The following is a 43,795-nucleotide window of genomic DNA, read 5'->3' as shown; positions in this document are numbered from 1 at the left end:
GGGGCGAAACCGGGACGACTCGGGGACGCCACGCGCTGTCGGGCGGAAACCCCGTGGAATCCTTGGACCCGTGGATCTGATGGCCCTCTCCCCCGCCGACGAGCTCCGACGCACCCGCCTGCGCCGGATGAAGGGCGTCGCTCTGGGGCTGCTCGGCGTGGCCGCCCTCGTCTACGTCCTCACCCTGCCGCTCGACCACGCGGGCGTGTGGGGTTACGTGAACACGATGGCCGAGGCGGGCATGGTGGGCGGCCTGGCGGACTGGTTCGCCGTCACCGCCCTCTTCCGGCATCCGCTGGGCGTGCCGATCCCGCACACCGCGCTCATCCCCCGCAAGAAGGACGAACTCGCCGGCAGCCTCCAGTCCTTCTTCGCCGACAACTTCCTCACCGAGGAGATCGTGCGCGAACGCATCATGGACGCCCACCTCGCGGCCAAGGCCGGGGCGTGGGCCGAACAGGAACCCAACGCGCGCCGTTTGGTGACCGAGGGCGTCCGCATCTCCCGGGCGTTGCTCGACCGTGTGGACGACGACACCGTCCGCAGCCTCGCGACCGACGTCATCCTCCCCCGGCTCGCTCGTGAGCCGATCGCGCCGATCGCCGGGGCGCTGCTCGACGGGGTCCTCGACGACAAGTCTCACAAAGGGCTCGTCGATCTCGTCGCCCGCGAGATCCACGCCTGGCTCGTGGCGCACCCGACCGAGTTCACCGCCATCCTCCACGACCGCGCGCCGGCGTGGGCGCCCAAGTTCGTCAACCAGCGCGTCGTGAGCGTCCTCTACTGGCAGGCGGTCGACTGGGCGGCGTCCGTACGGGACAACCCGGTGCACCCGACCCGCAAGGGCCTCGACAACCTCCTGCGGCAGGTGGCAGGCGACCTGCAGCACGAGCCGCGCGTGCAGGCCAAAGCCGAGTCACTCAAGGAACGACTCCTCACCCACCCGCAAGTGGCGGAGACGGTGGTCGCCTTGTGGCAGAGCCTCAAGAACACCCTCGTCACCGCGCTCGAGGACGAACAGTCGGGCCTGTACGCCCGCGGCGTCCGCCTCGTCCAGCGGTTCGCCGACGCCCTCCAGAACGATGAGTCGCTTTCGGCCCGCGTCGACGGCGCCCTCGCGGACGCCGCCGGCTTCGGTGTCCGCACGTACGGCCGCGAGCTCAGTTCTGTCATCAGCCACACGATCCAGCGCTGGGACGGCGAGCAGGCCTCCCGCCGCATCGAGCTCTACGTGGGCCGCGACCTGCAGTTCATCCGCATCAACGGGACGGTGGTGGGCGCGCTGGCGGGGCTCGTGATCCACGCGGCCAGCCAGCTCATCACCTGAGGATCACCGCGTTGAGGGAAGGGCTTGACGCAGCCTCACCGTCCGTGCCAAGCTACGGTTATACGCATAACGCGGAAGGACCTTTCGATGGCGAAGCGCCCCACGATGGACGATGTGGCCCGGGAAGCAGAAGTCTCCCAGGCGACGGTCTCCATGGTGCTGAACGACGCGCAGGCCGGCCGGGTCTCCGACGAGACCGCCCAGCGCGTCAGGGACGCCGCCGCGCGCCTCGGCTACCGCACCAACATGCACGCGAAGGTCCTCCGCGAGGGCAAGGCCCAGATAATCGGCCTGATCGGTGACGAGGTCGCCACCTCCCCCTTCGCCGGCGCCATGATCCTCGGCGCCCAACAGCAGGCCTGGAAGCGCGGGTACGTCCTCCTCACGGTCGACACGGCCGGCTCGGCCAACCTTGAGGGCGCCGCCATCGAGATGCTCCAGTCCTACCGCGTCGCCGGCGTGCTCTACGCGGCCATGTACCACCGCATCCTCGAGGTGCCCCGGTCGCTGCGCACGGTACGCACCGTCTGCCTCAACGCCCAGGACGCCGACGGTCGCGTCCCCAGCGTGTTCCCCGACGAGGAGCGGGGCGGCCGCGAGGCCACCGAACACCTCCTCGCCGCGGGCCACCGCCGGATCGGCATCATCAACATCCAGGCCGGCGACGAGTCGCTCCCGGCAGCCACCGGCCGCCTCGTCGGCTACCGCGCGGCCCTCGAGGCCGCCGGCCTGCCGGTCGACCCCGACCTGATCCGGCACGGCCACGGCACCTACGAGGACGGCCTCAACCAGCTCCCCGGGCTCATGGAGCTCGACGACCCGCCGACCGCCATCTTCTGCGCCAACGACCGCACCGCGCTCGGCGCCTACCACGCCCTGGCTGCCCGGGGCCTCTCCGTCCCGGGTGACGTCAGCATCGTCGGCTTCGACGACCAGACGATTCTCGAGCAGATGTTCTCCCCGCGTCTGACCACCTTCCAACTGCCGCTCGCGCAGTTGGGCCGCCTCGCCGTGGACACGCTCCTCGACGGCACCAAGGGCAGTGACCGCCTCCCGGTCACCTGCTCCCTCGTCCCCCGCCAATCCGTCAGCCCAGCAAAGGTGCTCCTGTGACCGACACATCACGAGTCCCCTCGCCGCCCAACCCGGTCGCGCCACCTTCTGACGCCCCGGCCGCGGCGATCCCCACCCGCCGGAGGGTCAGCCACGCAACCCGCGTCCTTCAGTCGTGGCAGTTATACGTATTACTCGCTCCTGGCCTCATCTACCTGCTCGTCTTCAAGTACTGGCCGATGTACGGCGCGCAGATCGCGTTCCGGAACTACAACCCGTCGGCCGGGTTCCTCGGCAGCCCGTGGGTGGGCCTGGCCCACTTCGAGCGCTTCATCCAGTCGTTCCAGTTCGAGCGCCTGCTGGTGAACACCCTCACCATCAACACGATCGGCCTCCTGGCCGCCTTCCCCGTCCCGATCATCCTCGCGCTGATCGTGAACCAGCTGGCCTCGGAGAAGTTCAAGAAGTTCGTGCAGACCGTGCTGTACGCGCCCTCGTTCATCTCGGTCGTGGTCGTCGTCGGCATGATCTTCCTGCTCTTCAGCCCGGGCACCGGCCTGGTAAACAACGCGATCACCCTCATGGGCGGCCAGTCGATCTTCTTCCTCGGCGAGCCCGGCTGGTTCCGGCCGCTGTTCATCGGCTCCGACATCTGGCAGAACGCCGGCTTCTCGATGATCATCTACCTCGCTGCGCTCACCGCCATCGACCCGGCGCTCCACGAGGCGGCGAAGGTGGATGGCGCCAACAAGTTCCAGCGCATGTGGCACATCGACATCCCGAGCATCATGCCGGTCGTCTCGATCCTCTTCGTGCTCGCCATCGGCAACATCTTCAACCTGGGCTTCGAGAAGGTCTACCTGATGCAGACGCCGCTCAACCTCGAGACATCGGAAATCATCAACACCTACGTCTACAAGGCCGGCCTCCAACAGGCGCAGTTCAGCTACTCGGCTGCCATCGGCCTGTTCAACTCGGTCCTCAACCTCATCCTCCTGGTCACCTTCAACTGGGTCGCCCGGAAGTCCAACCAATCGAGCCTGTGGTGACGAACATGAACAAGACCAGCACGGCACCGGCCACCCGCGGCGCCAACGGCACCTACGACGTCCGCCGCAAGGAGTCCTTCCTCGACCGCATCGCCGACCCGGCGTTCAACGTGATCACCATCGGCATTCTGCTGCTGGCCGTCGTCGCGATCATCTACCCGCTCTACTTCATCGTCATCGCGTCGTTCTCCGACCCGAACCTCATCCAGCAGGGCCGCGTCTGGCTCCTGCCCCAAGGGTTCACGATGGAGGGCTACCAGGCCCTGCTGTCCGACCCGTCGCTGCTGCGCGGCTTCGGCAACTCGGTGCTGTACACGGGCGTCGGCACGCTGGTCAGCGTGGCCATCATCCTGATGACCGGTTATGCACTCTCTAGGCAGGACATGCCCGGCCGCAAGTTCTTCATGATCCTCTTCATCATCACGATGTTCTTCGACGGCGGCATGATCGCCCGCTACCTCGTGGTGCGCGATCTGGGCCTGCTGAACACGATGTGGGCGGTCATCCTGCCCGGCGCGGTGGGCGTCTGGAATCTCATCATCGCCCGCACCTTCTTCGAGCAGAACGTGCCCGGGGAACTGCGTGAGGCCGCCCAGCTCGACGGCGCGAACGACTTCCAGTTCTTCTTCCGCATGGCCCTGCCGCTCACCAAACCGCTGATCGCGCTCATGGCCATGACGCACATCGTCGCGTACTGGAACTCCTACTTCGACGCGATGATCTACCTGAACGACGAGACCCTCTACCCGCTGCAGCTCGTGCTCCGCAACGTGCTCATCCAGTCGCAGGCGGCCGCCGGCATGGACACCGGGTCCATCGACTCCTACGCCGCCGCCCAGCGCCTGGGCGAACTCATCAAGTACGGCATGATCGTGATCACCACGGTGCCGCTCCTCATCATCTTCCCCTTCCTCCAGAAGTACTTCGTGAAGGGCGCCACGCTCGGCGCCCTCAAGTGAAACCAACCCAGAAAGGCACCACTCACCATGATCAATCGACGAGGATTCCTCTATGGCCTGGCCGGCATCGCCCTGGGCGCCACCGTGGCCGGCTGCTCGACCGGCTCGGGCGGATCCGTCCCGACCGCTGAAGACAGCTCGGACGCCTTCGGCTTCAAGCGCGACGGCCTCCCGATCACGACCCAGCCACTGCCCCTGACCTTCTCGGGCACCAAGTCGGCGCTCGCCCCCGACTACGCCTCCATGCAGCTCGTGCAGCAATGGAAGACCGACACGAACATCGACATCACGTGGGAGAACCTTCCCGAGACGGTGTACGCCGAGCGCAAGAACCTCATGCTCGCCTCCGGTGACCTGCCTGACGCGCTGTTCAACACGGGTCTCTCCGACGCCGAGGTCGTCACCAACGGTGCCAACGGCACGCTGATCCCGCTCGAGGGTCTCATCGACGAGTACGCGCCGATCCTCAAGGGCATCCTCGACAAGCGCCCCGACATCCGGTCCGCCATCACCACGTCCGAGGGCCACATCTACACGCTGCCCGCGGTCGAGGAGCTCGGCATCCTGCCCTACCCGAACTTCCTCTACATCAACAAGACGTGGCTGGACGAGGCGGGCCTCGCGGTGCCGACGACCATCGACGAGTACAAGGCAGCCCTGGTGGCCTTCAAGGGCCGCGGCGACAACGTCATCCCGCTGTCGTTCCGCGTCGACTCCTTCTGCGCGAACGTCGCCGACCTCATCGCCGCCATCGGCGGCCTGCCCGACAACAACGACCACCGCATCGTGCAGGACGGCGAGGTCATCTTCACCGCGACGCGCGACGAGTGGAAGGCTGCCGTCAAGGAGCTCGGCGAGTGGTACGCCGAGGGCCTCATCGACGCGGAGAGCTTCTCCCAGGACGATGCCGCCTACCTCGCGAAGGGCAAGGCCGACCCGGTGCGTCTCGGCTCCTTCCTGTGGTGGGAGCTCAAGGAGGCCGTCGGCGCGGACCGTGAGGCCGACTACGCCCACGTCGGCATCCTGGAGGGCCGCAACGGCCAGAAGCTCGCGTCGGTCTCGAACTACGCCGAGATCAACCGCGGCGCCTTCGCGATCACCCGGTCGAACAAGTACCCGAACGCCACCATGCGCTGGGTGGACCGGCTCTACGACCCGGTCATGTCGGCTCAGACCGCGTGGGGCCCGATCGGCGTCACGTTGGAGGAGGATGCCAACGGCGTCCTCGTCCAGATCCCCGCGGCCGCGGGCGAGTCCGAGGGCGAGCGTCGTCAGAAGGTCGCCCCCGGTGGCCCGCGCATCACGACCGCCGAGGACTTCGAGAAGGTGGTGGCCCCCGAGCCGCGCGCCAAGGAGCGCCAGGACATCGTGAAGGAGTTCTACGCCCCTTACAAGGCCAACGACGCCTTCCCGCCGGTCATGCTCAGCAACGAGGAACTGGACCAGACCGCGCAGCCGCTGGCCGACATCAAGACCCTGGTGCAGGAGAAGTTCGCGACGTGGATCGTGCGCGGCACGATCGATGCCGAGTGGGACGCGTACCTGGCCCAGCTGAACACCCTCGGGCTCGAGCAGGTGAACAAGGTCTACCAGGACGCCTACGACCGCTACGCCGCGAACGCCTGACGCCCGCGGCGTCCGAGCAAGCCGAAGGAGGAGGCATGGCCCACCCGACCCCGCAGTACCGTCCCGAGGTGCATTTCACCCCGCGGGACACCTGGATGAACGACCCCAACGGTCTCATCCGGCACGACGGGATCTACCACCTGTACTTCCAGAACAACCCGGAGGGGGACGACTGGGGGAACATCGGGTGGGGCCACGCCACCTCCATCGACCTCATCGACTGGTGCGAACTGCCGGTCGCCATCCCCGCCACCGACCAGGAGATGGCGTTCTCCGGGTCGGCGGTGTGGGACCGCGCCAACACCTCGGGTCTCGGGGAGGGCCCCGAAGGGCCGCTCGTCGCCCTCTACACCAGTCATTCCACACCAGACCACCCCGAACACCCCCACCGCCAGGCCCAGGCGCTCGCCTGGAGCAACGACGACGGCCTCACCTGGACGCGCTACCCCGGCAACCCGGTGCTCGACCGCGGCTCGAAGGAGTTCCGCGACCCCAAGGTTTTCTGGCACGAGGAGACGGGCCGCTGGGTCATGGTGGCCGTGGAGGCCGACCGCGGCGAACTTCTCGTCCACAGCTCAGCCGACCTCATCGCGTGGCGGTTCGAGTCGTCGTTCCGGCCGAACGACGTGCCCGGCTGCCTGTGGGAGTGCCCCGACCTCGTCCGGGTGCCCGTCGAGGGCACGGACGCCGCCCGCTGGGTCCTCCTGCTGAGCACCAACCCTGCGGGGTTCGCGGGCGGCTCGGGCATGCGCTACTGGGTGGGCGACTTCGACGGCCACACCTTCACGCCCGACGAGCACCACGATCGCTGGTTCGACTTCGGCCCCGACATGTACGCCGCCGTCAGCTTCCAGGGCACGGACGAACCCACCGTCATCGGCTGGATGAGCAACTGGGCGTACGCCCGGCACGCCCCCACCCGCCCGTGGCGCTCGGCGATGACCCTCGCCCGCACCCTGTCGCTCGTCGAGACCTCCGCCGGTCCGAGGCTCCGGCAGCGCCCGGTCCTGCCCGAACCGCGCCCCGGGGTGGTCCAGTTCGGCTTCACGTTCGACGGCCCGGGCGAAGTCCGCCTCGAGTGGAGCGGACCGGAGGGCCCTACGTCCGCCGCCCTGCGCCGCCTGTCGTGCGGCTCCATGGTCTTCGACCGCTCGGACGCCGACCCTCACGGCGTCCACGCCGGTTCCGGCGACACGCCACCGATCCCCGTTCCCGAGGGCGCCGTCAGCGGCTTCCTCGTCGAGGACCACGGTCTCGTCGAGGTGTTCCTCGACGACGGCCTCGTCAGCGTGACCGCGGCAACCTTCCCCGGCACCGGCCCCGCCCGCGTGACCCTCGCCGGCGCCGTCCGCCCCGCCTGACCCGGTCCTCCCGCCCGTTCCGGTTGTGTGAGGATGGGCCTATGTCGGGCCCCGAGCGCACGCGCACCCTGGTGTCGCTGACCATCACCGGCCTGCTCGCGGTCGCGGTAGCGGCGGCGCTCGTGGGCACGGCCAACCCTGGGCAAAGGTGGGCGATTCTCGCCGGCGGCCTCCTGTTCGTAGCCGTCCTCGTGGGATGGCATGCCCGCCGCGGCAGGCACACGCCGTGGGCCCAGGCCCAGCAGCGGATCGCCCCCGGCCACGCCGTGGTGCTGTGGAAACCGGGCTGCACGTTCTGCGAGGTGCTGCTGCAGGCGCTGCGGCGCGACCCGCGGGTCACCTGGGTCAACGTGTGGGCCGACCCCGAGGCGAACACGGTTGTGCGCGCCCACAACGACGGAAACGAGGTCACGCCCACGGTCTTCGTCGGCGACCAGGTGCTCACCAACCCATCGGCCGCGCAGCTCAGGGACCTGCTGGACGCCCCCCGCTGAGTTCGGCTGCGAGCGCGTAGGTCACCAGCCAGTGGGTGGCCATGAAGTCCCCGCCGCTCACGTGGCCCGCAACCGCCGTCACCTGGGCATCGGCCGCGGCGCGCATCCGGGCGGACCGAGCGGCGTCCACCGACCCCGCCAGTTCCCGCAGGCGCCACGCCCGCGACAAAGCCAGTCCGAGCAGGTGCACGGCCTTGCCGTCGCTCGGGTCACGCACCTGAGGGACGCCGAGCAGCGGGTCGGCGTCCGTGCCGAGGGTGGGATGGAAGGCGTCCAGCCAGGCGCCGAACTCCCCCGCCGGCAGGAGGCGCCGCATCAGGGTCGCCTCGCTCAGGGCGGCCGAGAGGAAGTCGTGGCCGCCGGGCTCCCAGGCCACCGGGTAGGCGGCATCGCCCAGATAGGCGGCGCGGGCGAAGGCGTCCACGGCGGCAACCACGTCGGGGCGGCCGAGCGCACCGGCGGCGTCCCGAAGGAGCCCCAGCGAGAAGGCCGTGTTGTCGTGGGTGCCCGTGCGGATCGGGGCGTCGAGCCGAGCGAGCCAGCCGGGCAGGTGGCCGAGGACGGCCTCCGCGACGGGGGCGACGGCGCCGCCCCACCGCGTGCCGCCCGTGACCGCGGCGAGCCGCAGCGCCCACGCCCAGCCATAGGGCCGTTCGAACCCCGGACGCCGCCGGATCAGGGCCGCCTCCACGGCCGTGTTCCCGGGGAGCAGCCGCGCGTCGAGGAGCGCCTCCAGGTCGGTGCGGGTGGCCGGGGCGAGGGCGTCGGGTGCGAGTGTGAGCAGGGAGACCCCCGAGGCGAGCATGTGGACGCAGCTGTGCCAGTCGAAGCTGCCGTGGAACGCCGGGTGCAGGCGGGCCGGCGTCACGTCGACGTCGTCCGGCCCCGTCACGACGTGCTGGTCGGCCCACGGGTACACCGTGGTGACAGCTGCCACGACCGTGCTGGCCCACGCGTCCGCGGACGCCGGAGCGACGGCGTCCGGTTCACTCCTCGGTCGTGCCGGATGACTCCACCGGGGCCTCGGCCTTGTCGGCGGACGGCCGCCGGCTGCGGCTGGTGCGCCGGGTGCCGCCGCCGCTGGCGTTGCTGGCACTGCGCGACTCGCGGTCGCCGCCGTCGGCCGGCGCCTGGGTCGCGACCGGGGCGTCGTGGACGTGATAGCCGCGGCCGCCGCAGGTCTCGCACGGCACGGTGAACGCTTCGTGCAGGCCGGTGCCGATCTTCTTGCGGGTCATCTGGACAAGCCCGAGCGAGGTGACCTCGGCGACTTGGTGGCGGGTCCGGTCGCGCCCCAGGCACTCGACGAGGCGGCGCAGCAACAACTCCCGGTTGGCGGGAAGCACCATGTCGATGAAGTCGATCACGATGATGCCGCCGATGTCGCGCAGCCGCAGCTGGCGCACGATCTCCTCGGCCGCCTCGAGGTTGTTGGAGGTGACCGTGGCCTCGAGGTTGCCCTGGGTGCCGGTGAACTTGCCCGTGTTGACGTCGATGACCGTCATCGCCTCGGTGCGGTCGATGATGAGCGAGCCGCCCGAAGGCAGGTGCACCTTGCGCTCCAGCGCCTTGCTGACCTGCTCGTCGAGGCGGAACACCTCGAACAGATCGCCCTCGGTCTCGCGGTTCCAGTGCCGGAGCCGGTCCGCCAGATGCGGAGCCACGTGCGTGACGTAGGCCTCGATCATCTCCCACGCGTCCTCGCCCTGACCGTTGCCGTCGACGACGAGCGACGTGAAGTCCTCGGTGAACAGGTCTCGCACGATGCGGACCGTGAGGTCGGGCTCGGCGTAGAGCAGTTGTGGCGCACTGCCCGACTTCTTCTTCTCGATGACCTCCCACTGTGCCTTGAGCCGGTTCACGTCGCGGACGAGTTCCTCCTCCGACGCGCCCTCAGCAGCCGTGCGGACGATGACGCTCGCCTCGCTGCCGACCGCCTCGTCGAGGATGGCCTTCAGGCGCTGCCGCTCCGGATCGGGTAGCTTGCGCGAGATGCCGGACAGCTGGCCGCCCGGGCAATAGACCACATAGCGGCCGGGGATCGAGATGTGCGCGGTGAGGCGGGCACCCTTCGCGCCGACCGGATCCTTCGTCACCTGGACGAGCACCGACTGACCGCTCTTGAGCACCTTCTCGACCTTGCGGTCGTCGCCCGTGACACCGAAGCTGTCCCAATCGACCTCGCCGGCATACAGCACGGCGTTGCGGCCGCGGCCGATGTCGATGAATGCGGCCTCCATCGAGGGCAGCACGTTCTGGACGCGGCCCACGTAGATGTTGCCGATGAGCGACGCCGAACTGTCGCGATCCACGTAGTGCTCGGCGAGAACGCCGTCCTCCAACACGCCGATCTGCGTGTAGTCGTCGGCCTGCCGGATCAACATCTGGCGCTCCACCGACTCCCGCCGGGCCAAGAACTCGGCCTCGGAGAGGATCGGCGCCCGCCGGCGACCTGCGGCGCGCCCCTCGCGACGCCGCTGACGCTTGGCCTCCATGCGGGTGGATCCCTCGATGCCCGTGATCTCGTCGGACGCCGACGGCTTCGTCCGCCGCGGTTCGCGCACCTTCACCACGACGTCCACGCCGTCCTCGTCGTCGGCGGAGGTGTCCTCCCCGCGACGGCGACGCCGGCGGCGGCGGCGTCCGGACGAGCTCGAACCGCCAGTATCGTCGGCTTCTCCCTCGGACGCCTCGGCCTCGGCGTTCTCGTCGCTGTCGTCGGTCTCGTCGCCCTCGGACTCGTCATCGCCGTCGTCCTCGGGTTCGTCGCCGGTCTCCCCGTCGGCACTGCGGCGCCGGCGGCGTCCCCCGCGCCGACGGCGGCGGCGGCGCGGCGCGGAGTCACCCTCGTCGGTGGCCTCCTGATCGGCCTCGGCGTCCTCGGGCTGGTCGTCGCTGTCGGCGTCGGCGTCATCGGCTGGGGTCCCGAGGGACGCGGCCAGGTTGTCGAGCGCTGCCGCGACGTCGTCGGCGGACGCCTCGGCCTTCGGAGCCGCCTTGCGCGCCGAACGCCGGCGGCGAGTCCGCGGGGCGGCCTCCTCCGGCTGCAGCTCGGCGTCGATCTCGGCGTCGGTCTCCCGGTCCAGATCGGCCTCCAAGGCCTCCAGCGCTTCACCGACCTCGTCCGCAGCCTGCTCCTCGTCGGCCTGCGGCTCGGCGGCGTCACCCAGTCGGCCGGCCTCCTCGTCCGCCCGGACGTCTTCGGTCTCGGTCTCCTCGGACTCCTCGGACTCCTCAGTCTCCTCGGACTCGGGGGTCACAGCCTCGACGACCGGTGGGGCTGCTTCGACGGTGACCGTTTCGGCGGCCACTTCGGTCCACTCGATCTCCACGGTCTCTGGTTCAGCCTCGGGCGGCGCGATCGCGGCGGGCGCGGTCACGGGCTCGATGGCCCTGGGAGGCCCCGCCGGCCGGCTGGCGGCGCGGCGGCGCCGCCGTGGGGTCGGTTGCGTCTGGTTCTCGTCGTTGGCACCCTCGGTCGTACCGGTAGGGGCATCCGAATCGAGCATGTGCTCTCCTCACACGGCGGCAGCCCGCCGTCGAACGGTCGCCGGATCTGGGATCGCGGGCGACAAAGCCTGTTCCTGGGGTGCTGCCGCGGTCGAGTGTCCTCGTCGCGGCCTGCGCCCGGGCGGGCCGCGGGATCGCGTCCTGCCGTGGGCTCCATAGTGCCACACGGTGGGGCGATATCCCCACTCAGGTGTCGTGGTGTGCCTCGAACGGTCCCACGATGCGGTCTCCGTCCCACCTGCCCTGCGCGGTCCGGGTGAGCAGCGGGGGCTGGCCGGGGGCGAAGTCCGGTGCCACTTTCCGGAGCGCGGCGACGACGTCGTCCGGCCGCACCAGCGGAGTTCCTTGGGCCGAGACGAGGTCGAGTCCGCCCGCGGACTGCCTCAGCCGGAGTACGGCCGCCCGAGCGTCGAACGTGCGCAGCCCGTTCTTGGTCATGCGCTCGACCTCGATCGCGTCGGCGGCGAGGAACGCCGTGACAGCACGGCCGAGAACAGCGGGCGGCACGTCGGGCAAGGCGATGTGCCAGGAGGAGGTCTGGAGGGCGTCGGCCAGCCCTCCGGGGACGGCGTCCACGACATCGAGGATGAGTAGCCCGTCGGGCATGGCGGCGGCGAGGTCGGCGCGGACGGCGTCTGGGTCTCGTCGCTCGCGCAGGCCGATCTCAAGGTACTCGGCCTCCGTGGCGGCTCCGGTGGGCGCCGCGTTGGCGAAGCTGATGCGCGGGTGAGGGTTGAACCCCGAGCTGTACGCCATCGGGATGCCCGCGCGGCGGAGGGCGCGCTCGAAGGCGCGGCTGAAGTCGCGGTGGCTCGTGAACCGCGCGCGGCCGCGCTTGGCGTAGCGGACGTTCAGCTTCTGCACCGGCGGGGCCTGTTGTTCAGGTTGTTGACGCGGCGTCACGGTGGGCACCCTACCGGCTGAGTCTCGGCCTTCAGGTGCGGCCAGCTTCACACTCAGGCAGGTGCGGTCACGACGCACGAGGCAGCATGGCGTCGCAAGGCTGCGTTGAGTGTGAACGTGGCCTCACGTCGACGGTCCTCCTGCCGTTACCCCCTAGGCTGGGCGCCCGTGAACGACATCACGTATCGCCGTTTCGAGGTGCCGAACGGCCCGACCGAGGACCTTCGCGGCTGGTTCGACGCGGCCGGCATCGGCTTCCTGCAGGACCAGGCCTCCGACGAATCGCTGACCCGCTGGCGCGACGAGGTGTCCCGTGACGGCTGGCTGCTCGCCGGCGCCTACGCGCCGGCGTCGGAGTTCAGCCTGGGAGCCCACACGCCGGTGGGTACCTTCGCCACCACCACGCAGACGATCAACACCGGCGGTGGGCGCCTCACGCCTGCGTGCTTCATCACCGACGTCACCGTGCGCCCCACGCACCGGCGGCGCGGCATCCTCACGGCCATGATGAGCACCGCGCTCGAGCGGGCCAAGGCCGACGGGATCGCCCTCGCCGCGCTGACGGTGTCCGAGGGCGGCATCTACGGCCGGTTCGGCTTCGGCGTGGCGACCTCGTACACGAAGGCTGAACTTGACTCGGGGCCGCGGTTCGCCCTCACCCGGCCCGTGACCGGCCGCGTCGAACTCATCGCCCCGGAGACGTCCGTGGCGGTGCGGCGGCAGGTTTTCGACGCCTTCCACGCCACCCACCGTGGGTCGCACCAGCGGCTCGCGTTCTACGACGCCTACTTGAGCGGCCGGTGGGACTACGACAAAGGCGGCCCGGACAAGGGCATGCGCGCTGCGGTGCACCTGGATGCCGCCGGTGCGCCCGACGGCGTGGTCGCCTATTCCGTGGACGGCGAGAACGGCGTGGTGCGCGTCCGGGATCTGCTGGCGCTCACCGGGGCGGCCGAGTTGGGGTTGTGGCGGTTCCTGGCGTCGATCGACCTCACCGAGAAGGTGGAGATCCGCCGGTTGGCACCCGATTCGGCGCTGCCGTGGGCGCTGCCCAACCCGCGCCTGCTGAAGATCACCGGGGCGGGCGACTTCACTTGGCTGCGTGTCCTCGACGTCGCCGCGGCCCTCGCCGCCCGCGGCTTCGACGCCGACGGTGACGCCGCGTTCAGCGTCGACGACCGCCTCGGGCACGCAGCGGGGAGCTACGCTGTGCACGTGCGGGACGGCGTCGCGGAGGTGACACCATCCGCCGCCCACCCCACCATCGAGCTGGACGTGCGCGCCCTCGCAAGCCTCTACTTCGGACTCGTCGACGCCCGCACGCTCAGGGCGGCGGGGCAGATCAACGGTCCCAAGGACGCCGTCGCCGCCCTGGGCCATCTCTTCCGCACCGACGCCCCGGCGCACAACACGGCCGGCTTCTGAGGCCGGGAGCCCGGTGGCTGGCGGGTGGATCAGGAGAGTTCGGCGCGCGTCGGCGCGTACGCGCCGTTGTGCATCACCGTGACCCCCGACGTGCCCAGTGCCCGTTCGAGTGCGGGCTCGACCTCTGCGTACGTGGCCTCACGAAGCTTCGCACGCGCCGCGGCGGATCCGAGCAGCCCGGCGTCCAGCAGCCCGGAGATGAGGCCCGCCATGAAGGAGTCCCCCGCGCCCACGGTATCCCCCGTCGCCGTGGCCGTCTGCGGCACCGTGTGTGCCTCGTCGTCGCCGCGCAGGACGGCGGTGGCGCCCACGGGGCCACGCGTCGCGACCGCCAGGACCGGCCCCGACGCCACCCAGCGACGCAGCACATCCTCGAGCGGCTCGTCGGGGTACAACCAGGCGATGTCGTCGTCGCTGGCCTTCACGACGTCGGACAAGGCGATCAACTGCTCCACCCGCCCCAGCACGGCCTCGGGCGACTCCATGAGGGCCGGCCGGATGTTGGGGTCGTAGGACACGGTCGCGCGGTCGCGCACCGAGGACGCCACGGCGACGACCTGGGTGCCCCCCGGCTCGAGGGTGGCGGCGATGCTCCCCGTGTGCAGGTGGCCGTACCGGTCGAGATCCGGGATGTCGGGGACAGCCCACGTGAGGTCGAACGCGTAGGTGGCCTTACCCTCGTCGTCGAGGCGGGCATAGGCGACGGCCGTCTTCTCGGCGGAATCGGTGCCGGGCACGACGGTGACGCTGGCATCACCGGCCCAGGCGGCGAGGCGGTCGCCGCGCTCATCCTTGCCCCACCAAGCGCAGATGCTCGCCGGGTGCTCCAGGTTGGCCACGCCGGCCGCAACGTTGAGGAGACTGCCGCCCACGTGCTCGTTCGTTCGGTCGCCGGTCGCGACCACATCGATCAGGGCTTCACCCAGGCAGAGCACCTCTGGCGCGGACATGTCGTCTCCTCTCGCAGTGTTGCGGAGACCAGACTATCGGGCCGGCTGGCCCCTCTGGCGTCGTCCGCCGAGGGTGGGGCAATCCTCGGGCGGCGCGGCTGGCCGGCGGCAGCCGCACCGCCCGAGGTGGTTTCAGCGCAGGAACCTGTTGTGGTTGGTGATGCGCGCCCAGGTTTTCCCGACGCCCCACGTGTCACCGGACAACGTGTACGCGCAGATCAGCAGGATCAGCGCCTCGAGCCAGTGGTCGTCGAGGAACGGGTTCGTGGCGCCGCGCACCAGCTGCCCGTCGACCATCGCCGTCTGGGCGAACGGAAGTTCGGAGAGCCACATCAGCAGGACGAGGAGAGTGCCGCCCCACGCGGCGATCTTGAGGCCCGCACCGAAGATCATCGCGATGCCGATGCCGAACAGGCCGAACATGAACAGGAAGTCGCCGAACGGGTTGCCGAAGATCGGTTGCAGGATCGTTCCGAGCGGGTTCTCGATCCGCCCGATGAAGCCCTGCGCCGGCGGCGTCCCGGCGATCCATCCCTGACCGACGGGCGTCGCATACCCGAGACCGAACAGCTTGTCGAGGAACGGCCACAAGAAGAAGAAGCCGAGGACGATCCTCGCCACGGCGAGGAGCTTGCGGACGCCAGGAGACGTGACGATGTCCTCCTGGTACAGGAAGTCCGAACGGACGCGTTCGTCGCTCGACTCCCTACTGGACATGGGACCAGCCCCTTTCTGTGCGGCGGGCCTGCGGAGCGACCCGCTCCCCTCCGCAGTGTAGTGTGCTGATACGTATACCCGGTATGAGGAGGCGCGCATTTTGCGCGCTTCACTAGCGGATTCAGTTTCACTACCCTCGTCCCCCTGGGCGGGACGCCATCGGGTCAGCGGAGCACGGGGGTGATCGGCAGGAGGTGCTTGCCCGTCGGGCCGATCTGGATGGCTGTGTCGAGCTGGGGGCACACGCCGCAGTCGTAGCACGGCGTCCAGCGACAGTCCTCGACCGGCTGTTCGTCGAGCGCGTCCTGCCAGTCCTCCCACAGCCAGTCACGGTCCAGGCCGGAGTCGAGGTGATCCCACGGCAGGACCTCTGCGTAGTCGCGCTCGCGGGTGGTGTACCAATCGAGGTCGACGCCCGTCCCCGCCAGCCCCACCTCGCACGCGGCCACCCAGCGGTCATAGCTGAAGTGCTCGCTCCACCCGTCGAAGCGCCCGCCAGACCGCCAGCACGCTTCGATGACGGCCCCGACACGGCGATCGCCCCGCGACAGCAGGCCTTCGATCACCCCCGGACGCCCATCGTGGTAGCGCATGCCGATGGCACGCCCGTAGCGCTTGTCGGCGCGGATCGCGTCGCGCAGCGTCATGAGCCGGTGGTCGATCGTCTCCGCCGACGCCTGGGCGGCCCACTGGAAGGGCGTGTGCGGCTTGGGCACGAAGCCGCCGATGCTCACCGTGCACCGGATGTCGCGCGAGCCGGCCGCCTGCCGGCCGGTCTCGATCACCCGGGCGGCCATGTCGGCGATCGCCAACACGTCCTCGTCGGTCTCGGTGGGCAGGCCGCACATGAAGTACAGCTTCACCTGGCGCCACCCGTTGCCGAACGCGGTCGCGACGGTGTGGATGAGGTCGTCCTCGGTGACCATCTTGTTGATGACCTTCCGCATCCGCTCCGAGCCACCCTCGGGCGCGAACGTGAGGCCTGAACGGCGTCCGTTACGGGAGAGCTCGTTGGCGAGGTCGATGTTGAAGGCGTCCACCCGCGTGCTCGGCAGCGACAGGGATACGTTCGTACCCTCATAACGGTCGGCGAGCTCTCGGGTCACCTCGGCGATCTCGGAGTGGTCGGCCGAGCTGAGCGACAGCAATCCGACCTCCTCCAGGCCGGTCGCCGCCAGCCCGCCGGCCACCATCGTGCCGATGGTCTCGATGTTCCGTTCGCGCACCGGTCGCGTGATCATGCCCGCCTGACAGAACCGGCAGCCGCGGGTGCAGCCGCGGAAGATCTCCACCGAGTACCGCTCGTGCACCGTCTCGGCGATTGGCACGATCGGAGCCTTCGGGTAGGGCCACGCGTCGAGGTCCATGAGCGTGTGTTTGGCCACGCTGAACGGCACCCCCACACGGTTCGGCGCCACCCGCTGAATACGACCGTCTTCGGTATAGGTCACGTCGTAGAACCGCGGCACGTACGCGACGCCCTCGGCAGCCAGCCGCAGCAGGACGCCGTCGCGCCCGTCCGGTCGCCCCTCCGCCTTCCAGCCGCGGATGATCTCGCTCACCCGCAGCGACGCCTCTTCGCCGTCTCCGATGACGGCGGCGTCGATGAAGTCGGCGATGGGTTCGGGGTTGAACGCCGCGTGCCCACCGGCGACGACGAGCGGGTCGTCGACGCCCCGGTCGGCGGCATGCAGCGGGATCCGCGCCAGGTCGAGTGCCTCGAGCAGGTTCGTGTAGCCGAGTTCGGTCGAGAAGCTCACCCCGAGGACGTCGAAGGCGCCGACCGGCCGATGGTTGTCGAGGGTGAACTGCGGCAGGTCGTGTTCGCGCAGCAGCGCCGCCAGGTCGGGCCACACGGAGTACGTCCGCTCGGCGAGGACGCCCTCGGCCTCGTTGAGCACCTCGTAGAGGATCGCGACCCCCTGGTTCGGCTGACCCACCTCGTAGGCGTCGGGGTACATGAGGCACCAGCGCACGTCGCACTCATCCCACGGCTTGGTGACGGAGTTCACCTCGCCACCCACGTACTGGATCGGCTTGGCCACCCGCCCGAGCAACGGCTCGAGGAGCGGGAACAGGCTGTCGGCGCCGGCCGGGGCGCGTCGGGATGTCGCGGTCATAGGGGGCCCATGGTAAGCGAGCCGGTCGCGTCCGTCAGCCTCCGGGCACGTGGCCCGTGTCGTCGAGGCGATGGGTGAAGCCGGCTTCGGCGAGGTCGTCCGCGAGTTCGTCGACCTCGGCGTGCTCCTCGTCCCACTGGCCGGTGCGGTAGGCGGTCCGGCCGACCATGTGGCCGGCAGAAGGCGCCGTCGCCACCTGGAACGCCATGACGAGCAGGCACAGCGCCGTCGCGTGCCAGGTCCGGAGCGACACCATGACGCCCAGCAGGGCGAGCAGCAGGCCGAACACCTGCGGTTTGGTCGCGGCATGCATGCGGGTGAGCACGTCGGGGAAGCGCAGGATGCCGACGGCCGCGGCCAGCGTGAAGAACGCCCCCGCGCACAGCAACAGAGCGCCCACGATGTCGAGGATCTCGCCCATCACAGCCCCCTCCCGTCCAGGTCTTCCTTGAGTCGCTCGCGCTCCACCCGGGCGCGTTCGCGCTCGTCGGACTCGTAGGCCGCCCGCGCCTCGGCCTCGCGAAAGCGCTTCTCCTGCGCGGTGGTGCCCGTGATGAGCCGGGCAAGGCCGACCGCGGCGGTGAAGCCGAGCATCGAGAGCACGAGGCTGATGACCAGGACGATCGGCGTCCGCGACCACACCGCGTAGCCGGCGGTCGCGATCGCGACGATGACGAGCAGCACGTCGGACGCCACACCGCGGTCGAGGCTGGTGGGGCCCTTGGCGAGCCGCACGAGGGCGAAACCCGCCGCGACGGTCAGCATGCCGGCGGCCTCGACGAGCAGGACGGTCTGGATCACGATTCCTCCTCGCCCGCCTGGGCGCTCACCGACCGGGCGGGGCCGGCGGCGTCCTCCTGCGACCCGGTCTCGCGGACCACCTCCTGCTCGGCCCGCGAGCCGAGCGCGCCCACGACGCGTCGCTCGATCCCGAGGGCATCCTCGGCGGCGCTCTCGATGTGGTGGCCCTCAGGGGTGTCGAACACGTGCAGGTACAACATTCGGTTGCTGCGGCGCGCGTCGAGCACGATCGTGCCGGGCACGATCGACACGAGCATCGACACGAGCACCTGGTAGAGGTCGGAGTCGCTGCGCAGCCTCACCCGGACGATGCCCGTGCGCGGCATCCGGCGGCCGAACGCGAATCGGGCGAGCGTGGCGGAGGCCACGGCCAGGTCGACCAGCACGGCCAGGGTCAGCTTCGCGAACCCCCACGGGTGGAGCCGGCCCGCGTAGCTGACCGGCGGCAGCGGGAAGACCACCGTGACGAGCCAGGCGAGCAGCAACCCGCCGAGCACGCTGACCAGGTTCACCTGCCCGACGAGGACGACCCAGACGATCGCCAGCACGAGGCTCTGGCGCCACTGGAAGCGGAAACGCGACGGCTTGCGCCGCGGGTCGGTCATCGGTGGTTCGAGGCTCATGGGTGCGTCCCCTCCCCCAGCACGGCGACGAGGTAGGCGCCGTCGCGCAGATTCTGCGCGGCCTGGGAGGTGTAGTCGTAGAGCGGTCCGGCGGCGAAGGTGAGGGCGAGGCTGAACGCGATGAGGGCCATCGTGGCGCCCATCTGCACCCAGGGCAGCGGACGCCCCTCGTGGACGTCCTCCTCGTCGTCGTCCTCGGACGCCAGCGCCGGCAGGATGACCTGGCCCCAGAAGGCTCGGTTCCAGACCTTCGCGACGGCGTACAGCGTCAGCAGGCTGGTGACGACAGCCCCGACGACGAGGGCCCACGCCAGCGGCGTCCCGGCGCTGACACCCGCGTTGAGCAGGCCGAGCTTGCCGATGAAGCCGGAGAAGGGCGGGATGCCGGCGAGATTGAGGGCGGGCACCAGGAACAGCACCGCGAGCAGCGGCGAGACGGTGGCGAGCCCGCTGAGGCGGTCGAGGGAGTAGCTGCCGCCGACCCGCTGGACGAGACCGGCGACGAGGAAGAGGGTCGCCTGAATGGTGATGTGGTGCGCGGTGTAGTAGATGGCGCCCGCGAGGCCGGTCTGGGTGGCCAGCGCGATCCCCATCACCATGTAGCCGATGTGGCTGACGAGGGTGAACGACAGCATGCGCTTGAGTTCCGACTGGGCGATGGCGCCGAGGATGCCCACGATCATCGTGGCGAGCGCGACCCACAACAGCACGTCGGTGAGCGGGCGGTGCGGGAACAGCAGCGTCTGGGTGCGCAGCATCGCATAGACGCCCACCTTGGTGAGCAGACCCGCGAACACGGCGGTCACCGGCGCCGGAGCGGTCGGGTAGGAGTCCGGCAGCCACGCCGAGAGGGGGAACACCGCTGCTTTCAACCCGAACACGACGAGCAGCATGGCCTGGACGATGCCCTGGACGCCGGGGTCGATCTCGGGCAGCCGGACGGCGAGTTGGGCGAGGTTCACGGTGCCGGTGGCGGCGTACACGGTCGCGATGGCGGTCAGGAACAGGCTGGCGCTGAGGAGGTTCACCACGACGTACGTCGATCCCGCCCGCATGCGCGCACCCGTGCCACCCATGGTCAGCAACACGTAGGAGGCGAACAGCAGCACTTCGAAGCCCACGAACAGGTTGAACAGGTCGCCCGCCAGGAACGCCCCGGAGACACCCGCACACATGACGAGGAAGGTCGGGTGGAAGATCGACACCGGTGTTTCGTGGCGAAGCTCCTCCTGGTCCTGACCGGTCGAGTAGACGAGGACGGCGAGCGTCACCACGCTGGCCACGGTGAGCATGATGGACGCCAACCGGTCGCCCACCAGAGCGATGCCGTAGCCCTCGGGCCAGGCGCCCACCCAGAGGGTCTGGACGCCGTGGAGGTGCGCCTGCACGGCGAGCACACCGGCGGCCGCGACGACGACCACCAGCACCAGGATCGACACCGCGCGCTGGGCGCGCGGGCGGCGTCCGAGCATGAGCGTGAGCGCGGCCCCCAGCATGGGCGCGAGCACCGGGATGGTGAGGAGGTTGTTCATTCGCTCACCACGTCCTCACCCGTGTCGGCGAAGCGGGCGTCCTCGTAGGAGTCGGACACGTCGTCGCGTTGCGCGAGCTCGCGGATACGGGCGTCCTCGATGTCGTCCGAGACCTCGTCGTTCCCGTTCAGCTGGAAGCTGCGGTAGGCCATGGTGATCACGAACGCCGAGACGGCCATCGTGATGACGATCGCCGTCAGCACCATCGCCTGGGGCAACGGGTCGGTCATCGACTCGGGTGGGAACAGCCCGATGAATGCCGGATCCCCGGCGGGCCCCATCGACACGAGGAACAACAGGTTGACGCCGTTGCTGAGCACGAGCACGCCCATGAGGATGCGGGTGAGGCTGCGCTCGGTGAGCAGGTAGACCCCCGCTGCAACGAGGACGCCGGCGGTGATCGCGAGGGTGAGGCTGGCCGTCATCGCGCCCCCGTCCGGGCCGACGCCGGCACGGCCGTCGTGGACTCGGGCCGCGGCAGGGGCGTCCGCTGCTCGGCGGCCTGCTGATCTATGCCCGCGCCGAGACTGCGGACCACATCGAGGACCATGCCGATGACGATCAGGTAGACGCCGATGTCGAAGGCGGTCGACGAGACGAGGTGCAGGTCGCCGAAGAGGTTGATCGTGCCCCACGGGGTCCCGATGTCGGTCAGGGCACCGATGTTGGCGTGGACGTCGTAGCTCTGGAAGATGCGTCCTCCGAAGAACGCGGGCGCGAGGGCGGTGCCGACGGCGATGAACAGACCGGCGCCCAGCAGGCGGCCGGCATCGATGGGGGCCGCCTCCTCGAGTTCGGCGGCGCCGGCGGCGAGGTAGCGGACGACGAGAGCCAGGCCGGCCACGAGGCCGCCCGCGAAGCCGCCGCCCGGCAGGTTGTGCCCCGCGATGAGCAGGTAGATCGAGACGATCATCATGAGTCCGAAGAGGAGGCGGGTGGTCACCTCGAAGATCAGCGAGCGGGCACCGGGATTGAGGCCGCCGGTGCCGCGGAGCCACGTGCCGCCCGCCGTGGGCTCGACGCGCCGCCGGACGGCGTGGCGGCGTCCGGTCACGCGGGACCGCAGGAAGATGAGCGACGCCACGCCCGTGGCGGCGACGACGAGGACGGTCAGCTCGCCGATGGTGTCCCAGGCGCGGGTGTCGACGAGGATCACGTTGACCACGTTGCGGCCGAAGCCGAACTCGTACGCCATCGTCTCGAGGCCGGCCGAGGCGGGCTCGTGCCTCCGGCCGTTGGCGGCCACCACGATGGCAGCGCTCACCGTGGCGGCGACCGAGAGGGCCAACAGCAGCCGCGACCAGCGCGACGACTGCAGCGGCCGGTCGGTGAAGAACTTGGGCAAGCTGCGCAGGACGAGCAGGAACAGCAGCACCGACGTCGTCTCGACGAGCACTTGCGTGAGGGCCAGATCGGGCGCACCGTGTAGGAGGAACAGCAGCGCGGTGCCGTAGCCGGTCGCGCCCGCGGTGAGGACCGCCCGGACGCGACCGCGGACCCACATGAGGTTGATCGCGGCGATGCACGTGACGGCGGCCACCGCGAGCTGGCCGAGAGAGTCCCACGGCCGGATCTGCTCCGGCCAGGCGGGCAGGAACAAGAGCGTCCCGGCGACGCCGACCACGAAGACCGCGAGGATGACCGACAGGATCGCCGACAGTGAACCGCGCTGCGTGCGGGCCGTGACCTCGACCGCGAGGTTGTCGGTGAACCGCATGATGCGGCGGTAGGTCTCGTCGGCAGCCGTGACCGACGGGAAGGTGCCCTGGATGCGGGCGACGTCGGCCCGGAACCGGAACAGCAGGGCACCCAGAGCGAGGGCGGCCAGCGAGAGCAGCAGGGGCGCGTTGACTCCGTGCCACAAACTGAGGCCGTAGGCGTCCGCGCCCGTGGGAACCGTCGCCACGTAGCGGGCGAGCACGTCGCTGACCGGGCCGCCCAGGAAGCCGAGCGCGAGGCTGAGCGTGCCGAGCAGCACCGGGGCGAGCAGGAAGCCCGCCTCGGGAGCGTGGTTGACCTCGGTGGGCCGGCGGCGCGGTTTGGCAGCGAAGGCACCCCACCAGAAGCGCAACGAGTAGGCCATGGTGAGCGCCGATCCGGCCACGATCGCGGCGATGAGCAGGACGGCCTGCGCCGGCAGCATGCCCGTGCCGTCCCCGCCCACGAGCCGGACGAGCGCGACGAGCGCCCCCTCCTTCGCCACGAACCCGAACAGGGGCGGGACGCCCGCCATGGACGCCGCCGCCAGCCCCGCGACCACAGCCAGCAGCGGCATGCGGGAGCGTAGCCCCGAGAGCTTCGTGAGGTCGCGCGTGCCGGTGGCGTGATCGATGACGCCGACCGTGAGGAACAGGGTCGCCTTGAACAGTGCGTGGGCGAGGAGCATGGCCAGGCCCGCCTGTGCTGCCGCCTTGGTGCCGAGCCCGACGAGGAGGGTGATGAAGCCCAGCTGGCTCACGGTGCCGTAGGCGAGGAGGAGCTTGAGATCGTTCTGCCGCAGGGCGCGCCACCCCCCGAGGATCAGCGTGATCGCGCCGAGGACGGTGACCGCCTCGCGCCAGCCGGCGACGGTGGCGAACGCGGGCGCGAGCACGGCGACGAGATAGACGCCGGCCTTCACCATCGTGGCGGCGTGCAGGTAGGCGGAAACCGGCGTCGGGGCGGCCATGGCGCCGGGGAGCCAGAAGTGGAAGGGAGCCATCGCCGACTTGGTGAGTGCACCGACCAGCATGAGCAGGGCGGCGGCGGTGACGGCCGCTCCAGTCGGGGCGGCGGCCAAGATGGCCTGCAGCCGGAACGTGCCGGTCGTGAGGCCCAGGGTGACGATGCCGACGAGCATGGCGAGGCCGCCCGCGGTGGTGACGATGAGGGCCGTCATCGCGGCGGCCCGGTTGGCGCGGCGGGACGAGTCGTGGCCGATGAGCAGGTAGCTGAAGACCGTGGTCATCTCCCAGAAGGCATACAGCATGACAAGGTCGTCGGCGGTCACGAGGCCGAGCATGGCGCCGGCGAACGCGACGAGGAGGCCGAGGGTCCGGACGGGCACCTGGGTGAAGTACCAGCGGCAGTACAGCAGGATGAGCGTCCCGATCCCGGAGACGACGAGCGTCATCAGCCAACCGACGATGCCCACATGGAACGCCAGCGCAACCTTGAGGGTGGGAATCCAGTTGATCACCTCGACGTAGCTGCCACCCGCGAGCATGCCCGGCGCCAGGGCGAGGGCCCAAGCGAACGTCACGGCCGGCACGATGGCGACGAGTACGAACGCATTGCGCCCAAGGAGGCGTCCCCAGACGCTCCCCAACGCGGCCACGACGAAGTGGGCGATGACGAGGGAGAGCAGCACGCAGGACCCTTCCGGACAAGGGGGCGGACGGACCGTTCGAGCCTATCAAGGCCGAACAACCGGGGGCTCTCGGCGGTCAGGCCGCGAAGAAGCCCCGCGTGAGCAGAGAACGAGCACGCTCGAGTTCCAGGCGGCCGGGAGCGGTCCGGTTCTCGAGTGCTGCACGCCGGGCCAGCAGGTCGAACAGGAGCGCCGCCCCCACGAGAACGGCGGCGTTCACGAGGAGGAACGGGCTGCCGGCGCCGGCAGTGCGGTCGAAGGCCGAGGCGAGGTCGCCGAACGGCAACGGCACCATCGCCACCATGTTGTTCACGATGTGGATGGCCACGGACGCCTCGAGACCGCCCGTCCGCCAGACCAGCCACGCGGAGACGGCTCCGAAGATGAAGTAGTAGACGTTCAGCCACGGATCGCCCGCGCCGTGCAGGAGCATGAAGACGGTCGCCCCCACGAGCGCCGCCACGCCGAGGGCCAGACGCTCGTCGGCGAACCACGACCCCACGCTGCGCGCCAACAGGCCGCGCACGAGGTACTCCTCGCCTGCCGCCTGCAGCGGCGTCGTCAAGACGATGGCCGCGATCATGAACGCGGTCGTGTCGCGCCAGCCGAGCTCAGAGGGCGACAAGGCGAACGACACGCCGATGAGCACCGCCCAGATCGGCAACGCGATCACCAGGACGCGAGCGAACCAGCCCCACCGGAACCGGCCGGCGACCGACGCGAGCCAGCCGGGTCGCTGGCCGAACACGGCCAGCGCGAACAGCCAGGCGATCGGGATGCAGGCGGCCAGCGACAGATTGTTCATCAGGAACGTCCAGGGCCGCATGACGAACGAGCCGGGCTCGGGATAGACGTTTTCGAACCCGTCCAGGAAGATCCCGGCGAACGTCAGGACCATGGTGACCGCCAACCACAGCACCGCCGCGCCCACGACGGCCAGGAGCGGCTTCCACCACGCGAAGCGCGGCGAGCGGAAGAAGCGCAGGTAGTCGGTCGGCACGATGGGCAGGGTGGGTCGGGTCGCCGGGGGCATGGACGCCACGAGCTGCTCGTCGCCGGGGAGCGGTGGCCCCCACTGCCCGGGGTGCCCCCACGGCCCCGGCCCCTCGAGCTCGGCGCTTCCTGGCGGAGGTGGGGCGCCGGGGGGCAGGGTCACAGGTTCGGGAACCAGAGGGCGACCTCGCGGGCCGCAGACTCGACGGAGTCGGAGGCATGCACGAGGTTGCGCTGGTTGGAGTCGGAGAAGTCACCCCGGATCGTGCCCGGCGCCGCAGCGATGCCGTCGGTGGCGCCGTTGAGCGAGCGGACGGCGTCCACCGCACGGTCGCCGGCCAGCACGAGGGCCACCAGAGGCCCGGAGGTGATGAATTCGCGCAGGCTCGGGTACCAGCCCTTCTCGACGTGCTCGGCGTAGTGCTGGTCGGCGAACGCGGCGTCGACGGTGCGCAGGTCCATGGCGGCGATCCGGAGGCCCTTGGCCTCGTAGCGGGAGAGGATCGTTCCGGCCAGGCCGCGAGCGACAGCGTCCGGCTTGAGCAGGACGAGGGTCTGTTCAGTCATGCGTCCAGCCTATCGGGAGCCGGACGGCGTGCCCGCCGCGTCGATGCGCCGGCCCAGCACATAGGCCAGCACGTGCAGACCGGCGAACAACCCGCCGACGGCGAACATCCACGGCGTGAGCAGTCCGAGGGCCACGGCGACGACCTGGGTCAGCCAGCCGAGCCACCAACCCCAGCCACGCCGCTGGGTTCCGGCCGCGACGAGCGCCATGACCAACGCCGCTCCCCCGGCGGCGAAGGCCGGGCCCACGCCGGCGGCGTCCGTGAAGATGATCGCCGGAACGGCGAGGCCGAACACCACCACCTCGCACCCCAGATTGGCCGCCAGGACCTTGAGCATCGGGTTGCCGGGCGCGAGCGGCCTCATGCGTCGTCATCCTCGTGAGGGGTGATCGTGGCGTCCGGCCGGACGAGCAGCGCCCTCGTCTCGCCCGCCAGGATCACCGAGCCGAGCACGAGGACCCCGGCGCCTGCCCCGGCGTCGTCGGCCAGCCCGACGGCCAACTCGAGGGCTTCGGGCAGTCCGGCGCGGACGTGCACCCGGTCGGCCCCGAACACCTCGGACGCCGTCTCCGCCAGTTCGGCGGCTGGCAGGCCCCGAGTGGTGGACGCCACCTGCGTGCACACGACCGACTGCGCGAACTCCTCCACGAGTTCGAGGACGCCGCGCACGTCTTTGTCGGCCATCATTCCGACCACGGCGATGAGGGGCGCGAAGCCGAAGGCCTCCTCCGCGCCGGCGAGCGTCGCCGCGACCCCGTGCGGGTTGTGGGCGGTGTCGAGCACGACTGCCGGGCTGCGCCGCACCACCTCGAGCCGGGCCGGAGCCTCCACGTGGGCGAATCCTTCGGCCAGCACGTCGGCCGCGAGCGCACGTCCGCCGAGGAAAGCCTCCACGGCAGCCACGGCCAGCGCCGCGTTGGCGGCCATGTGCGCCCCGAAGACGGGGAGGAACAGGTCCCCGACCGGGCCGTCCGCGGTGTCGAGGCGCAGCACCTGGCCGCCCACGGCCGCGCTGCGCTCGATGAGGGAGAAGTCGCGGCCCTCGACGAGCAGCCGGACGCCCGCCGCGGCGCACCGCTCGGCCAGCACCGCCAGCACGTCCGGCCGCTGCTCGGCGCTCACGGCGATGCCGCCGGGCTTGATGATGCCGGCCTTCTCCCGCGCGATCTGCTCGGGTGTCGTGCCGAGCAGGTGGGTGTGATCGAGGTCGATCGGGCAGAGGACGGCCACGTCGGCGTCCGCCACATTGGTGGCGTCGGTGACGCCGCCGAGACCGACCTCGACGATTGCCACGTCCACCGGCGCCTGCGCGAACGCCTCGTAGGCCAGCCCGGTCATGACTTCGAAGAACGTCATCGGGATGCCGTCGATCGCATGGGCGTCGACCATCTCGACCAGCGGCAGGACGTCTGCGTACAGGGCATCGAAGGCCTCGGCCGACAACGGCTCGCCGTCGATCGCGATGCGCTCGGTCAGGTCGACGAGATGCGGCGAACTGAACCGGCCCACCCGCAGGCCAGCGGCGCGGAGCAGCGCCTCGATCATCAGCGCCGTGCTGCCCTTGCCGTTGGTGCCGGCGATCTGGATGACCGGGTAGCCGCGCTGCGGCTCGCCGAGCAGTTCGACGAGCGCGGCGACGCGCGCCAGGCCGGGCCCGATGCGCTGCTCGGGCCAGCGGGCGGTCAGGGTGGAGACGATCTCGGCGTGCGTGGTCACGGTGGTCCAGCGTACGCACCCGGCGAGGGGTGTCCGGCGGGCCCGTTATGATTGAACGCGTGACGACTTCCTCCGCGCCGCGCCCCCGCGCACGCCGGCACGCCCTCCGCGGCTGGGTGGGAGTGGCCGCGCGCCTCGTGCTGGGCGTGGTCCTGCTCGTGGCGGGTCTCCTCAAGGTCGGCGCCCTCGGCGAGTCCGTCAACGCCGTCATGGCCTACCGGATCCTGCCGTACGAGCTGGTTGCCCCGGTGGGCATCACGCTGCCGTTCATCGAGATCGTCGTCGGCCTGCTGCTCATCGCCGGCCTCTACACGCGCCTCGCCGGTCTGGCCGGGGCATTGCTCATGGTGGCCTTCATCATCGGGATCGCGAGTGCGTGGGCGCGCGGCCTCGCCCTCGATTGCGGCTGCTTCGGCGGTGGCGGCGAGATCCCCCTCGAACAGGCAGTGGCCGCCTACCCCTGGGAGATCGCCCGCGACGTCGGCCTCCTCCTCCTCGGCGCCTGGCTGGTGGTCTTCCCGCGCACCCCCGTGGCGGTCGACAACCTCCGCCTGCCCGACCCCGATTTCGACGCGGACGCCGATGCCGCGGCCGAGCCCGCGGCGTCCACCCACGCCTGAACCCGAACGACCAAGGAGACGACCCGATGGCCAGCAGCACCGCATCCAACCGCCGTGAGCAACTCCGGCGCCAGCAGGAGGCCCAAGCCAGGCAGAAGCGGTTCAACCGCATCGTCGGCATCGTCGCCGGAGCCGTGGCACTCGTGCTGGTCGGCGTGTTCGGCTGGGTGTTCGTGCAGACCATGCGGACGAACGCGCCCTCGGGTGACGGGAGTTCCGCTGCCGCCCTGGTGCCGCCCAACGTGAACGCCGACTCCTCGGCCCTCGTCGTGAACACGACGCCGGCGCCCGAGGGTGCCCCCGTCGTGACCGTTTACCTCGACTACCAGTGCCCCAACTGCAAGGTGTTCGAGGAGGACTACGGCGCCATGCTGGAGGAGGAGGCCAACGCCGGCACCTGGACGCTGCAGAACTCGACGCTCACGTTCATGAACAACAACCTGCAGAACACGGCGTCGACCCGCTCGGCGTACGCCGCGGCCTGCTCGGCGTTCTCAGGTCCGGCGACCTACTCGGCGTACGGAAAGGCCGTCTACGCCAATCAGGCCGTCCAGGAGATCCGCGGTTCCGAGGGGTACTCCGACGAACTCCTGCGCGAGACCATCCCGGCACAGGTCGGCATCACCGGCGACGCGCTGACCCAGTTCCAGTCCTGCTACGACAACCAGTCCACGAAGGGTTTCGTCGAGACCGTCGAGAAGGCCGCTTACGCCGACCAGGTCACGGGCACCCCGACCATCGCGATCAACGGCAAGATCATCGACCGCAGCAAGGCCGCCGACGGCTCCCCCGAGGCGCTGAAGGCTCTCCTGCTCGCCAACGCTTGACCGGCGCACGCGCGGAGGCGTCCACGCTGGCACACGATGTGACTGCCCAGACGGACGCACCGTAAAATCGCGCGCATGACTGCTCAGCCCGAGACGAACCTGCCCGCGTCGACCAGCGCCGGCCGGGCCGTACCCGAGCGTCCCGCGCTCGAAGGGCTGGAGACGAAATGGGCCGCCCGCTGGAAGGCCGAGGGCACGTACGCGTTCACCCGCCCGGAGAGCCGCGACCAGGTGTTCAGCATTGACACCCCGCCGCCGACTGTGTCCGGTTCGCTGCACGTGGGTCACGTGTTCAGCTACACGCACACCGACCTCATCGCGCGCTACCAGCGCATGACCGGTAAGCATGTCTTCTACCCGATGGGGTGGGACGACAACGGCCTGCCGACCGAGCGTCGCGTGCAGAACTATTACGGCGTCCGCTGCGACCCGTCGATTCCCTACGACCCCGACTTCGCTCCCCCGGTGAAGCCGGATCCGAAGCGCCAGGTGCCGATCAGTCGCCGGAACTTCATCGAGCTGTGCCACGCGTTGACGGCCGTCGACGAGCAGGCTTTCGAGGACTTGTGGCGCCACTTGGGCCTGTCCGTGGACTGGGACACCCTGTACGCCACGATCTCCGACGAGAGTCAGACCGTGGCCCAGCGTGCTTTCCTGCGGAACTTCGCTCGTGGGGAGGCCTACCTCGCCGAGGCGCCCACCATGTGGGATGTGACCTTCCAGACGGCCGTCGCCCAGGCGGAGCTGGAAGCACGTGAGTACCCCGGGCACTACTACCGGGTTGCTTTCCACGCCCCGGACGCCCCCGTCTTCATCGAGACGACGCGCCCCGAACTGATCCCCAGCGTGTGCGCCCTGATCGCTCACCCGGACGACGAGCGTTACCAGCACTTGTTCGGAACGACGGTCACCTCGCCCGTCTTCGGCGTCGAGATCCCCGTGCTGCCGCACGCGCTCGCCGAGAAGGACAAGGGGTCGGGCATCGTCATGTGCTGCACGTTCGGCGACCTGACCGACGTGGCGTGGTGGCGCGAGCTCGATCTGCCCACCCGCGTGGTCCTGCAGCGCGACGGACGCCTCATGCGCGAGACCCCGGCGTGGCTGACCAACGCCGAGCCGTACGCGCAGCTGGCCGGCAAGACCACGTTCGGCGCTCGGGAGGCGATGGTGGCGTTGCTCGCCGAGGCCGGCGACCTCGAGGGTGACCCCAAGCCGACGATGCGTATGACGAACTACTACGAGAAGGGCGACAAGCCGCTCGAGATCGTCTCGACGCGGCAGTGGTACCTCACCAACGGCGGTCGGGACGCCGACCTGCGGGCTCGCCTGCTGCAGCGGGGGGAGGAACTCCGCTGGGTGCCCGACTTCATGCGTCACCGCTACAGCAACTGGGTTAACGGCCTCAACGGGGACTGGCTCATCAGCCGCCAGCGGTTCTTCGGCGTGCCGTTCCCGGTCTGGTACCGCCTGGACGCCGACGGCGAGCCCGACACAGCTCATCCCATCGTGGCATCCGAGGACGCCTTGCCGGTCGACCCCGCGTCCCAGCCTGCGCCGGGCTTCGAGGAGAGCCAGCGCGGCGTCCCGGGTGGGTTCGTCGGCGACCCCGACGTGATGGACACCTGGGCCACCAGCTCGCTGAGCCCGCAGATCGTGTGCGGCTGGGAACGCGACGCGGAGCTCTGGAACCTCACGTTCCCGATGGACATGGCGCCCCAGGCCCACGAGATCATCCGCACCTGGTTGTTCAGCCGGATCGTGCGCGCCCACCTCGAGGACGACGCGCTGCCGTGGTCGACGGCAGCCATCTCGGGCTTCGTGGTCGACCCCGACCGCAAGAAGATGAGCAAGTCGAAGGGCAACGCGGTGGTGCCCACCGACATCCTCGAGCGCTTCGGAGCCGACGGCGTCCGCTGGCGGGCCGCCATGGCGCGCCCCGGGATGGACTCGCCCTTCGACGAGACCCAGATGAAGGTCGGACGCCGGCTGGCGATGAAGATCCTCAACGCCAGCAAGTTCGTCCTCGGCATCGCCCAGGCGGAGCCTGCCCATACGGGGGCCGAGTCGGTCGACACCCCCACCGTGCCGACGGTCGAGGCCGTCACCGAGCCCGTCGACCTCGCCATGCTCGCCGCGCTGGCCGAGGTGGTCGCTGAGGCGACACGGGCGTTCGACGCCTTCGACTACACGGCGGCCCTGGAGGCGAGCGAGCGCTTCTTCTGGACCTTCTGCGACGACTACCTCGAGCTCGTGAAGGAGCGTGCCTACGGTGCGCAGGGGCCGGACGCCGCCGCTTCGGCCCGCGCGGCACTCGCGCTCGCCCTCGGCGTCCAACTACGCCTGTTCGCGCCGTTCATGCCGTTCGTGACGGAGGAGGTGTGGTCGTGGTGGCAGGAGGGTTCCGTTCACCACGCTGCCTGGCCAACGGTCGCCGAGCTACCCGCGGGCGGTGACGCGGCGGTGCTGGCCGACGTGTCGGCCGCCCTCATCGGCCTGCGCGGTGCGAAGTCGAACGCGAAGGTCTCCATGAAGACGCCTCTGTCGGCGGCCACCGTCGTCGGGCCGGACGCCGCCCTCGCGCGCCTGCGGCTTGCCGAGGCTGACCTGCGCGCGGTGGGACGCGTCGAGTCGCCTCTGGCGTGGGGGCCGGCGGACACGATCGCGGTGACAGCCGACGTGGCCGCGCCGGCCTGAGGGCACCGCGCTGCGGGCCACGCACACCGGCGGGGCCTGACTCAGGTTCGGCGAGGCCCTAGGATGCCGCTGGGGAACCCGCCCCTGAGATGCACAAGGAAGTCGACATGAAGCGAATGCCTCTGGCCGCCGCCCTGCTGCTCCCCCTGACCCTCGTGGGTGGCTGCAGCGCGATCACCTCTGCCCTCGCGCCGAGTGTCCCCTCCATCGAGGTGGGTGAGTGCACGAACCTCGACACGCCCGAAGGGGGCACCGAGGTCACCGACATCCCGACGGTCGACTGCGCGTCGGACCACAAGTGGGAGGTGTACGCCGAGCACAAGGTCGACGACGGTGACTTCCCCGGTGAGTCCAGCCTGCAGACGCAGACCGAGGACTTCTGTGTCAGCGAGTTCGAGTCCTTCGTCGGACTGCCTTACGAGCAGTCGATCTACGAGGTGCAGTACTTCTACCCCACGGAGGAGACCTGGACGAAGGCCGATGACCGGCTCATCACCTGCCTCGTGGGCAGCAGCACCGGCGGGCTGAAGGGCAGCCTCAAGGGCGTCAACGAGTGAGGTCCAGCCGGTAGGCCTTCAGGTCGAGCCCTTCGGTCGGCGACCAGTCGCGCTCCGGGACCCGCTCGAACCCCATCCGCTCGTACAGGTGGTGCGCCGCGGTCATCCAGCAGGCCGTGGACAAGACGATGGCCGTCCTGCCCTCGGCTCGGGAACGGGCGATCGCGGCGTCCACCAGCGCCCGGCCGACGCCGCGGCCCTGTTCAGCGGGATCCACCGCCAGCATGCGGAACTCGGCCTCGTCGTCCCGCGAGATCTCACGCCACGGCGAGTGCGGCGGACACCACGTGAGAGAGCCGAGCACGCGCCCGTGTTCACTGGCGACCCACACCTCGGCCAGTTCGTCGCGCGCGGCGACGTCTTTCAACCGGGCGTAGTAGGCATGGTCGGACGGCAGGCGGCTCGGCAGGTACGCCTGCACGCACAGCGATGCAACTTCTGAGTACTGGTCGGGCACGACCCGACCGACGGTGATGCCCATGGTGCCGCCTTTCGTGCGGTGGCGTTCAGGCCGACCTGGACCGCCGCGTGCTGCGCGTTTGCCGGGTCACGAGCTCCGGCTCAGCCCCATTGTTCACCACGTCGGCCGTGATGTGCACCTGCACCACATCGTCGGCACTCGGCACATGGAACATCACGTTCAACAGGATTTCCTCGAGAATCGAGCGCAGCCCGCGCGCCCCGATGCCGCGGGCGAGTGCCAGTTCGGCGATGGCGGTCACGGCATCGTCGGTGAACTCGAGGTCGACACCGTCCAGCTCGAACAGCTTGCGGAACTGCTTGGTGAGGGCGTTCTTCGGTTCCACGAGGATGCGGATCATGGCGGCCAGGTCGAGCGGGTTCACCGTGGCGATCATCGGCAGGCGGCCGATAAACTCGGGGATGAGTCCGAAGCTGTGCAGATCCTCCGGCCGCACCTCCGCGAACGGATTCGGTTGTTCCTTGCGGCGCAGGGCGAGGTCGTTGTTGAATCCGACCGACCTCTTGCCCACCCGGGCGTTGATGATCTCCTCGAGCCCTGCGAAGGCCCCGCCCACGACGAACAGGATGTTCGTGGTGTCGATCTGAATGAACTCCTGGTGCGGGTGCTTGCGGCCGCCCTGGGGCGGTACCGACGCCGTGGTCCCTTCCAGGATCTTCAGCAGCGCCTGCTGGACGCCTTCCCCCGATACGTCGCGGGTGATCGAAGGGTTCTCGGACTTGCGGGCCACCTTGTCGATCTCGTCGATGTAGATGATGCCCGTTTCGGCCTTCTTGACGTCGAAGTCGGCCGCCTGCAGCAGCTTGAGAAGGATGTTCTCGACATCCTCCCCCACGTAACCCGCCTCGGTGAGCGCGGTGGCGTCCGCCATGGCGAAGGGCACGTTGAGCATGCGGGCGAGCGTCTGCGCCAGGTAGGTCTTGCCGCACCCGGTGGGGCCGATGAGCAAGATGTTCGACTTGCCCAGCTCGACCAGTTCGTCCTCCGCTGCGCGCCGCGGTGTCGTGGCCTGCGCCTGGACGCGCTTGTAGTGGTTGTAGACGGCGACGGCGAGCGCCTTCTTCGCGACCTCCTGACCGATCACGTAGCTGTCGAGGAACGCGACGATGTCACGCGGCTTGGGGAGTTCCTCGAGGAGCCCGACGTCGGACGCCTCGGAGAACTCCTCCTCGATGATCTCGTTGCAGAGTTCGATGCACTCGTCGCAGATGTACACGCCGGGACCGGCGATCAGCTTCCTGACCTGCTTCTGGCTCTTCCCGCAGAAGGAGCACTTGAGCAGGTCCGACGTCTCGCCGATCCGGGGCATGTCAGCTCACGTCCTTCAAGGAGGTGAAGATCTCGTCGATGATGCCGTACTCGAGGGCTTCCTGAGCCGTCAGGTACTTGTCCCGCTCGATGTCCTTGGCGATCTTCCCGACGCTCTGACCGGTGTCGTGGGCGAGCATCTCCTCCATGAGGGTCCGGATGCGCAGGATTTCGCGCGCCTGGATCTCGAGATCGGAGCTCTGGCCGTAGCCGCCCTCGGTGGCGGGCTGGTGGATCAGGATCCGGCTGTTCGGCAGTGCGAACCGCTTACCCTTCGAGCCGGCCGCCAGCAGGACGGCCGCCGCGGACGCGGCCTGGCCGAGGCAGACGGTCTGCACGTCGGGCTTGATATAGCGCATCGTGTCGTAGATCGCCGTCAGCGCGGTGAACGAGCCGCCCGGCGAATTGATGTACATGCTGATGGGCCGTTCTGGATCCATCGACTGCAGGCACAGCAGCTGCGCCATCACCGCGTTGGCGATGTCGTCGCTGATCGGCGTGCCGAGGAAGATGATGCGGTCCTCGAACAGCTTCGTGTACGGGTCGACCCGGCGGACGCCGTAACTGGTCCGCTCCTCCCACTGGGGGATGTAGTAGTCCATCGACGGGCCCTGCGGAGCCATTCCTCCCGGGAGCGTGGTGTTCATGCCTGCATTCCTCACTGGTTCGGGGCGTCGTGGGACGGGATCTGGGCGGCGCGCTCGTAGACGTGATCGATGAATCCGTATTCGAGCGCCTCGGCCGCCGTGAACCAGCGATCGCGATCGGAGTCCGCCTCGATCTGCTCGATCGACTTGCCCGTGTGCTGCGCGATGAGTTGCGCCATCTCGCGCTTGGTCTGGATGATCTGCTCGGCGAGGATCTTGATGTCGGAGGCCGTGCCGCCGATCCCGCCGGACGGCTGGTGCATCATGATCTTCGCGTGCGGCAGGGCGTACCGCTTGCCCGGGGTGCCCGCGCTGAGCAGGAACTGCCCCATGGACGCCGCCAACCCCATCGCCACGGTCGCGACGTCGTTACTGATCCACTGCATGGTGTCGAAGATCGCCATGCCGGCGGTCACCGACCCGCCTGGGGAGTTGATGTAGAGGTAGATGTCCTTCTCGGGATCCTCCGCATTGAGCAGGAGCAGCTGCGCGCAGATGGCGTTCGCGTTGTCGTCGCGCACCTCGGAGCCGAGGAAGATGATGCGGTTGGCGAGAAGCGCCTGGTACACCGAGTCGTTCATGCCGATGCCCGCGGGAGCCGCGGCCATGGCGATGCCTGGGAGTTGTTCAGTCACGGGACCGAAGCTACCGGTCGCCGCCGACAAAACCGAGGACCCCGGCGCCTTGTTCGCTGACGGCCAAAGCGCACCCGGAGCCAGCCACGCGGCCCGAGCGCGCCCACGAGGCCGTGCCACGGTCGACGGGTCGGGATCCGGGTAGCGGACGCCGCGTCTACCCGAGACCGCTCCTGCTACCATCGACACCGCACATGGTGATATTTCCCCCACCGTGATCACCACAGATCGCCCAACCCCTTGGAGCTTTTCATGTCCCCCCACACCCACTCCATCAGCCGGCGACACCTGGCAGCAGGCGCCGCTTGGACCGTACCCGCCATCGCCGTCGCCGCCATGGCGCCGAACGTGTCCGCATCCCTGCAACCCGGACTTCAGGGATGGGTCATCCTCACCAAGACGTGCAGGTCTGGAGATGCGGGACGGTCGATGACGATCGACGTCAACGGCTTCGGCAGCTACCCGTCTCGCGGGCTCTGGGTGTACAACACCACCTCGACCACAACGATCGCAGCCGCCAAGATCACCTTCTACTTCCCGTCGGCTCTTCAGCTGAGTTTCAGCACGGCGACCAATCACTCCCCATCGTGGTCGTCCTTGGCGGCCGACTCGTCTGCCCCGGCGATCCAAGGCATGACGGCCTACTCTGCAAGCTACACCGGCTCCTTCGCGTTCGTCCCCGCCGGGAACGGTCAGCCGGCTTACTCCTACGCGGTTGGCCAGCCCCATTACCAGGCGACCGCCTCGGTTCCATCCTCAAGCAACTACTGCGAATCCGATAAGTTGCCCGTCACGGCACGCCGCACGGTCACGGTCGATGGCCAAGTGATCACCTTCTCTCGTTCCGTGAATCTCTGATCGAAGGAGTCCACCGTGTCCGAAACCCCTGCCCCTGCGCTGACCCCCACACCGACGCCGGCGAGCGAGCCGACGCCCACAGCGTCCGTCACTCCCGATGCGAACCCTCCCGAACCGAAGCCCGCACCGGCCGAGCCCACCCCGGCGGCGTCCGAACCGGAGCCTACTTCCGCAACGACACCCTCCGAGAGCACGACCCCCGAGCCCGACACGACGGTCGTCACGTTCAGCGCACGCATCTGAACCCACCCGCGGAACCGGCGCCCGCGCCTGCCTTCTCAGGAGTGCTCGGCGGTCCCTGACAGCCCGTTCGAGACGAAGAGAACCCCGCACCCTCCTCGAGGGTGCGGGGTTCACGTCAGCAGCAGGGCCTCACTCGGACTCGGCGTCGACCTTCTTCGCTGGGGCCTTCTTGGTCGTCGGCTTCTTCGCGGCCGCCTTCTGCGGTTCCTCTTGGGACGCCGCCGCTTCGGCCTCGTCGTCGGCCGGCTCCGCCGAGGCGTCCACCTTCTCGGCCGCAGCCTTCTTGGCAGCCGGCTTCTTGGCGGGCGCCTCCTTCGGCGCGGGCGGCTCGACGGACTCATCGAGGGTGCCGTCGGCGTTGATCGCGGCGACGTTGACGACCTCGCCGTTCGTGTCGGTGACGTGGGCGCCCTTGACGATCTCGCTCAGCACCTTGTTGCGACGGATCTCGGCCATCCACTCGGAGGTGTGGTTGTGCTCCATCATGTGCTGCATCTCCTGCTCGGGGGAGGTGCCGCTGGCCTGGGCCCGACGGAACAGCATCTCGGTGAGGTCGTTCTGCTCGATGCTGACCTCGGAGGTCTCGGCGATCTTGTCGAGGATGACCTGCGCCTTCAGGGAGGTGCGGGCGTTGTCCTCGACCTGCGCCCAGAACTCCTCCGCCGTCTCGGCGGTCTCGTCCTCGGACTCCTCCAGGTAGCGCTCGAGCGTGTAGCCGGCGCGGGCGAGCTGCTCGGTGATCTGCTGCTTGCGGTTCTCGATCTCGGTGGTCACGAGGCCCTCGGGCAGCTCGAAGTCGGTCTTGTTCGCGAGATCAGTGATGACGGCGTCGCGGGCGGCGTTGAGCTGTTCCACGCGGGCGACGCGCAGGGCGGCGTCCGCAAGGTCGGCGCGCATCTCCTCGACGGTGTCGAACTCACTGACCATCTGGGCGAACTCGTCGTCGACCTCGGGCAGCTCTTCCGCCTGCACCTTGATGACCGTCACGGTCACCTCAGCCTGCTGGCCCTCGGCGGGACCGCCGACGAGCTCGGAGGTGAACTTCTTCGTGTCTCCCGCGGACGCCCCGGTGACCGCCTCGTCGAGACCCTCGAGCATGCCGCCCGAGCCCACCTTGTAGGTGACGCCCTCGGCGGTGCCGCCCTCGACGACCTCACCGTCGACCCGCGCCTCGAGGTCGAGCGTCACGACATCGCCCTCGGACGCCGCCCGCTCCACATCGCTGCGGGTCGCGAAGCGCTGACGCATCACCTCGATGCGTTCCTCGACGTCCTCGTCGGACGTGGCGACCGGCGCGACCTCCGCGTTCAGGTCGGCGTAGTCGGGCACCTCGAAGTCGGGGCGCACGTCGACCTCGGCGGTGAACTCGACGAGGTCGTTGTCCTCGAGCTTGGTCATCTCGATGTCGGGCTGGCCAAGCGGGGTCAACTCGTTGTCGGCGACGGCCTTGCCGTATGCCTCGGGAAGGGCGTCGTTGATGGCGTCATTGAGGACGGCGCCCCGCCCGAACCGACTGTCGATGACTGCCGGAGGCACCTTGCCCTTGCGGAAGCCCGGGATCTGGACCTGAGCGGCGATCTCCCGATACGCCTTGTCGAGGTGGGGCTTGAGGTCTGCGAAGGGGATCTCGATGGTGAGCTTGACCCGGGACGGGCCGAGCTTCTCGAAGGTGCTGGGCACTGGTTGGACTCCTGGTGTCGGTTACGGTCGGGCGAACCCGGAGCGGATGACGGGAATCGAACCCGCGTTGCCAGTTTGGAAGACTGGGGCTCTACCATTGAGCTACATCCGCAGTGCGCTCGCGCGCCGATCCAGCCTAGCGGATTCTCCCAGCCCGTCCCGCATCACGCCGATCGCGGCGGCTCACCTCGACCACCCACCGCTCCCCAACTTGCGGCGTCCCCAACAGCAGCCTGACGTGGATGCCCCGACGACGTACCGCCGGCGTCCACGATGATTCCCCTGGAATCGACCAACGGTGGTGACCGTCCCAGGCTGACGCCTCGGGCGTCCGACCGTGCTACCGGGGGCCGGCGGCAAGGAAGTCGCGCGACAACGGCTGCAGGTCGCGCTGCAGCGGATCACCGGGCCCCTGCCAGCCGGGGCGCTCGGCTGCCGTCACGCCCCAGCCGAGGTGGTGGAGGCGAGCCCAGCAGCCCCGCGACACTGGAATGGTGAGACGCGTGGTCGCGCCTGGGCGTCGCAGCATCGCCTGCAAGAACGCTGTCAACGGTGCCGAACTCCACATCACCGAAGACCCCGGTCATCCGGGCCTCGGAGTCTGCAGGCACGCTCGGCGGCGGCAGCCTGCGGCAACACATCGGCGCCGACGCTGAATTCCAGTCGCGGCCAGCCTGCGGCTGGACGACCGCAGCGTCATGCCTCCGGCAGCGATGAAGCAAGCACCACGGGCACGGGGCACGGGGCACGGGGCACGTGACCCACGCCTCCGGCCCCTCTCGTTTCCGACCTGACAAGTGGAAACGATGGTCGGGGCGACAGGACTCGAACCTGCGGCAAGCTGTCAGCGTAACCCCCGATCCACAAGGCCGGATGCAGGGCTGGCGGACTGGAAATCGGGCTGTTGGGGCTTAGCTGGGACTAGCCAAATGGCCGCCAACCTGTCGCCCCTGGACGCCGGAGCCGCGGCCGCGAGCCACTCCGGCCGGCGAGACGCCCTGCAGTGCGGCCTCGGCTCCAACGCAGCGGAAGTCAGGCGCAGCGGAATCGCATCGATCCTGGCACACGGGCATCCGAGACGGCTCTCCGGTCTGGAACGTCGTCGCGAGCCACGTCCTCGAGCGTCCTGCCCGCATCTCGGGGACGCCGTCGCCCGCGATCGGATGAAACCCCGACTCGGTGACCGGCTGGTGCCGATTCTGGTCATGCCCCTCCTCACTCATCAGCCGGACACCCAAACCGACGTCCTCCCCCACGTAACGGGGGCGGTTCAAGCCGCTTGGTGGACACCGTCGCCGACGGGCGGCCATGGAGCTGCGCAGGCCAGGTACTTAAACCCTGTTCCACCAGCCGACACGCCAAGGTGTACCCGCAGGGAACGGGATCAGCGCCCGCTCGCAAGCCTGCCTTCCCACCCGACCCTCCGAGACGGGAAGTGAGCCTCAGGAGGGAACCACCGCCGAGGCCGGGCGTCCAGGCCGCGGCTCGGTCAGCGGGCGTCGTCCGCCTCGGCGGCCGTCGCAGCCGCTTCCCAGGATCGCACGACTGTCTCGAACGCCTCGTCCGGACCGACTTTCGGGATGCACTGATGCCCCAGGGCCAGGACCCATTCGTCCAGACTCGGCGCCCGCGCTGGGAAGACTGCCCTGCGTGGGAGCCCTCCGGTCGGCCCGTAGCGCCGGTACACCCGGGCCGCGTCGGCCGTGAGGTACCCGGCCTGCGCCATCGCCCACAAGTCGTACAAGTCCCGGGGTGCGTTCCGGGTCGTGTCACACCAGGCCGTCGTCTTCGCTCCTGCGAATCCCTCCGCGCTGTACGTGGTCAACGCCACATCTGGAAGCCCCGCATAGCGTTGCGAGACCGTCGACGCCTGCGTTGGCCACGCGGGGTAGAGCCGGCCGTCGAGCAACTGGATCCTCACGTACACCCCGCCGATCCGGAACAGGCACCCAGCCGTGTCGGTGCGGGCCTCCGACAACCACGGCGTCGCGTTCACGGTTCCGAGGCCACGCTGCAACCCGGCCCGGATCGCCTCATCCAGCACCGGCGCCACCTCGGCACGCGGGCCCACCGAAAGCAGATCGATGTCCTCACTCAACCGCAACCCCTCAAGGATGGTCCTGCTCAACGCCGTTCCACCGTGGAACACGAACCGGTCGGCGTGCGGAGCCAACACGGCCAGCACGTGAGAGAGGACGAAGTCATGCTCGATCTGAGCGCGCGCCACCCCGAAGTGATCCTCCCGGACGGCCGCGTCCGCCTCGGACAATTCGAACACCGCATCCGGCAGCCGGTTACCCGGTCGAGCCACCCGTGCCCGACGTCGGGCACCGCCCCGAGCCTCCTCACGGTTGGTCACCATCAACCCTCCCGCCCATCCTCGTCACAGAACAGGTTTTCGACCTTCGCCTGCACGGTACGCGACCCTCGCGCGGCCAACGCCCGGACCCGCTCCCGGTCCACCAGGTCCGCCAGCACCCCCGCCGCCGCGGTAGCCTCGGCCGGCAAGCCGCCCAGCCGGGGCCGGTCGAGCAGGTCCACCACGGTCTGCTCCGGTGTCGTCACCAGGAAGCCGCCCAGGCTGCTCTGCTCGAAGCGGGCCTCCAGCCGGGACACATCGGTCGTGGTGAACAGCACCCGCCCCCCACCCGCCAGCACCACCGGACGATGCTGTTGCGGCACCGCGACCACCACGACCCCGATCGCCCGCGGAATCGCGTGGTGGAACCGGGCAGCGCCGATTCCGTACAGCACCGGGACCCGAGGCCCGTACTGGACGGTCGCATAGGCCATGGCAGCCTCTTCCACCCCGGGACGCCACGGCCGATCGGGTGGGACCGTGTCCGGCTTCGCCGTATACGTGCCCGGGGCGATTCGGGTCACCAGCCCCGCCCTCATGAACCGGACCAGTTCCTTCTCCGGGTTGGCGTACACGCCGCGAAGCATCAGCGGACGAACCGTCCGCAACGGCGCAGCCGTGACCTCCACCGGCAATCCACCACGACCCATCACCGCACCCCCGTTAAGCAGAACACTACCTTCTAGGTAGCCCCAAGCGTAACCCGCATGCGACTTTCGGAGCGCTCCCTCGCGCCGGCGCTGCCCCAACACGAGCATCGAAGCCGCGCAACGATGAGGTCACAGGGAGTCCAAGAGATCGCTGGGGGCCAACCGTCCGGCAGCGCGAGCACGTCCGCAGCGCGCTTGCCTTCCCGAGGATCTCCCAGTTGTTGGGAACTCTGGTCTCTACCGCGCAGCTCAGGGGCTGCCGGAGGCTGGGGTCAACAGGAACAGGGAGGTCGGTCATGGCGGCCACGGGCACGGAGTTGGGGACGTCGCGGCTGGCAGGACGCTCACGGCTGGCGTCTCAGATCGGGCTGGTCCTGGCGGGGGTGATGGGGGCGGCGAACCTGTCGAACGGCGCGATGTCGCTGGTGGATCCGCGGGCCGGGCAGCTGGACCCGACGGTGGCACCCCAGCCCGTCTGGATCAGCGTGACCCTGCTGGTGCTGGGTCTGGCGACGTTGGTCGCGTTGGTCCCAGCCTGGCGGGGGCACCGGCCCTCCTTGTGGACCGTGGTCGTGACGCGGCTGGTGGAAGCGTGGAGTGCGCTGATGTTGCCGTTCCTGCCGGGAGCACCGTCGGGGATGTGGCCCTTCGTGATCGGCCTGATCGTCGTAGGGACGCTCGTGGCTGGTCTGGTCGGGATGGCATTGCGCCGGTAGCGTCGGCCCATGAACCCCGGGTTGGGTCTGGCAGGAGCCGTGGTCGCCGCGCTGGCGTCCACGGCCCTGGCGTTACGGGCTGGGGCTCGGCTCCCCCGTCCACCGTGGGCCGAGGTCCCGCTGGTCGCGGTACTCGGCGTGCTGGCGGCCCAGTGGGTGGCACCCGTTCCGGAGGAGCAGCCCGTACTGGTGGCGCTCTCGATGGTGGCCTGGCTCGGGTTCTTGATGGTCTATCCGACCGGTCGCGCCGAGCCGCCGTGGCTGGCCGGGATCGTGGTGGTCGCCTGCTGCCTCATGGTGGTGCCGCTGGTGTGGCCGGCGTGGGCGCAGTGGTCCGCGGCGTGTTTCATCGTGGCGTTCGGCGCGGGGGCGGCCGGTCAGGTCTGGCGGTACCAGCGACGGTCGTCGGTGCGGGAACGGCAGGCAACGAAGTGGCTGCTGCTCGGCCTCATTCCGGCAGTCGGGGTGTTTCTCGGTGTCGGGCTGATCTCGTTCCTCCCTGCGACCGGGGAGGGGGTGCTGACTCACCCCTGGTACTTGGCGGCGGCGACGGCCGGCATGTGGGCCGTCCCGCTGGCAGCGACAGCCGGGTTGGTGCTCGGCGAGCGTGGCCCGGTCGACCGCCTCGTGGTCGCCGTCGTCACCATCACCGGCGCGACGCTCCTCGTGGCCGTGGCGTACGTCGGTGTGTTGAGCGTGGGCGCCGAGCCGGGCTGGGCCACCACGGCCGCCTGTCTTGCGGTGTTGCCGGCCGCCTGGATGTCCCACGCGGCGGGGAGCCGGCTCGCCTACGCGCGCGGCCCGGAGCGTCCGCTCGGCCGCCTGGCCGCCGCCCTGGCACACGCGGCCACACCGGAGGGCGTGTCCCAGGTCGTGGTCACGACAACTCGAGACGCCCTGAACGTCACGTCGGTGATCATCGGCGTGGATGGCCGACCGGTCGCCTCCATCGGGAACCCCGCAGCGTGCACCGAGGAAGAACTCGTCTCCTTCCAAGGCGAGCAGGTGGCCGTCCTCGCGGTCGAGCCGCGTCCCGGTGAGTCACGCCTATCGCCGCGTGACCGGACCATCCTCCGCTCGATCGCCCAGACGGTCGCTCCCGCGTTGTACGGGGCGCGCTCGGCGCAGCGGGCCACAGAAGCCGCCGAGCAGTTGTCGGCCGCCCGGGAGGACGAACGCCGCCGCCTCCACGCCGACCTCCACGACGACCTCGGCCCGACACTGGCCGGTCTGGGACACATTGCGGCCGCAGCCGCCAGCGCCGTGGACGCCGACCCGATCGGCGCGCGCTCCCTGTTGGGGCGCATCGAGTCCGAGGCGCACGCCACCGCCGGCCGCGTCCGCCAACTCGCCTACGACCTACGCCCTCCCGAACTGGACCGGCTCGGCCTGGAAGGCCTCCTCGCCGAACGACTATCGACGCACGGGCCGGGGCTGCGTGTCGCCCTCCACTCCACCCTCGGCCACACGCCGCTCGACGAGGCCGTTCAAGTCGCCACCCTGCGGATCGTCCAAGAAGCCGTCACCAACGTGCGTCGCCACGCCCTCGCGGGGACCTGCACCGTCGACCTCCAGCTCGGCGAGGACGAGTTGGTGATCACGGTCGCCGACGACGGAGTGGGTCCCCGCCACCGTGGACGCGACGGTATCGGGCTGGCGTCCATCGCCCAACGAGCCACTGAACTCGGCGGGCGCAGCCACTTCGGACCCGGGCCGATCGGCTCGATCCTGAGGGTCACCCTCCCCACCACGGGCGGGTCCGGTGCTTAGCGTCGGGCTGGTCGAAGACCACCCCCTGTTCCGCGACGGCCTCCGACACCTCCTGACCGCCGCCGGGATGGACGTCGTCGCGGAAGGAGCTTCCCTCGCCGAGGCCACTGCGGTTCTCGCCGCTCAACCCGACATCCTGATCGTCGACCTGGGCCTGCCCGACGGGCACGGCCACCAGATCATCAGCGCCGCCACACAGCACACACCCCGCACCCGGGTGATCGTGATCAGCATGGCCGCCGACACCGCGTCGGTCTCCCGCGCGCTCGCGGCAGGGGCACACGGCTACCTCGCCAAAGACGCCGCCGCGGACGAAGTCGTCACCGCGATCCGGGCCGTCGCCGCCGGCACCCTGGTCATCGGGGCCAGCATCGCACCCCGCCTCCAAGGCGCCGACCCCCTCACCGCATTCACCCCCGCCGAGGCCGACTTCCCCGCCCTCACCACACGCGAACGGCAAATCCTCGGACTCATCGCCGACGGCCTCACCAACGCCGACATCGCCGCCCACCTCTCCCTCAGCGCCAAGACCGTCGCCAACTACGTGTCCAACCTCCTCAGCACCCTCCACGCAGCCGACCGCGCCCACCTCACCCGCCTCGTCCGATCTCCCGACCCTGCAAAGGGCGTCGCCGCCACACATGACGACGTCGACTTGAGAGAGCGTCGCCCC

At 69.7% G+C, this 43,795-nt stretch carries 40 protein-coding genes and 1 tRNA gene; 17 read left to right on the top strand and 24 right to left on the bottom strand.

The genetic code is table 11. The annotated features are described in order from the left end of the window. Nucleotides 1–79: 79 nt before the first annotated feature. The 7 genes from Q1K57_RS04185 (at nt 80) to Q1K57_RS04155 (ending at nt 7,869) form a co-directional block, all read left to right on the top strand. On the top strand, nt 80–1,327 hold the full coding sequence (locus Q1K57_RS04185; protein ID WP_300079314.1) for a DUF445 domain-containing protein: 1,248 nt from the start codon (nt 80–82) through the stop codon (nt 1,325–1,327). 87 nt (nt 1,328–1,414) lie between these two features. Further along, on the top strand, nt 1,415–2,440 hold the full coding sequence (locus Q1K57_RS04180; protein ID WP_300079308.1) for a LacI family DNA-binding transcriptional regulator: 1,026 nt from the start codon (nt 1,415–1,417) through the stop codon (nt 2,438–2,440). Beyond that, a complete protein-coding gene (locus Q1K57_RS04175; protein ID WP_300079305.1) occupies nt 2,437–3,429 on the top strand; it encodes an ABC transporter permease subunit in 993 nt (330 codons plus the stop codon). The genes Q1K57_RS04180 and Q1K57_RS04175 overlap by 4 nt, the downstream gene beginning before the upstream one ends. Nucleotides 3,430–3,434: 5 nt before the next feature. Continuing rightward, nucleotides 3,435–4,388: a carbohydrate ABC transporter permease gene (locus Q1K57_RS04170; protein WP_300079303.1), complete on the top strand. Its 954-nt coding sequence runs from the start codon at nt 3,435–3,437 to the stop codon at nt 4,386–4,388. A 27-nt stretch (nt 4,389–4,415) separates the two neighbouring features. Beyond that, on the top strand, nt 4,416–6,014 hold the full coding sequence (locus Q1K57_RS04165) for an extracellular solute-binding protein (RefSeq protein ID WP_300079301.1): 1,599 nt from the start codon (nt 4,416–4,418) through the stop codon (nt 6,012–6,014). Nucleotides 6,015–6,049: 35 nt separating this feature from the next. Beyond that, nucleotides 6,050–7,375 carry a glycoside hydrolase family 32 protein gene (locus Q1K57_RS04160; protein ID WP_300079298.1) on the top strand — a complete coding sequence of 442 codons (1,326 nt, stop codon included), beginning with the start codon at nt 6,050–6,052 and terminating at the stop codon, nt 7,373–7,375. Between the two features lie 41 nt (nt 7,376–7,416). Continuing rightward, nucleotides 7,417–7,869, top strand: a complete 453-nt coding sequence (locus Q1K57_RS04155) for a glutaredoxin domain-containing protein (RefSeq protein WP_300079296.1) — start codon at nt 7,417–7,419, stop codon at nt 7,867–7,869. Here Q1K57_RS04155 and Q1K57_RS04150 read toward each other — a convergent pair. The 3 genes from Q1K57_RS04150 to Q1K57_RS04140 all read right to left on the bottom strand — a co-directional run bounded on the left by Q1K57_RS04150 (nt 7,841) and on the right by Q1K57_RS04140 (nt 12,243). Continuing rightward, nucleotides 7,841–8,965, bottom strand: coding sequence for a DUF2891 family protein (locus tag Q1K57_RS04150; protein ID WP_300079293.1), 1,125 nt, complete (start codon nt 8,963–8,965; stop codon nt 7,841–7,843). The genes Q1K57_RS04155 and Q1K57_RS04150 overlap by 29 nt on opposite strands. Beyond that, a complete protein-coding gene (locus tag Q1K57_RS04145) occupies nt 8,856–11,378 on the bottom strand; it encodes an Rne/Rng family ribonuclease (protein WP_300079291.1) in 2,523 nt (840 codons plus the stop codon). Before Q1K57_RS04145 ends, Q1K57_RS04150 begins: the two co-directional genes overlap by 110 nt. A gap of 187 nt (nt 11,379–11,565) precedes the next feature. Continuing rightward, entirely contained in the window at nt 11,566–12,243 is a 678-nt protein-coding gene (locus Q1K57_RS04140) for a TIGR03936 family radical SAM-associated protein (protein ID WP_300079289.1), read from the bottom strand. A gap of 207 nt (nt 12,244–12,450) precedes the next feature. Here Q1K57_RS04140 and Q1K57_RS04135 point away from each other — a divergent pair, with 207 nt between their 5' ends. Then, entirely contained in the window at nt 12,451–13,707 is a 1,257-nt protein-coding gene (locus tag Q1K57_RS04135; RefSeq protein ID WP_300079287.1) for a GNAT family N-acetyltransferase, read from the top strand. Nucleotides 13,708–13,736: 29 nt separating this feature from the next. On the opposite strand, the gene Q1K57_RS04130 is transcribed toward Q1K57_RS04135, so the two are convergent. From Q1K57_RS04130 to Q1K57_RS04070, 13 genes are all read right to left on the bottom strand, one after another. Further along, a complete protein-coding gene (locus Q1K57_RS04130; RefSeq protein WP_300079285.1) occupies nt 13,737–14,657 on the bottom strand; it encodes a PfkB family carbohydrate kinase in 921 nt (306 codons plus the stop codon). 132 nt (nt 14,658–14,789) lie between these two features. Continuing rightward, nucleotides 14,790–15,374: a hypothetical protein gene (locus Q1K57_RS04125; protein WP_300079283.1), complete on the bottom strand. Its 585-nt coding sequence runs from the start codon at nt 15,372–15,374 to the stop codon at nt 14,790–14,792. 164 nt (nt 15,375–15,538) lie between these two features. After that, nucleotides 15,539–17,494 carry a TIGR03960 family B12-binding radical SAM protein gene (locus Q1K57_RS04120; RefSeq protein WP_300079281.1) on the bottom strand — a complete coding sequence of 652 codons (1,956 nt, stop codon included), beginning with the start codon at nt 17,492–17,494 and terminating at the stop codon, nt 15,539–15,541. 34 nt (nt 17,495–17,528) lie between these two features. After that, the gene (gene mnhG, locus Q1K57_RS04115) at nt 17,529–17,915 is read right to left on the bottom strand and encodes a monovalent cation/H(+) antiporter subunit G (RefSeq protein ID WP_300079278.1); all 387 of its coding nucleotides are present in this window, start codon (nt 17,913–17,915) and stop codon (nt 17,529–17,531) included. Beyond that, the gene (locus tag Q1K57_RS04110) at nt 17,915–18,295 is read right to left on the bottom strand and encodes a monovalent cation/H+ antiporter complex subunit F (RefSeq protein WP_300079276.1); all 381 of its coding nucleotides are present in this window, start codon (nt 18,293–18,295) and stop codon (nt 17,915–17,917) included. The genes mnhG and Q1K57_RS04110 overlap by 1 nt, the downstream gene beginning before the upstream one ends. Beyond that, nucleotides 18,292–18,918 carry a Na+/H+ antiporter subunit E gene (locus Q1K57_RS04105; RefSeq protein WP_300079274.1) on the bottom strand — a complete coding sequence of 209 codons (627 nt, stop codon included), beginning with the start codon at nt 18,916–18,918 and terminating at the stop codon, nt 18,292–18,294. Before Q1K57_RS04105 ends, Q1K57_RS04110 begins: the two co-directional genes overlap by 4 nt. Continuing rightward, nucleotides 18,915–20,450 carry a Na+/H+ antiporter subunit D gene (locus tag Q1K57_RS04100; RefSeq protein WP_300079272.1) on the bottom strand — a complete coding sequence of 512 codons (1,536 nt, stop codon included), beginning with the start codon at nt 20,448–20,450 and terminating at the stop codon, nt 18,915–18,917. Before Q1K57_RS04100 ends, Q1K57_RS04105 begins: the two co-directional genes overlap by 4 nt. After that, the gene (locus Q1K57_RS04095) at nt 20,447–20,875 is read right to left on the bottom strand and encodes a Na(+)/H(+) antiporter subunit C (protein ID WP_300079270.1); all 429 of its coding nucleotides are present in this window, start codon (nt 20,873–20,875) and stop codon (nt 20,447–20,449) included. Before Q1K57_RS04095 ends, Q1K57_RS04100 begins: the two co-directional genes overlap by 4 nt. Beyond that, on the bottom strand, nt 20,872–23,799 hold the full coding sequence (locus tag Q1K57_RS04090; RefSeq protein WP_300079268.1) for a Na+/H+ antiporter subunit A: 2,928 nt from the start codon (nt 23,797–23,799) through the stop codon (nt 20,872–20,874). The genes Q1K57_RS04095 and Q1K57_RS04090 overlap by 4 nt, the downstream gene beginning before the upstream one ends. 76 nt (nt 23,800–23,875) lie before the next feature. Beyond that, the gene (locus Q1K57_RS04085; RefSeq protein WP_366525328.1) at nt 23,876–24,832 is read right to left on the bottom strand and encodes a CPBP family intramembrane glutamic endopeptidase; all 957 of its coding nucleotides are present in this window, start codon (nt 24,830–24,832) and stop codon (nt 23,876–23,878) included. 119 nt (nt 24,833–24,951) lie between these two features. After that, entirely contained in the window at nt 24,952–25,359 is a 408-nt protein-coding gene (gene ndk, locus Q1K57_RS04080; protein WP_300079263.1) for a nucleoside-diphosphate kinase, read from the bottom strand. Between the two features lie 9 nt (nt 25,360–25,368). Next, nucleotides 25,369–25,725, bottom strand: coding sequence for a DUF4233 domain-containing protein (locus Q1K57_RS04075; RefSeq protein ID WP_300079261.1), 357 nt, complete (start codon nt 25,723–25,725; stop codon nt 25,369–25,371). Further along, complete coding sequence (locus Q1K57_RS04070) at nt 25,722–27,077, bottom strand: folylpolyglutamate synthase/dihydrofolate synthase family protein (protein WP_300079259.1); 1,356 nt, start codon at nt 27,075–27,077, stop codon at nt 25,722–25,724. The genes Q1K57_RS04075 and Q1K57_RS04070 overlap by 4 nt, the downstream gene beginning before the upstream one ends. A 59-nt stretch (nt 27,078–27,136) precedes the next feature. Between Q1K57_RS04070 and Q1K57_RS04065 the strand changes: the two genes are divergently transcribed. The 4 genes from Q1K57_RS04065 (at nt 27,137) to Q1K57_RS04050 (ending at nt 31,775) form a co-directional block, all read left to right on the top strand. Then, nucleotides 27,137–27,697, top strand: coding sequence for a MauE/DoxX family redox-associated membrane protein (locus Q1K57_RS04065; protein ID WP_300079257.1), 561 nt, complete (start codon nt 27,137–27,139; stop codon nt 27,695–27,697). Between the two features lie 26 nt (nt 27,698–27,723). After that, entirely contained in the window at nt 27,724–28,524 is an 801-nt protein-coding gene (locus tag Q1K57_RS04060) for a thioredoxin domain-containing protein (protein ID WP_300079254.1), read from the top strand. 75 nt (nt 28,525–28,599) lie between these two features. After that, on the top strand, nt 28,600–31,218 hold the full coding sequence (gene valS / locus Q1K57_RS04055; RefSeq protein WP_300079252.1) for a valine--tRNA ligase: 2,619 nt from the start codon (nt 28,600–28,602) through the stop codon (nt 31,216–31,218). A 107-nt stretch (nt 31,219–31,325) separates the two neighbouring features. Next, on the top strand, nt 31,326–31,775 hold the full coding sequence (locus Q1K57_RS04050) for a septum formation family protein (RefSeq protein ID WP_300079250.1): 450 nt from the start codon (nt 31,326–31,328) through the stop codon (nt 31,773–31,775). Here the strand turns inward: Q1K57_RS04050 and Q1K57_RS04045 are convergent. The 4 genes from Q1K57_RS04045 to Q1K57_RS04030 are packed head-to-tail and all read right to left on the bottom strand — an operon-like array spanning nt 31,765 to nt 34,819. Further along, a complete protein-coding gene (locus Q1K57_RS04045) occupies nt 31,765–32,256 on the bottom strand; it encodes a GNAT family N-acetyltransferase (RefSeq protein ID WP_300079248.1) in 492 nt (163 codons plus the stop codon). The two genes, Q1K57_RS04050 and Q1K57_RS04045, sit on opposite strands and share 11 nt — an antisense overlap. A gap of 25 nt (nt 32,257–32,281) precedes the next feature. Next, nucleotides 32,282–33,565, bottom strand: coding sequence for an ATP-dependent Clp protease ATP-binding subunit ClpX (gene clpX / locus Q1K57_RS04040; protein WP_300079246.1), 1,284 nt, complete (start codon nt 33,563–33,565; stop codon nt 32,282–32,284). 1 nt (nt 33,566) lies between these two features. Then, the gene (locus Q1K57_RS04035; protein WP_300079243.1) at nt 33,567–34,211 is read right to left on the bottom strand and encodes an ATP-dependent Clp protease proteolytic subunit; all 645 of its coding nucleotides are present in this window, start codon (nt 34,209–34,211) and stop codon (nt 33,567–33,569) included. Nucleotides 34,212–34,222: 11 nt separating this feature from the next. Further along, complete coding sequence (locus Q1K57_RS04030) at nt 34,223–34,819, bottom strand: ATP-dependent Clp protease proteolytic subunit (RefSeq protein ID WP_300079312.1); 597 nt, start codon at nt 34,817–34,819, stop codon at nt 34,223–34,225. Between the two features lie 279 nt (nt 34,820–35,098). Between Q1K57_RS04030 and Q1K57_RS04025 the strand changes: the two genes are divergently transcribed. Beyond that, nucleotides 35,099–35,704, top strand: coding sequence for a hypothetical protein (locus Q1K57_RS04025; protein ID WP_300079241.1), 606 nt, complete (start codon nt 35,099–35,101; stop codon nt 35,702–35,704). Nucleotides 35,705–35,719: 15 nt separating this feature from the next. Further along, the gene (locus tag Q1K57_RS04020) at nt 35,720–35,947 is read left to right on the top strand and encodes a hypothetical protein (RefSeq protein ID WP_300079239.1); all 228 of its coding nucleotides are present in this window, start codon (nt 35,720–35,722) and stop codon (nt 35,945–35,947) included. Nucleotides 35,948–36,076: 129 nt separating this feature from the next. Here Q1K57_RS04020 and tig read toward each other — a convergent pair whose 3' ends face one another. From tig to Q1K57_RS04000, 4 genes are all read right to left on the bottom strand, one after another. Then, nucleotides 36,077–37,627: a trigger factor gene (gene tig, locus Q1K57_RS04015; RefSeq protein WP_300079236.1), complete on the bottom strand. Its 1,551-nt coding sequence runs from the start codon at nt 37,625–37,627 to the stop codon at nt 36,077–36,079. 41 nt (nt 37,628–37,668) lie between these two features. Then, nucleotides 37,669–37,739 (bottom strand) — tRNA-Gly (locus Q1K57_RS04010). A 1,377-nt stretch (nt 37,740–39,116) separates the two neighbouring features. After that, nucleotides 39,117–39,989 carry a nucleotidyl transferase AbiEii/AbiGii toxin family protein gene (locus tag Q1K57_RS04005; RefSeq protein ID WP_300079234.1) on the bottom strand — a complete coding sequence of 291 codons (873 nt, stop codon included), beginning with the start codon at nt 39,987–39,989 and terminating at the stop codon, nt 39,117–39,119. Beyond that, nucleotides 39,989–40,615, bottom strand: coding sequence for a type IV toxin-antitoxin system AbiEi family antitoxin (locus tag Q1K57_RS04000; protein WP_300079310.1), 627 nt, complete (start codon nt 40,613–40,615; stop codon nt 39,989–39,991). The genes Q1K57_RS04005 and Q1K57_RS04000 overlap by 1 nt, the downstream gene beginning before the upstream one ends. 317 nt (nt 40,616–40,932) lie before the next feature. On the opposite strand from Q1K57_RS04000, the gene Q1K57_RS03995 reads away from it, so the two are divergent. The 3 genes from Q1K57_RS03995 to Q1K57_RS03985 all read left to right on the top strand — a co-directional run. Beyond that, nucleotides 40,933–41,352, top strand: a complete 420-nt coding sequence (locus Q1K57_RS03995; protein WP_300079232.1) for a hypothetical protein — start codon at nt 40,933–40,935, stop codon at nt 41,350–41,352. Between the two features lie 9 nt (nt 41,353–41,361). Then, the gene (locus tag Q1K57_RS03990) at nt 41,362–43,122 is read left to right on the top strand and encodes a histidine kinase (protein WP_300079231.1); all 1,761 of its coding nucleotides are present in this window, start codon (nt 41,362–41,364) and stop codon (nt 43,120–43,122) included. Next, a partial coding sequence (locus Q1K57_RS03985) for a response regulator transcription factor (protein WP_300079229.1) occupies nt 43,115–43,795 on the top strand: 681 nt, incomplete at its 3' end. The genes Q1K57_RS03990 and Q1K57_RS03985, both read left to right, overlap by 8 nt.

This window comes from Propioniciclava sp. (genome assembly GCF_029977985.1).
Lineage (GTDB): Bacteria > Actinomycetota > Actinomycetes > Propionibacteriales > Propionibacteriaceae > Propioniciclava.
Note: the sequence above shows the minus strand (reverse complement) of the source record. Positions and strands in the feature narration are given on the sequence as shown.

Coding starts and splice junctions, on each gene's coding strand:
- Q1K57_RS04185 (WP_300079314.1), top strand. CDS start 80: ATGGCCCTCTCCCCCGCCGACGAGCTCCGACGCACCCGCCTGCGCCGG.
- Q1K57_RS04180 (WP_300079308.1), top strand. CDS start 1,415: ATGGCGAAGCGCCCCACGATGGACGATGTGGCCCGGGAAGCAGAAGTC.
- Q1K57_RS04170 (WP_300079303.1), top strand. CDS start 3,435: ATGAACAAGACCAGCACGGCACCGGCCACCCGCGGCGCCAACGGCACC.
- Q1K57_RS04165 (WP_300079301.1), top strand. CDS start 4,416: ATGATCAATCGACGAGGATTCCTCTATGGCCTGGCCGGCATCGCCCTG.
- Q1K57_RS04160 (WP_300079298.1), top strand. CDS start 6,050: ATGGCCCACCCGACCCCGCAGTACCGTCCCGAGGTGCATTTCACCCCG.
- Q1K57_RS04155 (WP_300079296.1), top strand. CDS start 7,417: ATGTCGGGCCCCGAGCGCACGCGCACCCTGGTGTCGCTGACCATCACC.
- Q1K57_RS04145 (WP_300079291.1), bottom strand. CDS start 11,378: ATGCTCGATTCGGATGCCCCTACCGGTACGACCGAGGGTGCCAACGAC.
- Q1K57_RS04130 (WP_300079285.1), bottom strand. CDS start 14,657: ATGTCCGCGCCAGAGGTGCTCTGCCTGGGTGAAGCCCTGATCGATGTG.
- Q1K57_RS04125 (WP_300079283.1), bottom strand. CDS start 15,374: ATGTCCAGTAGGGAGTCGAGCGACGAACGCGTCCGTTCGGACTTCCTG.
- Q1K57_RS04120 (WP_300079281.1), bottom strand. CDS start 17,494: ATGACCGCGACATCCCGACGCGCCCCGGCCGGCGCCGACAGCCTGTTC.
- mnhG (WP_300079278.1), bottom strand. CDS start 17,915: ATGGGCGAGATCCTCGACATCGTGGGCGCTCTGTTGCTGTGCGCGGGG.
- Q1K57_RS04105 (WP_300079274.1), bottom strand. CDS start 18,918: ATGAGCCTCGAACCACCGATGACCGACCCGCGGCGCAAGCCGTCGCGT.
- Q1K57_RS04100 (WP_300079272.1), bottom strand. CDS start 20,450: ATGAACAACCTCCTCACCATCCCGGTGCTCGCGCCCATGCTGGGGGCC.
- Q1K57_RS04095 (WP_300079270.1), bottom strand. CDS start 20,875: ATGACGGCCAGCCTCACCCTCGCGATCACCGCCGGCGTCCTCGTTGCA.
- Q1K57_RS04085 (WP_366525328.1), bottom strand. CDS start 24,832: ATGCCCCCGGCGACCCGACCCACCCTGCCCATCGTGCCGACCGACTAC.
- ndk (WP_300079263.1), bottom strand. CDS start 25,359: ATGACTGAACAGACCCTCGTCCTGCTCAAGCCGGACGCTGTCGCTCGC.
- Q1K57_RS04075 (WP_300079261.1), bottom strand. CDS start 25,725: ATGAGGCCGCTCGCGCCCGGCAACCCGATGCTCAAGGTCCTGGCGGCC.
- Q1K57_RS04060 (WP_300079254.1), top strand. CDS start 27,724: ATGGCCAGCAGCACCGCATCCAACCGCCGTGAGCAACTCCGGCGCCAG.
- valS (WP_300079252.1), top strand. CDS start 28,600: ATGACTGCTCAGCCCGAGACGAACCTGCCCGCGTCGACCAGCGCCGGC.
- Q1K57_RS04050 (WP_300079250.1), top strand. CDS start 31,326: ATGAAGCGAATGCCTCTGGCCGCCGCCCTGCTGCTCCCCCTGACCCTC.
- Q1K57_RS04045 (WP_300079248.1), bottom strand. CDS start 32,256: ATGGGCATCACCGTCGGTCGGGTCGTGCCCGACCAGTACTCAGAAGTT.
- clpX (WP_300079246.1), bottom strand. CDS start 33,565: ATGCCCCGGATCGGCGAGACGTCGGACCTGCTCAAGTGCTCCTTCTGC.
- Q1K57_RS04035 (WP_300079243.1), bottom strand. CDS start 34,211: ATGAACACCACGCTCCCGGGAGGAATGGCTCCGCAGGGCCCGTCGATG.
- Q1K57_RS04030 (WP_300079312.1), bottom strand. CDS start 34,819: ATGGCCGCGGCTCCCGCGGGCATCGGCATGAACGACTCGGTGTACCAG.
- Q1K57_RS04025 (WP_300079241.1), top strand. CDS start 35,099: ATGTCCCCCCACACCCACTCCATCAGCCGGCGACACCTGGCAGCAGGC.
- Q1K57_RS04005 (WP_300079234.1), bottom strand. CDS start 39,989: ATGGTGACCAACCGTGAGGAGGCTCGGGGCGGTGCCCGACGTCGGGCA.
- Q1K57_RS03995 (WP_300079232.1), top strand. CDS start 40,933: ATGGCGGCCACGGGCACGGAGTTGGGGACGTCGCGGCTGGCAGGACGC.
- Q1K57_RS03990 (WP_300079231.1), top strand. CDS start 41,362: ATGAACCCCGGGTTGGGTCTGGCAGGAGCCGTGGTCGCCGCGCTGGCG.